At 49.5% G+C, this 57,671-nt stretch carries 56 protein-coding genes and 1 pseudogene (2 of these 57 cut by a window edge); 5 read left to right on the top strand and 52 right to left on the bottom strand.

The features are described from left to right. Positions 1-154: the final stretch of a hypothetical protein gene (locus B8987_RS14900; protein WP_020373045.1), read on the top strand. The gene continues 320 nt to the left of window position 1, outside the view; 154 of the gene's 474 nt are visible here — the last part of the coding sequence; its start codon lies beyond the left edge, outside the window; its stop codon occupies positions 152-154. A 134-nt stretch (positions 155-288) separates the two neighbouring features. Here the strand turns inward: B8987_RS14900 and B8987_RS14895 are convergent, their stop codons facing one another. From B8987_RS14895 to B8987_RS14720, 35 genes and pseudogenes are all read right to left on the bottom strand, one after another. After that, complete coding sequence (locus B8987_RS14895; RefSeq protein WP_028962919.1) at positions 289-1,968, bottom strand: ribonuclease J; 1,680 nt, start codon at positions 1,966-1,968, stop codon at positions 289-291. 264 nt (positions 1,969-2,232) lie between these two features. Further along, on the bottom strand, positions 2,233-3,147 hold the full coding sequence (dapA, locus tag B8987_RS14890; protein WP_020373047.1) for a 4-hydroxy-tetrahydrodipicolinate synthase: 915 nt from the start codon (positions 3,145-3,147) through the stop codon (positions 2,233-2,235). Further along, positions 3,144-4,379 (bottom strand): aspartate kinase, encoded by a 1,236-nt coding sequence (gene dapG / locus B8987_RS14885; protein ID WP_020373048.1) that lies wholly within the window; start codon positions 4,377-4,379, stop codon positions 3,144-3,146. The genes dapA and dapG overlap by 4 nt, the downstream gene beginning before the upstream one ends. A gap of 12 nt (positions 4,380-4,391) precedes the next feature. Beyond that, on the bottom strand, positions 4,392-5,393 hold the full coding sequence (locus B8987_RS14880) for an aspartate-semialdehyde dehydrogenase (RefSeq protein WP_020373049.1): 1,002 nt from the start codon (positions 5,391-5,393) through the stop codon (positions 4,392-4,394). A gap of 22 nt (positions 5,394-5,415) precedes the next feature. Then, entirely contained in the window at positions 5,416-6,015 is a 600-nt protein-coding gene (locus B8987_RS14875; RefSeq protein WP_020373050.1) for a dipicolinate synthase subunit B, read from the bottom strand. Continuing rightward, a complete protein-coding gene (locus B8987_RS14870) occupies positions 6,012-6,887 on the bottom strand; it encodes a dipicolinate synthase subunit DpsA (protein ID WP_020373051.1) in 876 nt (291 codons plus the stop codon). Before B8987_RS14870 ends, B8987_RS14875 begins: the two co-directional genes overlap by 4 nt. A gap of 244 nt (positions 6,888-7,131) precedes the next feature. Next, complete coding sequence (locus B8987_RS14865; protein ID WP_020373052.1) at positions 7,132-7,608, bottom strand: general stress protein; 477 nt, start codon at positions 7,606-7,608, stop codon at positions 7,132-7,134. Between the two features lie 65 nt (positions 7,609-7,673). Next, on the bottom strand, positions 7,674-7,937 hold the full coding sequence (locus B8987_RS14860; RefSeq protein ID WP_020373053.1) for a YlmC/YmxH family sporulation protein: 264 nt from the start codon (positions 7,935-7,937) through the stop codon (positions 7,674-7,676). A 23-nt stretch (positions 7,938-7,960) separates the two neighbouring features. After that, positions 7,961-9,274, bottom strand: a complete 1,314-nt coding sequence (locus tag B8987_RS14855; RefSeq protein ID WP_081503103.1) for a M16 family metallopeptidase — start codon at positions 9,272-9,274, stop codon at positions 7,961-7,963. A gap of 53 nt (positions 9,275-9,327) precedes the next feature. Then, positions 9,328-10,071 carry a polysaccharide deacetylase family protein gene (locus tag B8987_RS14850; protein WP_020373055.1) on the bottom strand — a complete coding sequence of 248 codons (744 nt, stop codon included), beginning with the start codon at positions 10,069-10,071 and terminating at the stop codon, positions 9,328-9,330. A gap of 141 nt (positions 10,072-10,212) precedes the next feature. Beyond that, positions 10,213-11,058, bottom strand: a complete 846-nt coding sequence (locus tag B8987_RS14845) for a deoxyribonuclease IV (protein WP_020373056.1) — start codon at positions 11,056-11,058, stop codon at positions 10,213-10,215. Continuing rightward, positions 11,055-13,256 carry a polyribonucleotide nucleotidyltransferase gene (locus tag B8987_RS14840; protein WP_020373057.1) on the bottom strand — a complete coding sequence of 734 codons (2,202 nt, stop codon included), beginning with the start codon at positions 13,254-13,256 and terminating at the stop codon, positions 11,055-11,057. The genes B8987_RS14845 and B8987_RS14840 overlap by 4 nt, the downstream gene beginning before the upstream one ends. Positions 13,257-13,337: 81 nt before the next feature. Further along, positions 13,338-13,607, bottom strand: a complete 270-nt coding sequence (gene rpsO / locus B8987_RS14835) for a 30S ribosomal protein S15 (RefSeq protein WP_020373058.1) — start codon at positions 13,605-13,607, stop codon at positions 13,338-13,340. A 279-nt stretch (positions 13,608-13,886) separates the two neighbouring features. Then, the gene (gene ribF / locus B8987_RS14825; protein ID WP_020373060.1) at positions 13,887-14,810 is read right to left on the bottom strand and encodes a riboflavin biosynthesis protein RibF; all 924 of its coding nucleotides are present in this window, start codon (positions 14,808-14,810) and stop codon (positions 13,887-13,889) included. A gap of 4 nt (positions 14,811-14,814) precedes the next feature. After that, positions 14,815-15,681, bottom strand: coding sequence for a tRNA pseudouridine(55) synthase TruB (gene truB, locus B8987_RS14820; protein WP_037913453.1), 867 nt, complete (start codon positions 15,679-15,681; stop codon positions 14,815-14,817). Positions 15,682-15,712: 31 nt separating this feature from the next. Then, positions 15,713-16,063: a 30S ribosome-binding factor RbfA gene (gene rbfA, locus B8987_RS14815; protein WP_020373062.1), complete on the bottom strand. Its 351-nt coding sequence runs from the start codon at positions 16,061-16,063 to the stop codon at positions 15,713-15,715. A 16-nt stretch (positions 16,064-16,079) separates the two neighbouring features. Further along, a complete protein-coding gene (gene infB, locus B8987_RS14810) occupies positions 16,080-18,722 on the bottom strand; it encodes a translation initiation factor IF-2 (RefSeq protein WP_020373063.1) in 2,643 nt (880 codons plus the stop codon). A 64-nt stretch (positions 18,723-18,786) separates the two neighbouring features. Next, a pseudogene (locus B8987_RS20265) lies at positions 18,787-19,038 on the bottom strand (L7Ae/L30e/S12e/Gadd45 family ribosomal protein); the annotation flags it as partial. Next, positions 19,031-19,309, bottom strand: a complete 279-nt coding sequence (gene rnpM / locus B8987_RS14800; protein ID WP_020373064.1) for an RNase P modulator RnpM — start codon at positions 19,307-19,309, stop codon at positions 19,031-19,033. The gene rnpM and the pseudogene B8987_RS20265, both read right to left, overlap by 8 nt. Continuing rightward, entirely contained in the window at positions 19,309-20,361 is a 1,053-nt protein-coding gene (nusA, locus tag B8987_RS14795) for a transcription termination factor NusA (protein ID WP_020373065.1), read from the bottom strand. The genes rnpM and nusA overlap by 1 nt, the downstream gene beginning before the upstream one ends. 355 nt (positions 20,362-20,716) lie before the next feature. Next, positions 20,717-21,901, bottom strand: coding sequence for an MFS transporter (locus B8987_RS14790; RefSeq protein ID WP_020373066.1), 1,185 nt, complete (start codon positions 21,899-21,901; stop codon positions 20,717-20,719). Then, positions 21,888-26,045 carry a PolC-type DNA polymerase III gene (locus tag B8987_RS14785; protein ID WP_020373067.1) on the bottom strand — a complete coding sequence of 1,386 codons (4,158 nt, stop codon included), beginning with the start codon at positions 26,043-26,045 and terminating at the stop codon, positions 21,888-21,890. The genes B8987_RS14790 and B8987_RS14785 overlap by 14 nt, the downstream gene beginning before the upstream one ends. Before the next feature lie 103 nt (positions 26,046-26,148). Continuing rightward, complete coding sequence (locus tag B8987_RS14780; RefSeq protein ID WP_020373068.1) at positions 26,149-26,790, bottom strand: glycosyltransferase family 2 protein; 642 nt, start codon at positions 26,788-26,790, stop codon at positions 26,149-26,151. 26 nt (positions 26,791-26,816) lie between these two features. After that, the gene (gene proS, locus B8987_RS14775) at positions 26,817-28,247 is read right to left on the bottom strand and encodes a proline--tRNA ligase (protein WP_020373069.1); all 1,431 of its coding nucleotides are present in this window, start codon (positions 28,245-28,247) and stop codon (positions 26,817-26,819) included. Continuing rightward, entirely contained in the window at positions 28,207-29,298 is a 1,092-nt protein-coding gene (ispG, locus tag B8987_RS14770; RefSeq protein WP_026040456.1) for a flavodoxin-dependent (E)-4-hydroxy-3-methylbut-2-enyl-diphosphate synthase, read from the bottom strand. Before ispG ends, proS begins: the two co-directional genes overlap by 41 nt. 81 nt (positions 29,299-29,379) lie before the next feature. Then, positions 29,380-30,402, bottom strand: a complete 1,023-nt coding sequence (rseP, locus tag B8987_RS14765; protein ID WP_020373071.1) for an RIP metalloprotease RseP — start codon at positions 30,400-30,402, stop codon at positions 29,380-29,382. Between the two features lie 30 nt (positions 30,403-30,432). After that, on the bottom strand, positions 30,433-31,587 hold the full coding sequence (gene dxr, locus B8987_RS14760) for a 1-deoxy-D-xylulose-5-phosphate reductoisomerase (RefSeq protein WP_020373072.1): 1,155 nt from the start codon (positions 31,585-31,587) through the stop codon (positions 30,433-30,435). A gap of 37 nt (positions 31,588-31,624) precedes the next feature. Beyond that, positions 31,625-32,659 carry a sporulation integral membrane protein YtvI gene (gene ytvI / locus B8987_RS14755; protein ID WP_020373073.1) on the bottom strand — a complete coding sequence of 345 codons (1,035 nt, stop codon included), beginning with the start codon at positions 32,657-32,659 and terminating at the stop codon, positions 31,625-31,627. Positions 32,660-32,677: 18 nt separating this feature from the next. Further along, entirely contained in the window at positions 32,678-33,460 is a 783-nt protein-coding gene (locus tag B8987_RS14750; protein ID WP_020373074.1) for a phosphatidate cytidylyltransferase, read from the bottom strand. A gap of 12 nt (positions 33,461-33,472) precedes the next feature. Next, positions 33,473-34,231: an isoprenyl transferase gene (locus B8987_RS14745; protein ID WP_020373075.1), complete on the bottom strand. Its 759-nt coding sequence runs from the start codon at positions 34,229-34,231 to the stop codon at positions 33,473-33,475. 37 nt (positions 34,232-34,268) lie between these two features. Continuing rightward, on the bottom strand, positions 34,269-34,826 hold the full coding sequence (frr, locus tag B8987_RS14740; protein WP_020373076.1) for a ribosome recycling factor: 558 nt from the start codon (positions 34,824-34,826) through the stop codon (positions 34,269-34,271). Next, a complete protein-coding gene (gene pyrH, locus B8987_RS14735; protein ID WP_020373077.1) occupies positions 34,819-35,550 on the bottom strand; it encodes a UMP kinase in 732 nt (243 codons plus the stop codon). The genes frr and pyrH overlap by 8 nt, the downstream gene beginning before the upstream one ends. Before the next feature lie 53 nt (positions 35,551-35,603). After that, positions 35,604-36,215: a translation elongation factor Ts gene (tsf, locus tag B8987_RS14730; RefSeq protein ID WP_020373078.1), complete on the bottom strand. Its 612-nt coding sequence runs from the start codon at positions 36,213-36,215 to the stop codon at positions 35,604-35,606. A gap of 67 nt (positions 36,216-36,282) precedes the next feature. Next, positions 36,283-37,008 (bottom strand): 30S ribosomal protein S2, encoded by a 726-nt coding sequence (gene rpsB / locus B8987_RS14725; RefSeq protein ID WP_020373079.1) that lies wholly within the window; start codon positions 37,006-37,008, stop codon positions 36,283-36,285. A 136-nt stretch (positions 37,009-37,144) separates the two neighbouring features. Further along, a complete protein-coding gene (locus B8987_RS14720) occupies positions 37,145-37,603 on the bottom strand; it encodes a hypothetical protein (RefSeq protein ID WP_020373080.1) in 459 nt (152 codons plus the stop codon). 165 nt (positions 37,604-37,768) lie between these two features. Here B8987_RS14720 and B8987_RS14715 point away from each other — a divergent pair, with 165 nt between their 5' ends. Then, positions 37,769-38,959 carry a glycosyl hydrolase family 18 protein gene (locus tag B8987_RS14715; protein WP_020373081.1) on the top strand — a complete coding sequence of 397 codons (1,191 nt, stop codon included), beginning with the start codon at positions 37,769-37,771 and terminating at the stop codon, positions 38,957-38,959. Between the two features lie 56 nt (positions 38,960-39,015). On the opposite strand, the gene B8987_RS14710 is transcribed toward B8987_RS14715, so the two are convergent. The 8 genes from B8987_RS14710 to B8987_RS14675 all read right to left on the bottom strand — a co-directional run bounded on the left by B8987_RS14710 (position 39,016) and on the right by B8987_RS14675 (position 47,078). Beyond that, complete coding sequence (locus B8987_RS14710) at positions 39,016-40,161, bottom strand: universal stress protein (RefSeq protein WP_020373082.1); 1,146 nt, start codon at positions 40,159-40,161, stop codon at positions 39,016-39,018. Between the two features lie 234 nt (positions 40,162-40,395). Beyond that, complete coding sequence (locus tag B8987_RS14705; RefSeq protein WP_020373083.1) at positions 40,396-41,118, bottom strand: response regulator transcription factor; 723 nt, start codon at positions 41,116-41,118, stop codon at positions 40,396-40,398. Next, complete coding sequence (locus B8987_RS14700) at positions 41,102-42,676, bottom strand: sensor histidine kinase (protein ID WP_176213247.1); 1,575 nt, start codon at positions 42,674-42,676, stop codon at positions 41,102-41,104. The genes B8987_RS14705 and B8987_RS14700 overlap by 17 nt, the downstream gene beginning before the upstream one ends. Positions 42,677-42,732: 56 nt before the next feature. Beyond that, positions 42,733-44,121, bottom strand: coding sequence for a tRNA (N6-isopentenyl adenosine(37)-C2)-methylthiotransferase MiaB (miaB, locus tag B8987_RS14695; protein ID WP_020373085.1), 1,389 nt, complete (start codon positions 44,119-44,121; stop codon positions 42,733-42,735). Positions 44,122-44,431: 310 nt separating this feature from the next. Then, positions 44,432-45,673: a GTPase HflX gene (gene hflX / locus B8987_RS14690; protein ID WP_020373086.1), complete on the bottom strand. Its 1,242-nt coding sequence runs from the start codon at positions 45,671-45,673 to the stop codon at positions 44,432-44,434. A 34-nt stretch (positions 45,674-45,707) separates the two neighbouring features. Next, on the bottom strand, positions 45,708-46,496 hold the full coding sequence (locus B8987_RS14685; RefSeq protein ID WP_051005341.1) for a tetratricopeptide repeat protein: 789 nt from the start codon (positions 46,494-46,496) through the stop codon (positions 45,708-45,710). Continuing rightward, positions 46,487-46,900 (bottom strand): NUDIX hydrolase, encoded by a 414-nt coding sequence (locus tag B8987_RS14680; protein ID WP_020373088.1) that lies wholly within the window; start codon positions 46,898-46,900, stop codon positions 46,487-46,489. The genes B8987_RS14685 and B8987_RS14680 overlap by 10 nt, the downstream gene beginning before the upstream one ends. Beyond that, positions 46,884-47,078, bottom strand: coding sequence for a DUF4264 family protein (locus tag B8987_RS14675; protein WP_020373089.1), 195 nt, complete (start codon positions 47,076-47,078; stop codon positions 46,884-46,886). Before B8987_RS14675 ends, B8987_RS14680 begins: the two co-directional genes overlap by 17 nt. A gap of 204 nt (positions 47,079-47,282) precedes the next feature. On the opposite strand from B8987_RS14675, the gene B8987_RS14670 reads away from it, so the two are divergent. Further along, a complete protein-coding gene (locus B8987_RS14670; protein ID WP_020373090.1) occupies positions 47,283-47,504 on the top strand; it encodes an alpha/beta-type small acid-soluble spore protein in 222 nt (73 codons plus the stop codon). Between the two features lie 70 nt (positions 47,505-47,574). Here the strand turns inward: B8987_RS14670 and B8987_RS14665 are convergent, their stop codons facing one another. The 3 genes from B8987_RS14665 to B8987_RS14655 form a co-directional block, all read right to left on the bottom strand. Further along, entirely contained in the window at positions 47,575-48,945 is a 1,371-nt protein-coding gene (locus B8987_RS14665) for a peptidoglycan-binding protein (protein ID WP_020373091.1), read from the bottom strand. 66 nt (positions 48,946-49,011) lie between these two features. Next, positions 49,012-49,368 carry a TIGR04086 family membrane protein gene (locus tag B8987_RS14660; RefSeq protein WP_020373092.1) on the bottom strand — a complete coding sequence of 119 codons (357 nt, stop codon included), beginning with the start codon at positions 49,366-49,368 and terminating at the stop codon, positions 49,012-49,014. 146 nt (positions 49,369-49,514) lie between these two features. Continuing rightward, on the bottom strand, positions 49,515-49,736 hold the full coding sequence (locus B8987_RS14655; RefSeq protein WP_020373093.1) for an alpha/beta-type small acid-soluble spore protein: 222 nt from the start codon (positions 49,734-49,736) through the stop codon (positions 49,515-49,517). Positions 49,737-50,163: 427 nt separating this feature from the next. On the opposite strand from B8987_RS14655, the gene B8987_RS14650 reads away from it, so the two are divergent. Continuing rightward, a complete protein-coding gene (locus tag B8987_RS14650; RefSeq protein WP_020373094.1) occupies positions 50,164-50,652 on the top strand; it encodes a hypothetical protein in 489 nt (162 codons plus the stop codon). On the opposite strand, the gene surE is transcribed toward B8987_RS14650, so the two are convergent. Continuing rightward, positions 50,642-51,424, bottom strand: a complete 783-nt coding sequence (gene surE / locus B8987_RS14645) for a 5'/3'-nucleotidase SurE (protein WP_020373095.1) — start codon at positions 51,422-51,424, stop codon at positions 50,642-50,644. The two genes, B8987_RS14650 and surE, sit on opposite strands and share 11 nt — an antisense overlap. Further along, complete coding sequence (locus B8987_RS14640) at positions 51,393-54,119, bottom strand: helicase C-terminal domain-containing protein (RefSeq protein WP_020373096.1); 2,727 nt, start codon at positions 54,117-54,119, stop codon at positions 51,393-51,395. Before B8987_RS14640 ends, surE begins: the two co-directional genes overlap by 32 nt. 116 nt (positions 54,120-54,235) lie before the next feature. On the opposite strand from B8987_RS14640, the gene B8987_RS14635 reads away from it, so the two are divergent. Then, entirely contained in the window at positions 54,236-54,562 is a 327-nt protein-coding gene (locus B8987_RS14635) for a D-alanine--D-alanine ligase family protein (protein ID WP_020373097.1), read from the top strand. Here the strand turns inward: B8987_RS14635 and B8987_RS14630 are convergent. From B8987_RS14630 to B8987_RS14615, 4 genes are all read right to left on the bottom strand, one after another. Further along, complete coding sequence (locus tag B8987_RS14630; protein ID WP_020373098.1) at positions 54,559-55,554, bottom strand: hypothetical protein; 996 nt, start codon at positions 55,552-55,554, stop codon at positions 54,559-54,561. The two genes, B8987_RS14635 and B8987_RS14630, sit on opposite strands and share 4 nt — an antisense overlap. Next, positions 55,551-55,961 carry a PaaI family thioesterase gene (locus B8987_RS14625; RefSeq protein WP_020373099.1) on the bottom strand — a complete coding sequence of 137 codons (411 nt, stop codon included), beginning with the start codon at positions 55,959-55,961 and terminating at the stop codon, positions 55,551-55,553. The genes B8987_RS14630 and B8987_RS14625 overlap by 4 nt, the downstream gene beginning before the upstream one ends. A 70-nt stretch (positions 55,962-56,031) precedes the next feature. Continuing rightward, on the bottom strand, positions 56,032-57,396 hold the full coding sequence (locus B8987_RS14620; RefSeq protein WP_242823899.1) for an amidohydrolase family protein: 1,365 nt from the start codon (positions 57,394-57,396) through the stop codon (positions 56,032-56,034). 110 nt (positions 57,397-57,506) lie between these two features. Further along, positions 57,507-57,671, bottom strand: the final stretch of a protein-coding gene (locus B8987_RS14615; RefSeq protein WP_020373102.1) for an adenosylhomocysteinase. 1,071 nt of this gene lie beyond the right edge of the window; 165 of the gene's 1,236 nt are visible here — the last part of the coding sequence; its start codon lies beyond the right edge, outside the window — the gene reads right to left on this strand; it ends in the stop codon at positions 57,507-57,509.

The raw sequence follows: 57,671 nt of genomic DNA, 5'->3' as shown, positions 1-57,671 counted from the left end.
TTTGAAGTTACCCGTAATTTATCATTTGTTCAACAACCGCATTATTGTCATTGGCACGCGTCTGTACCAAATTCGGGTACACGCCTTATTATTAGGTCCTCATACCGAATTAATCATTTCGGTATCTCCTGATCCTTCCGCCCAGTCCTTGTAATTCCCCGAGATTCAAAAAAATAGATTTCCTGACCAGCCGCAATAACGAGAAAAAGCGGGTGTTAACAGACAATTGACCCCCAGGATCCGTTCCATCAACGGAAAAATCGATCCTGGGGGTCAAGAAAAATAGTCTTAGACTTCCATGATTATGGGCAAAATCATGGGACGCCGTTTGGTCCGGTCCCACAAAAACCGTCCTAATGTATCTCGCACGAGTGCTTTAATGGCCGACCATTCGCTGAGATTGCCACCTTCCATCGCCGTTAAAGCTGATTTAACCCGCGACCTGGCTTCATCAAGTAGGGCTTCGGATTCTCTGACATAAACAAATCCACGGGAAACAATATCGGGTCCTGAAACGAGGAGACCAGATTGGGCATCCATTCCCACGACCACAATTAATATCCCGTCGTTGGATAGTTGTTTGCGATCACGCAGGACAATATTGCCTACATCACCCACGCCAAAGCCGTCAACTAGGACTTTGCCGGCAGGAACCTGCCCCACTATTTGAGCTGAATCTTTAGTTAACTCAAAAACCGTCCCATTTTCTCCAATAAGGACATGAGATGGGTCAATACCCACTTCACGGGCAAGCTGCGCATGATGCACAAGATGACGATATTCTCCGTGTACCGGAATAAAGAATTTCGGCTTGACCAAGTTCAACATGAGTTTCAGCTCTTCTTGGCAAGCATGACCGGATACATGAATCCCAATATTGGGCCCATAATACACCTCGGCTCCAAGACGGTACAAGTTATTCACTGTCCGTGCGACCATTTTCTCATTACCAGGGATCGCCGTCGCTGAAATAATGACCGTATCCCCGGACATGATTTCGACCTTTTTATGGTCTGATGTTGACATCCGAGTCAAAGCCGACATGGGTTCTCCTTGAGAGCCCGTTGTCAAAATTAATGTTTTGTTGGCCGGTTGTTTCAAGATGTTATCCAAAGACATCCAGGTGCCTTCGGGAAAGTCGAGGTAATGGAGTTCAGTCGCTTTTTGCACAACGTTTTCCATACTGCGACCCACAACCGCTACGTGCCGGCCATGGCGTACGGCCGATTCCACCACCTGTTGAATACGGTGAACCTGCGAAGCAAACGAGGATACTAAGACACGCCCCGTCGCTTGCTCAATAATCCGGTCTAAGGTCTTCCCTACCGTTTTTTCAGAAGGTGTATAGCCCGGCCTCTCCGCATTGGTACTGTCCGCTAATAACAATAACACCCCTTCTGAACCCACTTGCGCCAATTTATGAAAGTCCGCAACGTGGCCATCGACGGGGGTGTGGTCAAACTTGAAGTCACCAGTATGAACAATGGTACCAACCGGATTTCGAATAATGAGACCGGTCGCATCCGGAATTGAATGGTTAACACGGAAAAATTCAACGGAAAAGCTTCCGACGCGAATGGTGTCTCCCGGGTCCACGGGATGAGACTTAGGATGGAGACTAATTTGATGTTCTTGCAATTTCATCTCCACGATGCCTAAAGTCAAGCGCGTACCATAAATCGGGACTTGAATCTGTTTCAAGAAATAAGGAATTCCGCCGATATGGTCTTCATGGCCGTGTGTTAAGAAAATCGCACGAACACGGTCTTTGTTTTCTAGTAAATACGTGATATCGGGTAATACCAGATCAATTCCGGGCATATCAGGTTCTGGAAATGCTAATCCGCAGTCGATTAAAATGATGTCATTGCCATAGACGACAGCAGATAAATTTTTTCCGATTTCACCTAATCCCCCTAAGGGAATAAATTGTAACTTTCCGGGTCCTGGGCGTGCCAGTTTCCCCACCTCCTATTTTTCCGCACACGGAGCACATCAAAATGCCCCTAGCCGTCCGGCTAGGGACTTATGCCAGGGGCAATTGATTTGAGGCGGCGGTATTGGCCCCCGTCCCGTCCTGTGCCAACCCGCTCACACCTATTTACCACCGAGCACTAAGTCGTTACCAATAGTATAACTCGCTTACATCCCTGCATGCAATCGCTGATAATCAATTTCAGTGAGTCTTGGCCTACTCGGCGACGACAAGACATTCCCTTCACCTCCTAAGGCTTAAGCCTGTGCCCTCTTGGTGGGCGATAGGGACGATAAGTGTTTGGTCTTTAGATAGGCAGCCCACAACGAGGCAAAAACGTTATCCGCAGGCATAACCAAGGGGGAGCGAACGACAGGACGAATGAAATGTAACTGTGATAGCAGCCACTTTAAGGGCAGCGGATTTGAAACCACGAATAACGCTTTAAACAGGGGCCACAAATCATTATGGAGACTTTGAGCGGCGCGAATATCCCCCCGCAGGAAAAGTTCGGTCATCTCCATCATTTCCGTGCCTACCACGTGAGATGCCACGGAAACGACTCCATGGATTCCCAAGGCCAATGAGGGTAAATACAATCCATCGTCTCCCGAATAAATGGGAACATCAGCGGATAATCCCGCACGTAGCCGCATAATTTGGTCCAGCGAACCGGATGCTTCTTTAACAGCAAACGGGACAGGGACTTGTTGGCTAATCGTTACAATCGTGTTCGCATCCACCATGCTGGCCGTTCGGCCCGGCACGTTGTAAAGCATCATTGGACAGCTTACGTGCCGGGCAACGTTGGTATAATGCGCAAGAAGTCCCTCTGGCGTCGGCTTATTGTAATACGGCGATACCAATAAGATGCCATCGGCTCCCCACGATGCGGCTTCCATGGACAGTGCAATCGTCGTTCGCGTATCATTAGTTCCGGTCCCGATCCATACAGGAATGTCATGATGAACGGCCTGCCTCACCGCGTCGTACAGCGTTTTGCGTTCATTGGCCGTTAAACTAAACGCTTCACCCGTCGATCCTGCCAAAATCAAACCGCCGGACCCATTGTCCCGAAGGTATCGGGCTAGTCCGGCGGCAGCCTCCGTGTCAATCTCTCCCTCTTCAGTGAAAGGGGTCACCATTGCTGTGAAAATTCGTGGCCACATCATGTTTTTGGCACCTCCTCGTCCAAATGAAATTGTTTGTGTAAAGCTGCCACCGCCTTTTCCATATTGCGGCGGTGCAGCAATAGGGTAATGGTGGAATGTGAATCGGCCGATTGCAAAATTTCAATCTGGGATTGTGCCATGGCTGCCATTACCCGACCGACGACTCCTGGCAATCCTTGAATCGCTGAACCAACAATTGAAACCTTAGCGCGGTCATCATAGGCTTCATAGCCAAATCCGATATCCTTTAAGGTCTGCTCGGTAATCTGCGTTTTCTCAGGGGGAACACAAAAGTAAACTTGGTCAGGAAACAAATTGATCAAATCCACCGAGACTCCGTTTTCCCCTAATGACATAAATAGGTGGTATGCCCAATCTTTGTGCATAGCTGGAGGCGGCGTGACCCGAAATTGCATCAAATGATCTAATTGGGTAATCCCGGTTACGGCATGATCGGGATCGCGATGTCCCCAGGGATCTAGCGTTCCCTGTCCGGGAGCAATAAGTGTTCCCTGGGATTCAGAAAACGTCGATCGAACGCGAATAGGCACGGAAAATTGCCGTCCAATCTCCACGGCTCGTGGATGAATGACCCGCGCACCCAAATTAGCCAACTGAAAAATTTCATCGTAATCCAATTGTGAAATCGTCCGGGCATCGGGCACAATTCGCGGGTCGGCGGTTTTAATCCCATCAACATCAGTAAAAATGTCGACAACAACCGCATGCAGGGCCGCTCCTAGGGCCACGGCAGTGGTATCAGAACCCCCTCGTCCTAACGTGGTCACTCGTCCTTCCACAGTTCGCCCTTGAAACCCTGCCACAACAGGAACAACGCCGTCTTGAAGAAGATTCTGCAAGACTTTAGGCTGCACTTCCAAAATTCTGGCATCACCAAAATTACCATCGGTAATAATGCCGGCTTCCCCGCCCGTCAAGACTTTCACAGGAATATCCTGGCGTCTAAGATGCGAAGCCAGAACGACGGCACTAATAATTTCCCCACAGGACAACAACAGATCACGTTCCGCAGCTGGGGTGAGATCCGCGTCGGTGATTAAATCGAGCAACGTGTCAGTTGCATAGGGGTCGCCACGTCGTCCCATGGCCGAGACCACCACCACAACCTGGTCGCCCGCTTCAATCGCTTTGACTACCCATTGCGCAACCACATCGCGGCGGCTAGCATCACGAACTGATGTCCCACCAAATTTCTGTATAACGATTGCCACACCCGTCCTCCTCTATGCCCATCGTGACAGAAGAGATTCCACGATTTGAATTGCATTGGTCGCCGCACCTTTGCGAAGGTTATCGGCAACCACAAACATGTGTAGCCCATTGTCGACAAACAAATCGCGGCGTATCCGGCCAACCAATACTAAATCTTGATCAGCCGCATCCAAGGGGATCGGGACCACACCCTGAGCGGGATCATCAACAACACGAAGTCCCGGAGAGTGCGCCAAGAGTTCACGAACGGAAGAAACCTCAAAGGATTTTTCGGTTTCAATGTAGACAGATTCTGCGTGTGAAATATAGACTGGAACTCTCACTGCAGTGGCACTCACCGGAAGAGACATTCGGAAAATCTTTTGCGTCTCCCGCGTCAATTTCCATTCCTCACCCGTATAGTCGTCGTCACCAAACTTGTCACAATAGGGTAACACGTTAAACGCGATAGGCGTGGGATAGGTTGTCGGAATAACCGTGTGATGTTCGAGCACCTCATGCGTTTCCTTGGTCAACGTCTCCATCGCTTCGCGTCCTGTTCCGGAAACGGCTTGGTATGTTGATACAATCACCCGTTTCAAGCCGTATTCACGACGAATAGGCTCTAATGCCACCACCATTTGAATCGTCGAGCAATTGGGCGAGGCGATTAGCCGGGCATCACCTACGGCATCCATATTGACTTCAGGCACGACCAAGGGCACTAAGGGATCCATACGAAAATAACTCGACTTGTCTACAACTGTTACCCCATGGGCCGTAGCAATGGGAGCATAGGTGCGACTGGCCTCAGTACTCGCTGCGAAAAAGGCCACGTCAACGCTGGACCAATCCATCGATTCTACACCGCGAACGGGTATCTCCTCGCCGCGAAAGCGGACGGTTCTTCCATGGCCTTCCGTAGCCAAAGCCGTCAGGCTTCTCACAGGAAACTCTCGCTCTGCAAGAATTTCCAAGATTTTTTGTCCCACGAGACCCGTTGCTCCCAAAATTGCGACCCGCACGCCTTTCACCGGAACATTCACTCCCTTGTTATTATCGATCCCATGGCACTAAAATGGGCTGCACTTGTTCGTGTTTCAATGCCGCCTGAATAGATGGGATGATGAGTTCTAAATGTGCGTCCAATGAGCGCGGCTTACGTATTGGATCATCCTGACCAAATGGTACAAAATAGATGTTGCGTGCACTGAGGAGCCTCCCCAAATTCATCGCATTCATCCCCAAAAGGTCGTTGGACGTGATAGCCAATAAAACAGGACCCCCATTGCGCAATTGCGCCTTAACGGTCATCGTGACAGGTGAATCGTTTATGGCGTTAGCAATTTTGGCCAACGTATTCCCTGTACACGGCATGACCACCACAATATCAAACCAATGTTTCGGTCCACTGGGTTCGACTTCCGGAATGGTTGTCAAAATTGGCTGATCGGTTGCCTTCGTAATTTCGTCTTTCCAATAATCCGGGGACCCGAACCGAGTCGAAACATGTAATATTGATGGCGACACAATGGGTGTCACAATCGCTCCGTGCTCAACCAATATTCTCATTGTAGCGACAGCACGATGCATATTGCAATGGGAAGCGGCCATTGCCACCCCAATTTTTATGCCGGCTAGTTCTTTTTCGTTCATATTGTTGACCCCCTCTTCGGATGTGTGACCCGATCCGTCTTGTCTTGCAGAATAAATGCCAGTGTCTCCCAAATGATTTCAGCCGCTCTTCGCGGGGCAATGTGACCAGGCACTCCCAAATACGATTCGTATCGGGACAAAACAGCGGGGCTATTGGCCACCTCGGGGTGTAAACCGCCCGGTTTAGAGGCGAGATCAATAATCCAGGCAGGATCTGTCGCTTCCGCCCATTCACTGGTCAAGACGGGAGCCGGAATGGTGTTAAACACGCCATCGACGGGAGGGCACCAGCGTGGGTCCAAGGGATGAACGGGAAACCCCATGGCTGAGGCCATTGCGCGTTTTTCGACTGACCGGTCAAAAATTTCGACAATGGCACCATACGCCTGAAGACGTAAAGCCAATATGGATCCGACCCGTCCAAAACCTAAAATAGCAATGGGCCGGTGATATAGGGTAAATCCGGACCGTCCGATTGCTGATTTAATGGCACCTTCCGCTGTAGGAACCGCATTCAGCCACATAAAGGTCGTTTGATTGCGGTATTCTATTGTTCTCAGCCCTAAATCCTGCGCTTTCTCTTTGACTGGCGAGGCAATTAATCCAGCCGCTACAACAGCTCCTTCTCCCATCGCCCTTAGAATGTCTAATGTCAGGGTGACCTGACCGTCCATCGTGGTCATCGAGCCATCGGCACGAATGCCCGTCATCGGCCCAATAAAAATGTGAGGGGCTTTCTCACCGGGATGAAAGGGTTCAACATGATCGGCATGAAAACCAAAGGACTTAACAACAAATCCTTGGTCCTCTAAAAAACGGCATAGCCATACGTCGCGAGCATCTCCGCCAGCCACGACTACTTGTGTTGACACAGTGTTCTCATCCTTCCTCGTTCACCCGAAATGGGTATATACAAAATGACCTATCTTCCTGGTTAAATGACAGGGGTTGTGAGTCATTCCCCATTTATCAAGGGGGAACCCCAGTTACTCTTCTTGGCTCACTATACGGAAGGAATAGCTAGACCGTTCCGATTTTTTCGGTTCCATAAATTACCATGCAGAAAAGAAAAAAATCCGGGAGATATACTCCCGGATCTGCTGCCAGCGACTCTAGTTAGTGGACGTGAATATCAGACGCTCCATGCTCTTGGAAGAGTTTCTTCGCTTTGTCTACTTCAGGCGCATCGGCTCGCACCATCAAGAGCACATCACCCTCTTTTAAACGGGTCTCATATTCATGGCTTTCGTTGCTCGGAATGCCATAATCCATCAAAGCACCCGCAAGCCCCCCAGCCACAGCCCCCGTAAGCGTGGCTGCCAAAGGCCCTGCTGCGATAATGGGGCCGACCCCGGGAATTGCCAAGGCGCCGACACCGGCCAAAAGGCCGGTCACCCCACCTAAGGTACCGCCCCAACCAATCCCACTGGACAGATTGTGCATGTCACTGTCCGGATGGCCAGCTTGGGTATGGCCATCATGGCGGGCAACCAAAGAAATATCTTTCTCTGGAACACCGCGTTTCTTTAATTCATCGACGGTTTTTTCAGCATCATCATGGTTTTTAAATGCACCCACGACAGTTTTCTCCACGTTAGTATCCCTCCTTTTCGCACGTGGTCGGAGTTAGTATGTCCGCCACACGAAAAAAGAGGCTATCAATTTTGAGAATCTGCGTGTGGTGAAAGATCATCATCTAAATCAACAATCATCACTTCGGGCCCAATGCGTCTAATGGATCGCCAAGGAATCTGTGTGGGTTGTTGAATTTGACGCCCAAATCGCCCCCTCGGTGGAACCAAAATCGCCTGGATCGCACCATTTTCGGGATCAATTTCTAAATCAGTGTCTCCTAAAGGCCCTAAACGACTGCCATTGGACAAATTAATAATTTCTTTTGAGGCCAGTTCACTGAAACGCATAAGGCGTCCCTCCTTGGGAAAACTTATGCGCTAAAGCCTCCTTCTAGTACCTGCTCGATGCTGCCAATGGGACCACAAGCTGCCAGGGCCCACGGATTTTGGGAAAATAACTGCTGAGCCAGGGCTGTAATGTCGGCGCAAGTAACCTGTTCTAATTGGGCTAGACGCTCCTTGGGATCCAGAGGAACCCATCCATAAAGACCGTAAGGCCCAAGCCGCATCATTCGGCCATCTGGAGTTTCCATGGCAAATGCCATAGACGTTTCGGCTTGGGTGAGTGCCCATTCGCGTTCCTCCAAGGATGGGGGTTCATGCATTAGCAACTGAATTTCTTCACGAACGGCTTCTAATGCCCGGGGCACAGACCGAGGAGAAAGAGCCATATAAATAGATAATTCCGCCCAATCTTTTAAAGCCGAGTAGGAAGACGAAACCGTGTACACGAGCCCTTCATCTTCCCGTAACCGTTGCCAAAGACGCGATGAGTTTTGTCCCGCCAAAATTGTGCTCAAAATCAATGTGGCATCATATTCAACATGACCCAAGGGAGGTGCCGGAACGCCCATGGTCAAATGCACTTGTTCCCCTGCTTGGCGCAATAACTGGATTCGTGGCATCACTGCTAACGGTTTTCTGGGTGTCGGTAACCCTTGTGGACGCAGCGGCCACTGATATTCTTGCACCTGTTCCCGTAAGGCATCGACGCCTTCCCCGCTCAACACGAGAACAATATTGCTGGGAAAATAAAACTGATGATAGAAGTTTCGCAACTGGCGCCCATCAAAGTGCATTAAACTCTCTTTGGTTCCCAACACATCGTGATGAAAATCCGGGTCAGGGAATAACGCAGCCATATACAGTTCCCCAGAGCGGTCTTCCAAGTCGTCCTGGGCTTCCAGTAATTCTTCCAAAATCACCTGCCGTTCCTTACCAATATCGTTATCGTCTAGCCAGGGATCGCTAATTAACGTCCATAATAGATGCAAGGCTTGAGGAGCTTTGGACGCTAAGACTTTCGCATAATAGACGGTATAATCGCGCGTCGTAAACGCGTTAATTTCGCCACCCAGCTGATCTTGCAAGTTCGCGATATCCCGTGCCGACCAGGGACCCGCCCCTTTAAAGACAGCATGTTCCAAAAAGTGAGCGGCCCCATATTGATGACCATGTTCATCACGAGATCCCACTCTCACGTAAAACGCGATTGCGGTTGTGCCCAATGATCCATAGTCATCCCAGATCACCGACATTCCCGAAGGCAACGTGGTTAAATAATTTATTGCTATTCTCCTACCTTTCATGGCTCGAGCATTTTGGCTATCCTGTGAAGACGCCAACTATCCCTCACATCATACCAAATGCCTCACAGACGAACCAGTTTGAGTAAGGCTTAGCCATCACCCGTGGGAATACCCATTTTTAGTAACGCCGATATTGTCACCAGATGATATCCTTGACTTTGCAAACCCTGGATAATCTGCCCCAAGGCTTCCACAGTCCGGTTCGTAGGATGCATCAACACGATGGCCCCAGGCTGGGCCTTTTGCAAAACCTTGTTAACCATATACGGCACGTCCGAGGAGGGTCTCCAGTCAATCGTATCGATTGTCCACATAATCACGGGCATGTGCAGTTCGGCAGCTGCAGTCAGCACAGCTGTGCCAAGTTCGCCATAAGGCGGAGCGTAAACGGTGGGCACGACATTCGCAGCGTGTTTCACCGCGTCATTGGTTTTGGCAATATCGGTGAGATTTTCAGCCACCGACATATTGGCAGGATGGCCATGAGCCCAGCCGTGATTGCCAACTTGCATGCCATCACGAACCATTTCTTGTACGAGCTGCGGGTGATTTTTGGCCCAAACCCCTCCGACCATAAATGTCGCTTTGACATGATAATGCATTAACACGTCCAAAAGTTTCGGAACATACTCAGTGCCCCACACCACATTAATGGTGAGCGCCATCGCGCGCTCAGAGGTTATCACACGGTACACGGGTCCAGGAATGGAGGCTTTTACGGGCACACTGGTAGGAGCGGGCGTTTTAAAAATCAGGATACTGGCAAAGAAAATGGCCAGTAAGGATACCAGTTTGGCTGTAGGGGAGCGCAAGGATATCACTTTAATCCACATCAGGAAATATCTCCTTCCCGACTATCGTTGGGTTCTCACTTGTCCTATGACAAGTTCCTTCATACTAGAACCCCTAAGCCGGGTTTTTCCTGAACTGTGAGCATCCATGGGTGGTGGGCCAAAGATCTCCCTTGTGGCGAGCTAGGACATCTTCAGCTCGTGACCCGTGAGTTGTGCAATCACTTCAAGGTCTTGATGCCGCGCAACCATATCCTTGCCCGGTGTTTCTAAAATGATAGGCCAGTTCTGCCCATTCGCAAGCGCCAAGAGTTTCTTTAGCCCTTCTGGGTGCATCTGCCCGGTTAGCAAATGGGCATGGCGATCCCGCTTCGTGCCGATGGGATACATATTGTCATTTAAATGAATGCCTTTCAGCCGTTTCAGACCAATTTTTTGGTCGAGTTGGTCAAAGAATCTCGACACATCGTCCGCCGTGGTGAGGGCATAGCCAAAAGCCATGGCGTGGGCTGTGTCTAGAAGAAAGCCAACCCGGCGCAGGCGGCCCAAGTGAGCAAACAATCGGGCTAAGTCATCTAAACTGGCACCCAGTTCGCGACCTTGTCCGGCAGCATTCTCGATTAAAACAAATCCCGGTTTTTTTAGGATATACCGAATCGTTTGACTAAGGGCATCTAAAGATTCTTCAATAGAGGTCTCTTGTTGATGCCCCGGATGAAGAATCAAGTAGTCACCATGAAGACGCTTGACCCGGATCATCTCTTCACTCAAAACAACGCGCGCGCGGTTTTTCATCAGGGGCTCCGTTGCCGCCGGATTGACGAAATAAGGGGCATGAACAAAAAACGGGCGGATGTGGGCCTGCTCCAACCAGCCCGTTACCGTCCCCGTTTTGGGAAGTGGTTTACTTTGTCCTCCCACTGGACTTCTTGAAAAAACTTGTAGCGTGCCAAGTCCGTACTGTGCAGCATGAAAAATAGCATAATCAAGACCTTTTGCTGTCGACAGTTGGCCGCCAAGAACAATCATTTGGCGGAATCACGCTTTGGGGTTCCGTGGGATGATGACCGATGTGACGACGTACGCTCGCGCTCGTGACTCGACCGCGCTTTCGGCGGTTCATAGCCTTCGGGAACGGGCAAGGTGTCTTTATGCGACAAGTTAATCCGTCCTGCGCTATCAATCTCAATCACTTTCACCGTCAACATATCGCCTACTGACACAACATCTTCGACCTTGTTGACCCGGTTATAGGACAGTTGCGAAATATGCACAAGCCCTTCTTTACCCGGAAGAATTTCGACAAACGCCCCGAAATTCATAATCCGCGTCACCCGGCCTTCAAAAACTTCGCCGACTTGCACACTGCGAGTGAGATCTTCGATCATTTTTTGGACGCGTTGCGCCACGTCTTGATTAATTGCGGCAATGTAAATCGTACCATCATCTTGAATATCGATGTCCACTTTTTTATCGCCGACTTTGGTGCTCTCAATAATCTTATTGATCGTTTTCCCACCCGGTCCAATCACATCTCGAATTTTGTCCGGGTCAATGGTCATGGTTAAAATGCGGGGGGCATGCAGGGATAATTCTTTACGGGGCTCCGGAATGACCGCCTCAATCATATCTAGAATCTGCAGTCGCGCTTTCTTAGCTTGTTGCAAGGCTGTCTCTAGAATTTGACGGTCGAGTCCGTGAATTTTAATATCCATCTGGATAGCCGTGACTCCTTCACGCGTACCGGCCACCTTAAAGTCCATATCCCCCAAGGCATCTTCTAACCCTTGAATATCGGTTAAAATCACCATACCTTCGTCATTCTTCACCAAACCCATAGCGATACCGGCTACAGGAGCCGAAATGGGTACACCGCCATCCATTAACGCCAGAGTGCTCCCACACACCGATGCCATCGAGCTCGAACCGTTCGACTCGAGGATATCCGACACCAATCTTAAGGTGTAAGGGAACTCTTCCTCTGAGGGAATAACCGGCTCCAAAGCCCGGCCAGCCAAGGCTCCATGACCAATGGCTCGGCGGTTAGGGCCGCGCATTGGTCCAGCTTCTCCGGTCGCAAACGGTGGGAAATTGTAGTGATGCATGTACCTGCGCGATTCTTCGACACCAATGCCGTCCAACATTTGCTGGTCGGATAACGGTCCCAAGGTCATTGCCGTTAAGGCTTGGGTTTGGCCACGGGTAAAGAGACCGGTTCCATGCACGCGTGGCAACACGCCAACTTCTATCGAAATCGGGCGGATTTCGTCGAATGCCCTGCCGTCGGGACGGATGCCGTCGTGAATGATGGCATGGCGCACAACCTCTTTCAGCACTTTCTTTAAACTGGTGGCAATCATCGATTCTTCTTCTGGGAACCGATCCAGAAGCATTTGTGTGATTTCTTTGTTGACTTGTTCGATATCGGCACCGCGCTGCTGTTTATCGGTATTGCGCATCGCTTCTAGCAGCTTGTCCCATGCCAGTTCTCGGGTTGCTGCCATCAATTCAGGCGAAGGCAGGAATAACGGATAATCCGCTTTGGGTTTGCCCGCAATCTCTTGAAAACGGCGAACCCCTTCAATAATGCGCCGAATTTCCTCGTGCCCAAAGAGTATGGCGTCTAACATGACCGATTCAGGAACAATATTGGCCCCCGCTTCAATCATCAGAATTGCATCGTAGGTGCCAGCAATCATCAGTTTGAGATCGCTCTTCTTTTCCTGTTCAGCCGTAGGATTAATAATAAATTGACCATCCACATAGCCCACCTGAACAGCCCCAATCGGCCCATCAAATGGGATGTCAGAAATACTCAGTGCCGCAGAAACCCCGATCATGCCGCAAATTTCTGGGGAATGATCATAATCTACGGATAATATACTCACCACGACATGCACTTCATTGCGTAACCCTTCCGGAAATAACGGACGAATTGGGCGGTCCGTCAATCGCGCCGCCAAAATGGCCGACTCACTCGGCCTGCCTTCGCGTTTAATATATCCGCCAGGGATTTTGCCAACGGCATAAAGACGTTCTTCCACGTCGACCGTCAATGGGAAAAAATCATAGTTTTCTTTGGGTTCTCGCGACGAGACAACGGTCACGAGCACGACGGTATCTCCGTACCGGACAACCACCGAACCATTGGCTTGTCGGGCCATTTTTCCGGTTTCCAGTGTCAAAGTGCGGCCGCCTACCAAAAAGTCGGTAGTGATAGCCTCCATATGTACCCTCCTGTACTCCATCAATCCAAACCTAAGCGTATTGTCATCGATAGTTGGAAAAAAGAGCGGGATAGTCCCGCTCTATCGACGCAATCCCAACCGTTCTATCAGAGCATGATACCGTGCGCTGTCAGTTTTTCGCAGGTAATTCAATAACGCCCGACGGTGCCCGACCATTGTCAGGAGACCGCGACGGGAGTGATGGTCCTTTTTGTGTACCTTCAAGTGCTCAGTGAGTTCTGTAATGCGCTGGGTTAACAGCGCCACCTGAACTTCTGGCGACCCCGTGTCCGATTCATGCAGCCGGTTAGCCGCAATGATGGCCTGCTTTTCTTTTGCTTCTAGGGCCATCGATTTCCCCCCTTTCTGAACAACCACTTAATGCGCGTTAAAAAACGCGCCCATGTCTTCATCCTCTGCTAAGATGGAGAGCAATGCGTCCTGATAAGCCTGTACTGCTGGTTGGGTAACTCCTGCCCGCCGCTAAAGCTCTTCCAGTTGACGCTGCAAGCGCTTAAATTCGCCTGTCACGCAAATGGCCGCAATTTTGCTGACCATTCCCTGCCAGGTCTCCGTTTGCATTGAGCTTCCTCCAATCCAAAGACACTTTATTGTATCATGCTGCTATTTTTAGAGCAACTGACGTGCCCGATCGACATCATAATGGATTTGCCGAATCAATTCATCCACCGATTCGAACTTCTGCTCCGACCGGAGTGCCTGCTGAAAGTCAAATCGCACCACGTTATCATGAAGATCAGGAAGTGTCTGATCAATCACATGAACCTCCAACACAGGCTTGTGGCCGCCAAATGTAGGGCGAATTCCCCAGTTAGCGACAGCGGGCAAAAGCGCATTATTCGCCTCGCCAATCGTCACGTAACCTGCATAGACACCAAAAGGTGGCATAATTTGTTGCTCCACAGGCAAGAGATTGAGCGTGGGAATGCCAATCGTTGAACCCCGACCTTCGCCATGATAGACCACTGACTGAACACTAAACGGGTGTCCCAGTAACTCGTTAGCCTTGTCAATGTGGCGCTGAGAAATATGCTCGCGAATGGCAGAACTTGAGACGACCACCGAATCGGCGTTAACCGGTTCCACAATCCGGACTTTCACATGGGAGGCAGCTCCCCATTGCTTTAATGTCTCAGCGGTTCCTAGCCCTCCTGCCCCAAAGGTAAAATTGTAACCCACCACAACCGCCTGTGCCTGAAGTTTTTGCTGCACTTCTAATGCCAAAAACGCCATGGGCGGAACCATCGCCAAATTGTGGTCAAATGATAGGACTCGAACAAAATCCACCCCATAATGATCTAACCAGTGCAATTTTAAATCCCGGGGGGTAATCAAATAGTGTTTGGGGGGATTGGGCCGCAAAACCAAAGAAGGGTGTGGGTCAAATGTTAATGCCACCACGGGCCAACCATGCATCGCCCCAATTTCTTTCGCCTGATGTATCAACGCCTGATGTCCCAAATGCACACCATCAAAATTCCCAATAATCACGACTGTTGAAACGCCGGGACCAGGTCCCGTCAAAAGTTCCATGCTTTTACTCGTCCTTTGCCAGAACTTTGCGAAAGCGCCAAGGTGGGCCTTCAATGACCGCCACAACCTGGCCTTCATAGGTTAATCCCATAATACCGTGAAAATCCTCAAGATGGGGAATTCCTGAATATTTTCCGTGAATCAGATCACGTCGTTGCTGACTATTGACGGCAACGCTTGGGATCGTCAACATGGCCGTACCGGTGAGCAAAGCCCGAGACCAATCGGGATCGTTTTTAATCTGTTCCAGATGGTAAGCCCTCTCAACCGTAAAGTGCCCAACTCGGGTTCGAATCAAGGAGCGCATGGTCGCGGCTTGACCAAGCAAAAAACCCAAATCTCGCACAATAGCTCGGATATAAGTTCCTGGACCTACAATAAATTCTAAGGTCCAAGAGCAATTGTTCCCGTCCACGACGCGAATGTGATCAATCACCGTGGGTCTTGGCCCAAGCCATACGCTCTCGCCCTGCCTCACCGCGTCATAAGCTCTCCGGCCATTTTGCTTTAATGCAGAGACTTGAGGCGGAAATTGCCGGATCTCGCCCTGCAACCACAAAATCGCTTCCTCTATCTGATCTCTATTGGGATAGGGAGGCCCTGATTCGGCAACTCGATAACCGGCACGATCGCCGCTGTGGGTTTGGGCTCCAAAACTCATTTCCGCCTGATATACCTTCGGTTGTAGATTTGTCCACTCTAAAAGACGCGTGTAGGACCCAATGGCGACGGGTAAGACCCCTTCTGCCATTGGGTCGAGCGTCCCGGCATGTCCAACTTGCCTTTGCCCGGTTATCCGCCGAATTTCCTGAATCACTTGGTGAGAGGACATCCCCACCGGTTTATAGACGTTTAAAAATCCACTTGGCACAACAATCCCTCAGTTAACGAAGACCCGAGTCTTATGATTGTTGGTCGGGCAACGTCTTCAAAATATCTTGAATGTGCATACTTTCCACAATCGACGTATCTAATCGGAAGTCTAGCTGGGGGGCAAGCCGGAGATGCAACCGGCGCGCTACTTCCCCGCGTAAAAAGGGTGTAGCACTTTTCAGCCCCGCCAAACTCGCTTGCGCTTCCTCAGCATTCCCTAAATGACTAACATATACCTTTGCTACAGACAAGTCTCGCGACAAATCCACATGCGTGATACTGACAAAACCAATTCGCGGATCTTTAACATCCCGCTGAAGCATCTCCCCGAGCTCTTGCTGAATAGATAACGCAATTCGTTGGGCACGCGCTTTATTCATCGTCAGTCCCTCACTTTTAACTGGCCTTGACCTCTTCTTCCGTAAAGGCTTCGAAGATGTCACCGACTTTGATGTCATTGAACTTTTCTAGACCAATCCCACACTCAAATCCGGAGGCGACCTCGCGCACATCATCTTTGAAACGCTTTAACGATCCGATATTGCCTTCGTGAACGACTGCTCCATCGCGTATCACACGGATTTTACCCGAACGCAAGATTTTGCCATCGGTGACATAACAACCAGCCACCGCACCCACCTTGGGTACTCGGAACACTTCTCGCACCTCGGCCCGTCCGAGGATAACCTCCTGATACTTCGGTTCTAGCATCCCCTTAAGAGATTTGTTGATATCATCAATGGCATCATAAATTACCCGGTAGTTGCGAATGTCGACATGTTCTTTTTCAGCAATCTGACGCGCTTTATTTTCCACGCCAACCCCAAAACCCACAATAATCGCATTAGACGCCTGAGCTAACATCACATCGGTTTCGGTCACGGTACCAACACCGGAGTGAAGAACCCTGACACGAACTTCCTCATTAGACAATTTGCTCACGGATTGCGCTAAGGCTTCCGCCGAACCGTGGACATCCGCCTTAATTACTAAATTCAGTTCTTTAACGGCTTCATCTTTCAGGCGTTGCAAGAAGTCGTCGAGAGACACCCCGCGCCCTGCAGATTCCGACTGCCGTTTGAGTCGCTCCTGGCGGGCATCGGCAATGCTTTTCGCCTGTTTCTCATCCGCCAAAATGACAAAGTCATCGCCTGCCTCGGGTAACTGGTTAAAACCTAACACCTCGACGGGCATGGAAGGTCCAGCGCTTTTTACGCGTTGTCCCCGGTCGTTAATGAGCGCGCGAACACGGCCATACACTGACCCGGCCACAAAGACATCGCCCACCTTAAGCAATCCCTTGGCCACTAATACGGTCGCGACGGGCCCACGCCCTTTGTCTAACTTAGCCTCAATAATCGTTCCTTGTGCAGGTCGGTGACTGTTAGCCTTTAGCTCAAGAATATCGGCTTGAAGAATGAGTGCTTCTAGTAATTGGTCAATGCCTTCACCGGTTCGGGCAGACACAGGCACCATAATGGTATCGCCGCCCCATTCCTCCGCAATTAAGCCATAATTACTGAGTTCCGTTCGCACTTTGTCCGGGTTGGCATCCGGTAAATCGATTTTGTTGATCGCGACAACAATGGGCACATTAGCGGCTTTGGCATGGTTAATGGCTTCCACGGTTTGCGGCATGACTCCGTCATTGGCAGCTACCACTAAGACTGCCACGTCCGTCACTTGAGCACCGCGAGCCCGCATCGAGGTAAAGGCTTCGTGACCCGGCGTGTCTAAAAAGACCACTTTGCGATCATGCCATTCAATGACTGAGGCCCCAATATGCTGGGTAATGCCACCGGCTTCAGATTGCGTCACGCGCGTCGCGCGTATGCGGTCCAATAACGACGTTTTGCCGTGATCCACGTGTCCCATCACAGTAACGACAGGGGGTCGTTCCGTAAGACTTTCGGGACTATCGTCTTCACCTTGCAAAATTAACTCTTCCTGTTCCTCTTGAGTTGCCCGTTCTTCTACGGTTGCTCCCAATTCGGTAGCGACAATCACAGCCGTATCTCGGTCTAATTCCTGGTTCACACCTGCCATAACGCCTAAGGCAATCAAGCGTTTTATCAACTCATTGGCCTTGACGCCCAATTGGTCTGCTAAATCTTTGACCATAATCGATCCAGAAAGAACAATATGACGCTGAACCGGAGGCATGGCCGTTTCATTTTGGTGGTTAGCCGCCGATTTTTGCGACTTGCTTCGCTTTTTGCTCCCATAACGTTCTTCATCCCACTCGCCCCGGCGCCGTCCAATCTCCTCGTGCACGTTGCGGCGGTCTTTATTGTTATGAATGCCGCGACGACTCTGCTCTTTGCTAGGGCGTGTCGGTGGAACGGGAACTGGCGGAACCGTCAACGGCTTAGGGCCTGAACGGTAAGGTGCGCTACTGCGAGCAGAAGTGGAATGCGAATTAGTACTGGGTCTTTGATAATTTCCACCTTGGGGCCTTCCCGCCGAATTTCCTTGAGAACCTTGACGCCGATCACCGCCCGGTTGGGGACGCGGTCCAGAATTCGCATAAGCAGGATTTCTCCCACTGCCTTGTGGGCGGTTAGGAGCTCCTCCGCCACTGGGACGGTGCGCATTATTCCCCGCATCATAGCGGTTATGATCCCGGTAGGGTGCTTGACTCCCCCGTCGTTCATTATAATTGCGATTGGTACCACTAGTAGCAGGGCGTGCACCCGCACTCGCATTGGCCGCAGGCGTAGGAGCTGGCCGTTTAGACGCGGGTGGCGTCGTCGACGCATTACTATGGTGAACCACTGCCGATTCTGCGGTTTCCCGTGCAGCGGTTTCTCCTGCTGAACTCTCAGTCTTTTTTACCACGGTTGGAGTGGTTGGCGGTTCTGGTGGCAACTTTCCCTCCATGATGTTTTTGACCGTTTGCACGGCTTCCGGTTCGACCGTGCTCATGTGGTTCTTGATGTTCTCGACGTGAAGACGATGGAGAAGATCGATCAGACGTCGACTGTCTAACTTCACTTCTTTGGCTAACTCGTACACTCGAACTTTTTCTTTTTCTGTCAAACTTTATCCCCCCTGATGAAACTCCCAACTGGGTAGCCAGGCGGTTGGCGATGTTTTTGTCCAATATCGCAAGTACCGCGTGCGGACCCATGCCCATAGAGCGTCCGATATCGATCATGGACCCCGCTTGAACTAACGGAACCCCTAAGTTTTGGGCCCACAGGTGGTACTTGCGATAAACTGACTCCCCGGCATCGAGTGCAATCAGAATGAGTTTTGCTGTGCCCTCATTCATCGCTTTTTGCACTTGATTATGCCCAGGCGCCAATTGGCCAGCGCGTTTCGCCAAACCTATCCAGTTTAACCAGTTATCCACTGACGTGCTCCTTTTCCACTAACTGTCGCAGCTGTTCAATCACTTCGTCTTGTAGTGTCACTTCTAACGCTCCCTCAAGCCGTTTAGATTTCAGTGCCTGATCAAAACATGTTACAGTGGGACAAATATACGCCCCACGTCCCGACATTTTACCGCGCCCGTCAATCGTCACCGTTCCTTGGGGGGTCCTCACGACGCGAATTAACTCCCGTTTGGGACGCGTTGTTCGGCACGCCACACATGTCCGCATAGGTATCTTCTTGGCTTTCATTACCACCAGCTCCCACTATTGGAAACCTGCGACTCAGACCGCAAATCCACCTTCCAACCTGTGAGTTTGGCTGCAAGTCGAGCGTTTTGCCCCTCTTTGCCAATCCCTAACGATAATTGATTATCCGGAACCACCACCCGAGCCACACGAGTGTCCGGTTCGACAACCACTTCGGTAACTTGAGCCGGCGATAACGCATTGGCCACAAAAATGGTGGGATCGGGATCCCAGCGAATAATATCCAATTTTTCCCCGTGCAACTCCTGGACAATAGCTTGAACACGCGTTCCTTTGTTCCCCACGCACGATCCGACTGGATCGACATTGGGATCTTCGGCCCACACGGCGATTTTAGTCCGCGCTCCCGCTTCGCGCGCAATCCCTTTAATTTCTACTACACCATCATGAATTTCTGGTACTTCGAGCTCAAACAAACGTTTTATCAACCCCGGATGATTACGGGAGACAAATATTTGTGGTCCTTTATTGGTTTTTTTGACCTCAACAACATAAAGTTTGACCCGCTCGTTAGCTCGTAAGCGTTCGCCTGGCACTTGTTCACTAGGCATCATAATGGCTTCAGTACGTCCCAGATCGATATAGACAAGGCCCCGTTCTGCACGTTGGACTAATCCCGTGACAATGTCGCCTTCTCTGCCCACAAATTCCTCGTAAATTAATCCCCGTTCTGCTTCACGAATACGCTGCACAATCACCTGTTTAGCGGTTTGCGCAGCAATGCGGCCGAAATTTTTGGGTGTGACTTCAAACTCGAGAATATCGCCTTCCACAGAGCCGGGACGGATTTCGCGAGCCTCGTCCAGCCCTACTTCTAAACGATGATCCTGGACCTCTGCCACGACAGTCTTTTGCGCCCATACCTGCGTAGCGCCAGTTTGCCTGTCAATACGTACGCGCACGTTTTGGGCGGAGGCAAAATTACGCCGATATGCCGAGATAAGCGCCGATTCAATTGCCTGAAAGAGAATTTCCTTATCTATGCCCCGTTCTCGTTCTAGGTCATCTAACGCGCTCAGCAATTCCGAATTCACCCAATATCCCCCCTAAAAGGAGCCATGGCCCCTGTCAAGCGAAAAGAGTGGGAAGATCCCACTCTGAGCCTGATCAATGATCAGCCTACCTCTAAAATTACTAAAAGTGTCACACCCTTATCTTACCACAGTCAACGAGACGAGAACAACCTTTTGTCCCCTCCCACCTTCCGTTCTGTGTCAGGAAAATTCCTTTCATTATGGCGCGGCCGTATTTATCAACGATGCGCCATATCTCTGCCCTTCCTGGGAGCGATATCGGGCATTGACTCTTTGGGATGAGTCCCGGAGTTTTTTCGGATTGAATCATAGAGCCGGAGAGACCCACTCCACACACACGGTCTATGACACGGAATTATTCCATTGACGCGCGCCTTCCGAAGGTTCCCTGCCAAATGAAAGCCAGACCGATAGACAAAAAGAGCACCAAGGCACCGGCCAAGAGAGCATCCGTAGCGCCCCGCGGCAACAAATAACCACTCATTAAAGCCAGCACAAAAGAACCCAGTGTCCCTGCCGACTGGAAAACACCTTGAATTTTGCCACGCGTCGCATCCGTAGCAAAAGCCATCACATCCGCATTTAAGGCGGGAGTAATCAAACTCATGGCAATCGCCTCGATCGACGACAATAAGATAGAGACCCAGGGCCACCGAGATAAGGTATAAAGCATAATCATGATACCGTTTAAAATGGCACCAGTATAAATTAACCGGGGCCGTCTAGCCGGATTATCCGCCAGACGGCCTGCGAAAAAGTTGAAGAGTAAGTAAGGCAATGCAAACAGCGTCCACGATAAACTAATCAGCAGGGAATTCGCACCAATACTTTGCATATAAATGCTCCAGGTAGCATCATACATACCTCCTAAACCCATCCAGCCAAAATTAATGATGAGCCAGCCAACTAAATAACGCCAGGGAATCACGGCAGGCTGCGCATCATTTGCTCGCCTAGTGAAGCGGGACACCACCGGTGTCTTAGCAATCCCGGTCATCACGGCAATGAGGGCTCCAAAATCTAGCACCGTCCCCACCCAAAACGGCGCCCTTAAGCTGCCCGTGGCACTGGCGAGTCCCCCAATCATCGGACCTAGAGCAAATCCAGCCATATAGAACGAAGACAGTAACGCATAGGCGCGTCCTCGGTGTTCTTCTTCCACATAATCCGCCACCAGAGCATTGGCTGCAGGCAGAAAAGCCGCCACACCGATCCCTTGCAGCGCCCGGAACAATAGATAGTATCCGGGCGGCACGGTCAGCAAAAACAAAAAGGTTCCCAACGCGCTGAGAAATGACCCAATAACTAATAGGCGTTTTCTTCCCCACCGGTCTGACAAGGGGCCCAAAATGAGTTGTCCTACAAAAGAAATCAGGGCGTACAGTGCCGCCATCAAGCCAATCCAACTGAGTGGCAAGCCTCGCTGGCGGACAAACAACGGCAACAAGGGCAAGATCGACCCAAAGCCACTTTGAATGACCATTGTGGCAATCAATAAAGGCCACAAAGCGCGCCCAGATTGTGAATTAGAAAAATGCAAGCTGATTCGTCTCTCCTAAGTCCTTAAGCGCACCTTGAGCTCTAAGGAGGTCAATGACACTCTTGCTGAGCCGGGCTCGTTGGCGCAAATCGTCGACCGATAAAAAGGGCGCTTCTTGTCTGGCCTGAATAATATTTTCTGCGGCCGCTTGTCCCAAACCGGGCAACGCGGCAAAAGGAATTCGCAAGCCCCCCTCTTCAATTTCGAAGCGTGTCGCATGCGATTTCTCTAAGCTGACGGGGTAAAACCGGAACCCGCGGGCCAAGAGTTCCCGCGCAATCTCGAGAACGGTGACTAATCCCTTTTCCTTCGCAGTAGCCTGGTTGCCCTTTTCCTCAATGTCTGCCAGCATTTTGTTAATGGCTTTCATCCCACCTAAGACCGGTTCGGGGTCAAAGTCCGATGCCCTCACCGAAAAGTAGGTCGCATAAAATGCCAAGGGATAATACACCTTAAACCAGGCAATACGCCATCCCATCATGACATATGCCGCCGCATGTGCCTTCGGAAACAGATAACTGATTTTGCGGCAAGATTCGATATACCAGTTAGGCACATTATGTTCTTTCATCAAAGCTTCTTGTTCTGGCTTGAGTCCTTTTCCTTTACGCACCGATTCAGAAATGGCAAAGGCTGCTTTCGGTTCAATCCCCCGAGCGATTAAGTACAACATAATATCATCACGGGTCGCAATGACGTCGGATAATCCCCCGAGATTTTGTCGGATAATGTCTTGTGCGTTATTAGCCCACACTTCTGTGCCGTGCGACAGTCCGGAAATACGCACCAATTCGGCAAACGTTTTCGGCTTGGTGTCAATCAGCATCCGGCGCACAAAACTCGTTCCAAATTCAGGAATTCCAAGACTACCTACCGGAGTCCCGATGTCCTCAGCTTTCACGCCCAAGGCCTGAACATCACGGAATAGACTCATAGTTTTTTCATCTTGAAATGGCACGCTCTTCGCGGATATGCCTGTTAAATCCTCTAACATTCGGATCGCCGTTGGATCATCGTGACCGAGAAGATCTAATTTTAACAGGCGTCCTTCGATGGAATGGTAATCGAAATGCGTCGTGATAATATCCGAATTGCGATCGTCCGCCGGATGTTGGACGGGACAAAAGTGATGAATATCTTCATCGCGGGGCACAACCATGAGTCCGCCAGGATGTTGTCCCGTCGTCCGTTTGACCCCCGTGATGCCTGACGCCAGCCACTCTAGTTCAGCGCCCGATACCTCCCGTCCTTTTTCCCGGGCCCAGGCTAATACCAACCCAATCGCTGTTTTTTGAGCAATTGTGGCAATGGTACCGGCCCGAAATACGTGTCCTTCTCCGAATAACACTTCTGTATATTTATGGATTTCAGGCTGATATTCCCCGGAAAAGTTCAGATCAATATCCGGCACTTTATCGCCCTCAAAACCCAAAAAGGTTTCAAAAGGAATATCTTGGCCATCACCAATTAGTCGCGTCTGACAACGAGGACAATCTTTCTGGGGCAGATCAAATCCGGATCCCACCGATCCATCGGTCACAAATTCCGTGTACCGACATGAAGGACATCGGTAATGGGGTGGCAATGGATTCACTTCGGTAATGTCCAAAAATGTGGCCACCAGAGAAGATCCTACGGAACCTCGCGATCCCACTAAATATCCATCGTCGAGCGATTTTTTCACCAGGCGGTGGGCAATGTAATAGATGGACGAAAAGCCGTTTTGCACTATGGAACGAATTTCCTTGTCGAGCCGAGCTTGAATAATTTCGGGTAAAGGATCGCCATATAATGCCTTAGCACGAGCAATGGGATAGTCTTGAATGGTTTTTTCGGCTTCGTCCAATTTCGGCGAAAATAGACCATCGGGCACCGGTTTAATCGGCGGAATTTGCTGAGCGAGCACCCAGGGATCGTCTATGACGATTTTTTGCCGCACATCACCTGGCAACCATTCGAAGGCATCCAACATCTCATCCGTGGTGCGAAAATGCAGGTCATCATCGGCATCGTGCAATTCCCCTTTGGCCGTCGTCGCCAAAATCTCCCGGAAAATTTTTTGATCGGGGCGAATATAATGAGCATCGGATACGGCCGGCGTAGGCTTGCCATATTTTTGTCCTAACCCAATTAAATCTGCGATCCATTGTTGGACCTGTTCGGCATCTCCCAAATTTTCTTCGCGGGTCAATGATTTGACGGCACTGACGGGCCCCACTTCCCAGTAATCATAAAATGTTGCCAAACGGGCTAAGTCAGCCTCCGATGCCCCCCGGAATAATGCGTCTTGAACTTCACCGCCATGAAGAGGCGAACCTAAAAGCCAATATTGACGTCCTTCTTCGAGAAGCTGGCGGCGCACGCGAGGCACCCGGTGAAATGTTTCCAGATGAGAAGCGCTGATAAGCCGGTAAAGCGCTTCAATACCGTCTTGTGAACGTAAGAGCACTGTGACAGGGGTGGGACGTCCAATGCTATAAGCAATGGGCACAGGTTCGGCTAGAGCCGCTAATTCAGCTAATGTTCCATCTTGATCTTGCAACAATTTTAATAGGAGTAGACCGGTTGCTTCCGCATCAGCCAAGGCCCGGTGATGCTGAGACAACGGAATCTTGAGGTAATTCGTTAAAGGTCCTAACCCATGACTCTTCATCTCCGGCAGTCGGATTCGCGCCAACGCGAGCGTATCAATAACCGGGAATCGCCACGCATCTTGGGGAAAAACGCGGTGAAAAGCCTGTGACATAAAGCCCATATCAAATCGGGCATTGTGGGCGGCCAGGACAGCGCCCGAAGCGAAAGCAAAAAAATCGCGAAAAACGGTCTCGGAATCCGGTGCATGGAGGACTTCATCGATCCGGATTCCCGTGATGTCCTGAGTGGCTTGAGAGATTTTCCTGGTCGGTTTCAGCATCGAATGAAACCGGTCCACAATCGTCCCGTTTTCAATCTTTACGGCTCCTAACTCGATGACCTCATGAATGCGGGGAGAGAGTCCGGTCGTTTCCACATCTAAGACAACAATCGGCCGATTTTCCAGCGTCCCATCAACCTCGGGAACATAGCCGGTCAAGGGGGCAATCATGTCGTCAACCATGTTCACTTCGACCCCATAGATTGCCTGAATCCCTGTTTTTTTACTCAGACTTTCAAGTTCTGGATAGGTTTGGACAACCGCATGATCCACTATGGCCACATGACTGTGCCCAAGGGTTTTTAAATGCTGGAATAAGTCCGGTAAATTGATCAAAGCATCGCCTGCACTCATGCGGCTGTGCACATGGAGTTCAATACGTTTGCGAGGCGCATTGTCAACCTCTACGTTCATTGGGGTCACAATGCCTGCATGTTTCACGCGCAAAATCTTCTCGCCATTGTATTTGTCTTCTTCCACCTGGCCTTGCACTTTTACAAACACGCCTGGAGCCAGCAATGACATATCGGGGAAGGCTTGACCCCGACGTTCCGAATAACGGAGACGGACAGCATGATGCATATCCGTTAAAACAGCACTCCAGTGCCGCAAATTATCGCGTCCCACCCGGATGTCGGCACTGACAATTTGGCCCAAGACCACAACGTCCTTGCCCTCCGGTAAGGTATCGATGGGTATGGCTTCACCATCTGGTACACCATTTCCGATGACATTATTCGAGGGAGAAGAAGGGGACGACACATCAAAGGGGAGTACCGGATCAGGTTCAGGAGGCGCCGGACTTAAGACTTGGTCATGCCAGGTAGGCATACCGGGCCAATATCGTTGCAAACGGGGAACACCACCCCATTGCTCAAAAAGTTTATAGGCCACGTTATTGGGAAAAGTCACGAAAATCCCTTCAGAGCCCATGTGCACCTGTTCGGGGTCAAGCAATTGACCAATTCCTGATCCTGTTAGAGAAAAGATTTGTTGCAGGCGTTCTCCCGCTTGGGATGACCATGGATATTCGTCCCAAACCACATGACGTCCCCACTCATTACTCAGATGATCCGCTAGCCGGCGAAGACCTTCATTCCCCTCTTGCGACTTCTCAACAAGCACAATCCGAATTTGAGTCTGGCTGACTTCTGCCCACAGCGGTTCGAAATGGCCTAGGGTCGGTATCTGTTCCTCATTTAGCCATCTTTGTAAGCGGTCTGTCAGCATCTTAATCCCTCACACGTGACATCTTTACGGAGTGAATTGCATCTTTGATCATCTCTAGCAGATTTAGCAGCGTCAGCAAGTGACAAAATGATAAAGTCAGGCATTATATTCGGGGAATTTCCCGAATGATTTCCCAATACATACGCATGCGTGCCGCAAATCCTTTAGCGAGTCCTAATTTTTCTTCTTTCATGACTTGAGAAACATCTTTCAAAATGACTTCTTTGGGAACTTTTCCCATGCGTTTTAACTGCCGATGCAGTTGCAATTCGACGCCGAAACGGGCTTCATCGATGTGATCGACGCCAGTCAATAACGCCCGCCGCAAAACGCGTTGACCGGATAAAAACGGGGCTAAAGCCTGAGCCCAGTCCGTGCTCGTACGCCCGCCGTCAAAAATCCCCACGGTGGCATCTGTTTCCCCGTCTAGCACCGGTTTAAGCAGTTGTTGCACGTGCGGCACGGTCAAGCCGATGAGATCGGCATCGAGAAATAAGAGAATATCGGCATCGGCGGCTTCGGCTCCCACTTTCAAAGCCGCCCCTTTCCCTTGATTTTCAATTTGGTCGATTACCGTCACGTTGGGAAAACTTGCAGCCACCTCACCAGTGCGGTCTAATGATCCGTCATTGACCACAATGATTTGGTCGATTTCCGGTACCTGACACAAAACTTGTAAAACACATGCGATGTTAGCCTCTTCGTTATACGCCGGCACAATCGCAGCAACGCGTTCTCTCGACATGGACCCACACCCTCATTCGCATGAACTTAATAGGCCCGGGCGAACAACGCACGGTATTGGCTTGGTTCATCACAAACAACGCAGTGGCCTGTTACGGGAGATTCGCCAAAGGGCAAGCACCGAATCGTGATACCCGTTTCAGTTTTTAGGCGCGTTGCACACTCTTCGCTTCCACACCAGTCGCCCCGGAAAAAGCCTCGATATCCATATTGATCCATTTCCTGGTAATTGGCAATCGCATACGAGTGCGATTGTTGAAATTCTTTGGCCTGACGGAATAGTTCGTCCTGCACAGCATTTAATAATTCGGGTACTTTAGTCAGTAAGTCGGATTCCGCCACACTGATCTTTTCCCCGGTGTCGCGTCTAGCAATCATCACTTGATTTTTGGCCATATCCTTAGGACCGATTTCAATGCGCAAGGGCACCCCACGCATTTCCCAATCATTAAACTTGTAGCCTGGGGTAAATTCATCCCGATCATCTAATTTAACGCGCGCAATGGCGGTCAAACTCGCGGCTAAATCTCTCGCATGCGCTAGGACTTTTTCCCGATCCTCTCCTCGTCCAATCGGTACAATGACCACTTGAATGGGCGCAACTTTCGGCGGCAGGCGCAGGCCTTTGTCATCGCCGTGAACCATGATTAATGCACCGATCATGCGAGTAGAACTGCCCCATGATGTAGTCCACCCATATTTCAGCACACCATCTTCATCTAAAAATTGGATGTCGAATGCCTTGGAAAAATGCTGGCCCAGAAAGTGCGAGGTGGCAGTCTGAAGAGCCCGTCCATCCCCCATTAACGACTCCAAGGTATAGGTATCAACAGCTCCCGCAAAGCGTTCTCCTGCACTCTTGACCCCTTGAATCACAGGGATAGCTAAATATTCCTCAATAACCTCCCGGTAAATCTCTAATTGCTGCAAGGTTTCTCGTAAGGCTTCGTCGGCGGTACGGTGTACTGTATGTCCCTCTTGCCACAAAAATTCAGTCGTGCGCAAAAACGGCCGAGTCGCTTTTTCCCACCGCAGGACATTGGCCCATTGGTTAATTAACACCGGCAGGTCCCGGTAGGAATGAATCCACTGGGAGTACATCGCACCAATGATTGTTTCTGAAGTCGGTCTCACGGCCAATCGTTCGGGCAACACTTCACGCCCTCCCATGGTGACCCACGCCACTTCTGCGGAGAATCCTTCAATATGTTCAGCTTCCTTGGCTAAGAGATGTTCTGGAATCAAGAGAGGAAAATAGGCATTCTCATGACCGGTTTCCTTAAATCGGCGATCCATCGCCTCTTGAATAAACTCCCAAATGCGGTAACTATAGGGCTTCATGACCATAAAGCCCTTCATGGGAGCGTAATCAACCATGTCGGCTTTTCTTATAACATCCACATACCATTGAGAAAAATCACTTGACTTGGGGGTGATTTCCTTGAGAACTTTGTCCACCCGCACGAACCTCCTCAGCTGCATCCAAAATTTCTTTCCACAATTCTTCTACCATATCCTTTTGATCGACACGGCGCACGATTTCCCCGTGACGGAAAATCAACCCCATATTCTTTCCCCCCGCAAGACCGACATCGGCTTCACGGGCTTCACCGGGTCCGTTCACTGCGCAGCCCATGACCGCCACCGTAATGGGTTCAGCAATGGTCGCTAGCCGTCTTTCGAGCTCATTGGTCACGGGCCACATATCAAATTGTAAGCGCCCACAGGTCGGGCAAGCGACAATATTTGCCCCACGATCCCGCAATTTCAAGCTTTTGAGAATTTCCCAGGCAACGCGAATTTCTTCTTCGCCGGGTGCAGTCAAGGAAACCCGGATGGTGTCTCCAATACCTTCGGCTAATAAGGTTCCAATGCCAATCGCCGACTTGATGGTGCCTTGAAAGAGCGTACCCGCTTCGGTTACGCCTAAATGAAGAGGGTAGTCATAGGTTTTCGCCATCAAACGATAGGCCGCTACCATAGTCGGCACGTCAGATGCCTTTAGTGATACCACAATATTGTCATAATCCAAATCATTTAAGATTTGGATATGGCTCTCCGCAGATTTCACCAACGTCTCGGCGGTCCGACCGTAATCATGCAGCAGGTTCTTTTCGATTGAACCGGAATTCACACCAATGCGAATGGGAATCATGCGTTCCTTTGCCGCCCGGACGACTTGTTCGACGCGATCACGCCCACCAATGTTGCCCGGGTTCAAACGTAATTTATCGACCCCTGCTTTGATGACTTCAAGCGCCAGTCGATAATCAAAATGAATATCCGCCACAACGGGAATCGGTGAGTGAGCCACAATCTCCTTGACGGCTTCAGCTGCCTCATGATCCGGCACCGCGACCCGAACAATTTCACATCCTACATCCACGTACCGATAAATTTCATCCAGTGTCGCTTTGACATTTCTCGTGTCGGTTTTGGTCATACCTTGCACCACAACAGGGGCCCCGCCCCCTATGATGACATCACGTACTCGAACAGCTTTGCTCATATGGGCCCGAAATCGAAATTCGGGCACACCTCCTTTATCGTTCCAATTCCTCTTATTTTATCTTAACACGACCCGATGCGTTCAAGCATGGAATAAATGTTCGATATCATGAAAGGTCACGACCAGGACCAACGCCATAAGAAGCACAAATCCCACGAAATGAATCATATTCTCTCGGTCGGGATCCATCGCTTTGTGCCGGATTCCCTCGACAACCATTAAAAAGAGGCGGCTCCCATCGAGGACGGGAATTGGCAAGATATTAAACAGGCCCAAGTTCGCCGACAGGGCAGCAGATAGCAGCAAGAGTTGCACCAATCCCGATTGTGCTGCTTGACTCACCAGTTCAGCTATCCCCACGGGTCCTGTTAAATCGAACGGCCCGTGACCCCCTAATAAACGGAACAAAGCAAAGAACCAGGCTCCAGTTAGCTGAATGGTTTGCGTCACGCCAGCGACTAATGCTTTAAAGGGATTAAGATGAATCGTAATGACTTGCGGCTTTATACCGATAACATACTGATGCAGCGTTTTATCATAGCGCGTCTTCATGGCAAAGGTTTGACGATGACCATGGCGGACAACGGTTACGTCCATGACTTGATTATGATGAGCCACAATCGCCGAAGCGAGTTCTTCCCAATTGGTCACTGGGGTACCATCAATGTTGACAATTTTATCGCCGGGCCGGATGCCGGCCTCATAAGCCGGATAATGCGGCAAGGCCTGCTGGACCGTGGTAGTCGCGGTGGGAATACCCACCGGTCCAAAACTGACCGCATACAACACCGCCGCCAAAATCAGATTCATAAAAGGGCCAGCCAAGACCACTAAAAATCTCTGCCATAAAGGACGATTCGGAAATTCACGAGGATCGCCTGTCTTATCCCCTTCCATGCCGGCAAGACGCACATATCCTCCTAAAGGGATGATGCGCAAGGCATATTGAGTTTCTCCCCACTTGTGCTTATACAGTGATGGGCCAAAGCCTAAAGAGTACTCATTAACCCGCATACCAAACGCTTTGGCCACCAAAAAGTGTCCCAACTCATGGACGGCAACCAGCACACCAAAGACTAGAATTATGGCGATCACTGTCGTCATCGGCTTCCCTCCCTTAGGGTGGTACAGTGCTTATTGCTGATAGCGTCGAGCGACCCGCACAGCATCTTGCCGGGCCCATTGGTCGGCATCCAGGATATCCTCTAGCGTTACCACCGGTCGGTTGTCCCGGAAATCCTGCAAAACATCTTTAATGATGTCGATAATCGATAAAAAGCCGATTTCCCGCGATAAAAAGAGTGACACCGCTACTTCATTAGCGGCATTGAGCACGGTGGGTACTAACCCCCCGATTCTTCCCGCTTCACGGGCTATCCGCAAGGATTCAAAAGTCTCGGTATCCGGCGGCTCAAATGTTAAGGGCTGACGGGTCAAATCTAACGGTTCTTGAGGAAGGGGCCAGCGCTCTGGCCAGCTGAGCGCCACCTGCACAGGAACCGCCATGTCCGGCCATCCCAACTGGGCCATCGTTGCCCCATCCACAAACTCCACGAGCGAATGCACAACACTTTGAGGATGAATAACCACATCAATTTGATCATACGTCACATCAAATAAATGATGGGCTTCAATAATCTCTAACCCTTTATTCATCAGTGTAGCGGAATCGACCGTTATTTTTGCCCCCATGGCCCAATTCGGATGTTTGAGCGCATCTTCGACGCGGACATTAACCAAGTCTTTTCGGGTTCGTCCCCGAAAAGGACCGCCTGAGCATGTGAGTACGATACGACGTAAGGGCTGATCCAGAGCGAGACATTGAAAAATCGCAGAGTGTTCACTATCGACCGGAATAATGTGACTACCGCTCGTCTTCGCCGCTTGCCGGACCAAATCCCCGGCAGCCACCATCGTTTCTTTGTTGGCCAATAAAATGTCCTTGCCGTAGCGAATGGCTGTTAACGTCGGCAAAAGTCCGGCAAATCCTGTCATGGCCCCAATCACTTTTTCTGCTGGGGAGGATGCGATTTCTTCCAAAATTGCATCGAATCCTGCTATGATACGCGGCCCTCGGGATCCATGTTGGGCCCGGAGTTTCATGGCGGCCTCTGTATCTGTTAGACCCACCCAGTTTGCATGAAGGGTTGTACCCATTTCCCACAAGCGCTCAAAATTGCTGTGCGCCACTAGGCCATCGACGCGAATGCGGTCGGCATCGTGCTGGAGAACCCGAAAAGCTGTTTCTCCGACAGAACCGGTTGCCCCCAAAACAATGATTTGTGTCATAATCGCCTCATCTTCTCTGGCATTTTTCTCCTTCTTGTTAGCTTTTGCTATCAAGAGCGGGAGGATCAAAGACTTGCGCCATCACCTTGATGATGACTGCCGAGATCGGTCCGACTAAAAAGCCCGACGCCCCGAAGAATTGAACCCCCAAGTACAACGCGAGTATGGCTACAAGCGGATGAAGGCCCATATTCTGGCCCACGAGCCGAGGCTCAGCAATTTGCCTAACCAATGCCACCGCTAACATCACGATAACGATCTTTGCCACAGTGACCGGATGGCCCGTAACCAGTTGAACCAGGGCCCAAGGAATCAAAATCGTTGTTGGTCCCATATAAGGAATAAAATCGAGAACGCCAGCCACTATGCCAATCAGCACGGCATAATGCAGCCCCAGTAACAACAAACCCGTCATTGTGCCTAAAGCCGTCAAACTCACCAACATGAGTTGTGCCTTGAGAAACCCTAAAGTCCCCGATGTGATATCCGTGCGCATAGATGCCACATAAGGACGCCAAGGCGGTGGAAACCATGCCACAACATGCCGGGCCACCCGCTCCTTATCGCGCATAATAAAAAAGGCTGCCATTACGGCTACCATTAACATTAACATGGTATCCGGCAAATGGACGAGAAAATTTGCTACCATGCGAAGAATCGATTCTACTAAACGCGATACGGTTTGCATCTGCATTTGCCAACCCTCAGGACCTGGACCAAAGGGCTGTTGGACCTGCCCCAATTTGTCGACGAGACCATATAAACTCTGCTCTATTGTGGTGACAACCGCAGGTAACGTTCTCAGAAGTTGCTTCAATTCAGTCACCAATACGGTCGCTAGCACAGTAAGGATCACAAACAAGCCCAAAATCGAAGAGATAACGGCCAAAAGTGCCGCCAAACTTCGCGAAAGGCCCCAATGCTCCAGTTTACCCACAATGGGATCTAACCACACTGCCAACAACACTGCGAGGACAAATGGCATAAGAAGGCCACTATACCATCGCCAAAACGCATACACTATGCCACACATGACGATCCAGATAATCACTCGTTTGATATAGTTGCGCATTAGCCTGCCTCCATGCAGCTAATGTATGCCCAAGCCTCGCAACAAATAATAGGCAATGGGTAAGGTCAGCAAAGATGAATCAAAACGGTCAAGTACCCCTCCATGCCCCGGTAGCAACCCTCCCGAATCTTTTACCCCACTGTACCTTTTGATGGCAGATTCCAACAAATCGCCGATTTGTCCCATGACACTGATCACCAGACCAAAAATCAATCCGTCCACCATGTGGGCATGCATTAAATAAAAGGCGCCAATGGCCACCACTGTACCGCCTATGGTGCCTCCGACTGTTCCTTCCCACGTCTTTCCTGGACTGACACGGGGCATTAATTTATGTTTGCCAAATCGGCGGCCTACAAAGAAGGCCATCGTGTCCGTCGTCCAAATCACAGCAAAAAAGGTATAGGCTAAAAATTGTCCATGAACCATTTCGCGAATAAGGGGAAGGAACGCAAAAAACAGCCCCACATACAGGGCTACCCACGTCGTGGTAACAGCACCTTGCAGACTTTCTTGTGGCGAACTTAATAAGGCCACAATGGCAACAATAGCCACCCCTAAAACCAATACCGACATCAAAGGTTTACCTAATCCCACTGCCGTGAGCAGAGACCAAATCCATAAAATAGCCAGCCAGGGATAAAATACAATGCCGCGGGAATGAAACATCCGGTGAATTTCTACAACACCAATCGCCGCTAAAATGGCGACACCCGCCACCAAAAACCACCCTCCCAGATACACCAAGAGAATGATGACGGGAATTCCAAATGTCGCGGTTAGTATTCGAAGTCCCAGCACACCCGTTACTCCTTATTCCCGAAGGCCGCCAAAACGCCGGTCGCGTTTTTGGTAGGCACGAATCGCCTTATGGAGCTCCATCGGGTTGAAATCTGGCCACAAGGTCTCAGTAACGTAGATCTCCGCATAAGCAAGTTGCCATAAAAGAAAGTTGGAAATGCGAAGTTCTCCGCTCGAACGAATCAATAGGTCTGGATCAGGTAAACCCGCCGTATCTAAGTGAGCGGCTATCGCATTGGCTGTCATATAGCTATCCGGAGATAAGGGACGATGCTCATCAAGCCAACGATTGACCGCGCGCACCAATTCATCCCGGCCACCATAGTTTAATGCTAAATTCAATACCATTCGCGTTTCACTGGCGGTTTCACGCATCGCTGCATCAATGGCTTTCTGAGCTCGTATTGGCAAGGCCCCAACATTTCCAATCGTCTGGATACGAACCCCTTCAGCCTTCAGCTCGGCCGTTTCAGACCGCAAATATTCCACTAATAAATCCCATAAAGCCTCCACTTCGACTTGAGGCCTTGACCAATTCTCCGTAGAAAAAGCATAGACTGTCAAGACTTCGATGCCCATTGCAGCACACTCTTTGACAATGGGCTTCAACGCCTTCACACCGGCACGATGTCCCTCGGCACGATTTAGACCTCGCTGTTGAGCCCAACGGCCATTTCCGTCCATGATAATGGCAATGTGACGGGGCAACTTGCCGTACTGAGCTGGATTTTGTGAATCCAACATAAGGTGTTGTCGAGCATCTGTGTCCATCAGGCCTCCCAAAAGCGCGACATGGTATGGTGAGAACTCAGGGCGTCAAAATTTCCCGTTCGCGTCCTTCTGCAACGCCTTCCAGCTCTTTAATGTACCGGTCGGTAAGTTTCTGCACATCATTTTGCCCCCGCCGTTCATCATCCTCAGTAATAATGTGCTCTTTTTGTTCAGTCTTCAGGGCGTCCAAAGCTTCCCGACGAATATTGCGAATGGCCACTTTTTCTTCCTCGAGCCGCTTACGCAGTTGCTTCACTAAATCTTTTCGACGCTCCTCTGTTAACATCGGAACACTGACCCGGAGTACAGATCCATCAACACGGACCGATACCCCTAAATCGGCTTTCATAATGGCTTTTTCAATCGCCGGAATGGCATTCCGGTCAAACGGCTGCACAATCAGGGTGCGGGATTCGGGAACAGAAATTCCTGCGAGATGTTGTAATGGCGTAATGGCTCCATAATAATCAACCGGAACCTTTTCTAAAAGACCCGGATGTGCCCGCCCGGCTCGCATGGAATTCAAATCTCGCTCAAAAACCTCGACAGCCTTTTTCATTTTATTCTCGGCGTCACTTAAAATATCCTTAAGCATGATGATCGCTCCTTACAAACGTACCAATCGGTTCACCTAACACGACCTTCCGGATGTTGCCATATTGATTCATGTTGAAAACGACGATGGGGATATTATTGTCCATGCACAGCGATGTCGCCGTGGCATCCATCACCCGGAGGTTTTCTTTTAGCACATCAAGATAGCCGATTTCGTCCAATTTTTTCGCTTCGGGATTGGTACGCGGATCGGCATCATAAACTCCCGCTTCTTTCGTGGCTTTTAACATGACATCGGCTTCAATTTCTGCAGCCCGTAATGCTGCTGTTGTATCGGTAGAGAAATACGGATTCCCATTACCCGCAGCAAAAATCACAACCCGATTTTTTTCTAAATGGTTAATGGCGCGACGGCGAATGTAGGGTTCCGCGACCTCTTTCATCTCAATGGCTGTTTGCACTCGCACAGGAACGCCGTGTTTTTCTAAAGCATCCATCAAGGCCAGGGCATTGATAACCGTTGCCAACATTCCCATATAATCTGCTGTGGCCCGGTCCATACCCTTTGAAGAACCCGATTGTCCCCGCCAGATATTGCCGCCACCGACAACAACCGCGGTCTGTACACCTAAACTTAACACGTCCTTGATTTGGCGGGCAATACTATCCACGACCGTGGGGTCAATCCCGTATCCGGCAGATCCTGCAAGTGCTTCCCCGGACAGTTTGAGGACGATGCGGCGATATTTTGGCTGTTCGGACATTATTGCTCCTCCCTTGAGCGTACTTGAAGGGCACAATGTGCCCTTCGTTTTGGTTAAGCCAGTGTGACAGGCAATTCTTCTCCCCGTTCAAACCGGGCAAAACGTCTCACAACAATCTGCTCGCCAAGGCGGGCGATATGCTCCTTTAATAATTGATCGACCGTGATGTCCGGATTTTTAATAAACGGTTGGTCCAGCAGGCATACTTCCTTATAGTATTTCTCGATGCGTCCCGCTACCATTTTTTCCACAATAGCAGGTGGTTTCCCCTCATTTTGAGCTTGAGCACTGAGCACTTGCCGTTCATGCTCAATTTCTTCCGCAGGTACTTGTTCCCGGCTCACATAACGTGGATTGGCTGCCGCAATATGCATGGCAATATCATGGGCCAATGTATGGAAATCCGCCGTGTTAGCAACAAAGTCCGTTTCACAATTGATCTCTAGCAAGACGCCAATCCGGCCTTGCAAATGAATATAGCTTTCGATTAAGCCTTCATTGGCTTCCCGACCGGCCTTCTTGGCGGCTTGGGCTAATCCCCGTTCACGCAAAATGTCTATCGCCCGTTCAAAATCCCCATTTGCTTGCTCGAGTGCCTTTTTGCATTCCATCATGCCAGCACCCGTCATTTCACGAAGCTTCTTCACGTCATTAGCGGATATCACAAAAAATCCTCCTCGTAATGAGAGCGACCTCACGGTCGCCCTCGTATAACAGTGGAATTGTACCGAGTTATTGGGCCTCAACAACCTCTTCTTGCTGTTCTTCGGTTACGCCACCTTGTCGCCCTTCGATTAAAGCATCAGCAATCTTGCTCGTTAACAGCCTTACAGCTCGAATCGCATCGTCATTGCCGGGAATAATGTAGTCAATTTCATCAGGGTCACAATTGGTGTCCACAATACCCACAATAGGGATCCCAAGTTTTCTGGCTTCAGTGACAGCAATGTGCTCTTTGCGGGGATCGACCACAAATACCGCAGCGGGAAGTTGGGTCATTCCTTCAATGCCACCCAAATACTTTTCTAACTTTTCTTTTTGCCGCATCAGAATGCTAACTTCTTTTTTCGGTAGGCGTTCCCATTGTCCGCTAGCCTCTTGCTCTTTCAGCTCAGCGAGACGCTTGACGCGCTTTTTAATCGTATCAAAATTCGTGAGCATACCGCCTAACCAACGCTGATTCACATAAAAATCACCGGAACGTTGAGCTTCTTCTGCTACGGCTTCTTGCGCTTGTTTTTTCGTCCCAATGAACAGCATCCGTCCACCGCTAGCGCCAATTTGACGAACAAAATTGTATGCATCATCAACTTTCCGTACAGTCTTTTGCAAGTCGATGATATAAATACCGTTTCGTTCTGTAAAAATGTAGGGTTTCATTTTAGGGTTCCAACGCCGGGTTTGGTGGCCAAAATGCACGCCCGCTTCAAGCAGTTGCTTCATGGAAATTACAGCCATTTTTGAATACCTCCTGGTTTGTCCTCCGCAGTCGCTATCACTCGAACCTTAAGCACCAGGGAAACGAACTGCGTGTGTGGTAAAAAATCCTAGCGAATTATATCACAATCACCCGATCCCAGCAAGCCTATGCCCGTTAAGGAATTGTCACCTGTACAGGAATACTGACAGGACCCAACGAAGCGGTGACATCAAGTTTTTGCGGGTGTGTTAAGACGAACCGTGTGATATTTTGGGTCAATTGCCCGGAATCCATTTGACGCTGAAGATAATTCATCATGGATGTGTTCATATCATGCATCAGTTGCTGCTGCAATCGTTCTTCGTTGTTAGGATTAATTCCTAAGGGGATGCCGTCGACCTGGATGTTCACCGTATGTACCAACCGAATCATACTTCGATTGAGTAACGGCGTAATCTGCTCTTCAAGATTCGCAGTTAAGTCTTGACGTTTAAACTGACTCATAGTCTCCGCGACGACGGCGGAAACCGTGCTTGAGGGCACGACGATTGATATGCCCACGAGACTTAACCACAGCATTTCGAGGACAAGCACGGCGCCCCCGCCGACAAGCATGCCTTTTAGCCACGTCAAAACCTTTTGCCTCCCCGGTCAATATCCTCACACTTCCAGTATGGCTTAATCCCTTTCTCGTCATAATATGACTGCAATTGTTCGGTCAGGTGATCACTTAGAGCATCCGTGAACCATCCGTGTTGGGTGCAGACACAGTTCATTTGTACGAGGAGGTTTAAAACGTTGAAAGCCCACAATTTAAAATTGCTTACGGCATTAAGTTTCGCCACCGTGTTCATCGGAGGATGCAGTTTATATGCTGAACCGCAAAAACCGGCTCCGGCAAAGCACACCACGCAATCGACTCGAAAAGCCGCGAATAAGGCAACGCAAACGGTGAAGAAGACAACAAATACGACTAACAGCAAATCGTCAACAGGGAAACTCAAGGTCATTGCCTTTTATGACCAAACCATGACCCATGTCCATCCCGATCCTTTCACATTTGTCAAGGCCCATCCGGGACTGGTAACCTACCTTTCACCGTTTTGGTATGAAGTCACCGCCACAGGAACGGTGATAGCGAAACCAGAAGGCAATGCTGCCACCTTAGCAAAGCAGGCGCATTTGCCGCTCATGCCACTGTTTAACAATTACATGGGCACAGATGGTATGCTCACTTCCCAAAGTTTGCGCACGAAAGCGATTGACCAAATTGTCCATTTAGTCACGTCCAAGAATTACGCCGGCGTTCAAATCGATTTTCAAAAATTGAAGCCAACCGATCGCACGCTTCTCGTGGATTTTATGAACGAGTTGCATACAAAAATGCCCAAGAACAAGGTCATATCCATGTCAGTCATTCCCTTAACTGCCGGTACTGGGCAATCTGGGGCCTACGATTTGGGAGCGTTAGACAAAGATGTTAACAGCATGGTGCTTATGGCCTATGACTTACATGGTAACGGCACACCGCCTGGACCCGTGAGTCCCTTTAACTGGGTCAAACAAAGCATTAATCTGGCTCTAAAGGCGGGCGTCCAACCCTCCAAACTGTATCTAGGGATTGCTAATTACGGGTACTTATGGAAAGCTGGATCTACTAAGGCCACAACAATTCCGTTGAAAGTGATGTATCAACACAAATACGGCGCCTATACTTGGAATCCAACCTATAAGGAAGCCTATGACCATTACACCTCCAAGGGCGTGTCGTATACGATTTGGTTTGTCAATGACAGAGCCGCCGTAGACCGGATTAAATTGGCCGAACAAGATCATTTGGGAGGGGTTGCGTTCTGGAGAATTGGATACGAAGACGCCAAATGGTGGAACCGGGTCGCCAAAGCCTTAAAACAGCCTGCTCCCACAAAAAGTGGAACAACGGCCACAAGCAAGAAACAAGCCTCACCCCAACATCGAAATAAAACGTAAATCCCATCCCGCCTCAGGCGGGATGGTCCATAACAGGCTATAGAGGCTCTCTCCTCTTAGTCGCGATCCCGTTCGTGCCCAACCACTAAAATGTCAATATTACTGGTTTGACGCAAAACTTCGTTGATGACAGATCCCTTAAAGACTTCTTGCCACCTGGTTCTCAATGATTCTCCCATAACGATTTCCGTCACATGATGTTCCCTAGCGAAGTTCACGAGAGCTCTAGGAACATTGTTGTCACGCAACTCCACCACTTGTGCGCCAAGCTGTTTGGCCAAATTAATATGGGCTTGTAAGGTTTGTTCATCAGACGCCGAAAAGGCCCGGCCGTCTGCAGGACGAACAATCACCACATAAAACTCTGCCTTTAACCGTTGAGCAATTCGGTATCCACGCCGTAACAGCCGAGCCCCATTGGGGGAAGGCGTCACAGCCACCATAATCCGGTCATGGGTGGGCCATGGTCCTTCAATCGCGTGCCGGTTCATATAAGTCTCAAGGCGATCATCAGTATCATCGGCCACCACTCGTAAAGCGAGTTCCCGTAATGCCGTGATATTGCCAGTTCGGAAAAAATTTTGTAAGGCTTGGTCAATTCGCCGACCTTGGTAGACTTTTCCCCGTTTCAAGCGTTCTATCAACGCTTCTGGGGTCAGGTCTACAAGCCTTATCTCGTTAGCTTCGCGTACGATGGAATCGGGCACGGTTTCGCGAACCCTGACACCTGTGATCTGCCGCACCGTGTCATTAAGAGATTCAAGATGTTGGATATTTAATGTCGACCACACATTAATTCCGGCAGCCAGCAAGTCTTCAACGTCTTGATAACGCTTTCGATTTTTGCAGTTGTCCGCATTGGTGTGAGCCAATTCATCCACCAATACCACGTCAGGTCCTCGCGCCATTACCGCTCCCACGTCCAGTTCCCCCACCTCAAGCCCCTTGTAGGTGCAAGTAGCCAGCGGAACCGCTTCCAGTCCGCGTGTCAACTCGGCGGTTTCCTCTCGACCGTGCGTATCAATAACACCAATAACCACATCAATGCCTTGTTCTTTGGCAATGTGCGCGTCACTCAGCATGGTATAGGTTTTACCAACTCCGGGAGCAGCACCGAGATAGACGCGGTGCTTGCCCCGTGACATCCGGCGGATATCTTCCAATATTTCTTCTGGTGTTCTGCGTTTATATGTAGAGGCCATCGTCCTCTACCGCCCTTTCTGCATAAGGGTTGCCCAGCTATCCTCGCTAAAGCATAAGATCGTGACTGGGCCTTGTAGATATTCCTGATATTGGAGTCTTCATCTCTGTCTGCGCGTTTAAAGCATCGTGAATCCCCATAGTAACTGGGTCCTCTGACCTGTCCCTTGTCCGGTAAGTTATCTACAGGGGATTATAGCATTCCGCCAACATCCTAGACCACGATAATGCCCTCTTTATTCCTTAATTTGGCCATGAGGGGAAGGATATAATACATAGCCAATTCCTGCTTGAGTCACTAGGTACACAGGAAGCCGCGGATTGGGTTCGATGTAAGACCGCAATTTACGCACATAAACGCGCAAATATTCGTGGTCTCCTTGATACTCCGGTCCCCAGACAGCCCCAAGGAGATGGTCATGAGTTAACACTTTACCACAATGCATCATAAATTCCTTCAAAAGTTTCCACTCTGTGGGGGTCAAATGAATGGTCCGGCCGTCAACCGATAAATTGTGATATTCCTCATCTAAACGGAGTCTTCCACACTCCGGTAGGGGTGTATCCATGACCGATTCGTAGCTACGCCGCAATAAAGCCCGGATCCTCGCTAATACGGCGTCGGGCGAAAATGGTTTGGTGACATAGTCATCGGCTCCCAAATCCAGTGCACGAATCATGTCTTCATCTGTATTAAGTGCCGTCAGCACCAGGATGGGGACATTCCCCATTTTCCGAATGCGTTTGCAGACCTCAAATCCATCCATTTCTGGCAACCGCAAATCTAACACCACTAAATGCGGCTCTTCCGTAAACACTTTATGCAAAGCATCCCACCCATTGTGCGATTGAAAAACGCGGTAGCCCGATAACCGCAAATGAGTGCTCATCAAGCGAAGATATTTGGGTTCGTCTTCAACCACCAAAATACGATACATGATATCAGGACGGGTAGCCACGATCTGGCCCTCCTTTCCCACCGTCTTGCAGTGGCAATTCAATTCCCACTAAAAACCCTTGAGGGCGAACATTTTCCGCCCAAATACGCCCATGATGTGCCTCGACAATCCGTTTGACAATGCTGAGCCCTAGTCCTGAGCCCCGTTTATCGGATTGAGCGGCCCCGGACCCCCGATAAAACCGTTGGAAAATCCGTTCCAAATCCGAGGCGGCAACGCCAGGCCCTTCATCACGCACGCGCACCGTCCACCATCCGTTAGATATTCCACTCATAATAAAGATGTTTCCGGATGAATATTTCAAGCTGTTTTCCACGATATTGATTAATGCCTCAAATAACCGCTCTGGGTCACCAAAAACTATCGTATCTTGCACCGAAATATGAATGCGTTGACGATCTTGCGGCATGATGCGGCGTAAAAGCCCAACGATCCACGGTTTCAAAGCAAAACTACGGCGATTTAGAGCTATCCCTTGCTCTTCAATTTGGGACATATTTAGTAAATTATCGATTAACTGTTCCAATTGTTGGCTTTCCTCGAGGATCGTTAACAAAAATTCTTGTCGCTCTTCTGGCTGCAATCTCTCGAATAAATTCAGCAAGGTTTCCGCGTACCCTCTAATCAATCCCAAGGGTGTACGCAATTCATGCGATACATTGGCGAGTAATTCGGAACGGCCTCTCGCCATTTGTTGGTAAACTTCCGCCCGTCTCGCCTGTTCTTCCAATACGTTATTGGTCAAAATTGTACTGATTTGCAGGGCAATAATCTTTAATACATCTTGATGTCGAAAATACCAGGCGTGTTCAGGACCCCAAAGGACGAAAAATCCCCAAATGTTTTCTTGCAGATATAACGGCAATATGGCCATATTGGGAACTCTTAGCCCGGGAAAAATTGCCTTTAATTCTGACGCTTCGCCGGAATATGCTGGGTTTTGGTCTTGGATTACAGTGCCCAATAATCCAAGCGACGGTTCAAGAAACGCTTGAGGTATGGGCAACGCATCGCTCAAGATACTGGACCCTGTTGCGACAAAGACCGTCAGGGCATTTTGCGGATCACTACGCCATTGCCAAATTTCTACGCCATCTAAGCCCATTTCTTTCTTAACCTGTTCCAAAATACGGGCGAAAAGTTCTTCTGGATGGGTAAGAAATCGATGACCCGTCCATGCCGTCGTTATGGCCATCCACTGGGAGTATAAATGTCTTTTGTCCTCTTGCAAACGATCGATGCGGCGTTCTTCTATCCAAAAGACAAAAATCACTAATCCTGTGAGACCGATCCAAACTACAATCATGCCCGGGTTAAGGCTTAAAGTTAACGGGCTGAGTCTTTCATAAGCCATGGTCAGAGTGGTTTGTAACTGTGCAAAGGTTAAAGGATGCAACGGTAATCGCAATAAGCTTTCAGCATTTGCAAAAAGACGGATTGCTTGCGCATTATGATGGGCCAGGAGATCGGTTTGCACTTCAGTTAGCAGCTGCAAAGCAAAAAAAGCCTGACGTACCTGCAAGTACGCCTGGCGAAAGAAACTTATTCCGATTATCATAGCGACTGACGCCGCGAGCCCAATGCCGACCCAAAGATAACGGCGACGCATAGGATTTAGACCAGCGGCAATTCGACACGGCGTCTTGGGGAAGGATCCGAGACAGGAGCCCCAACCACTTCGCCGGTTAGATAAAATGTCTTGGCCTGAGTAATCCTTACGGGTACAAAGCGATCAATCAGATCGACAGCAGGATCGCGATCAATCAACACCACTTTGTTCGTGTGAGTCCGGCCGGCCCAGACATTGGGATTCTTTTTGCTCAATCCTTCAATCAATACCAGTTCCGTGCGTCCAATGAGCTGTTGGTTCGCTTCCAGACTGATTTGATATTGGAGCGACATCAAACGATTTAACCGTTCTTTCTTCACAGGATTCGGCACAGGATCCCGCCCTTCCCACCGGGCAGCAGGTGTTCCCTCTCGCGGAGAATACAGGAACGTAAACGCGGCATCATATCGTACCTGCCGGACTAAATCCATCGTTGCTTCGAAATCTTCCTCTGTCTCACCAGGAAATCCGACGATAATATCGGTCGTCAAGACAGCATCGGGAATGGCCCTTTTGACGCGCTCAATTAAGTCCAAATATTGCTCGCGCGTATATTTACGGTTCATGCGCTTTAAAATCGGATTGGATCCCGATTGTACGGGAAGATGAACATGATGCGTAATTTTTTGGCTTTGTGCAATCGTGTCGATTAGTTTTTGGCTAAAGTCTCGAGGATGTGACGTGGTGTATCGTAACCACCGTACGCCATCAATCTTTTCTAGTTCCACCAGCAAATCTGCTAAATCAACCGCTGGGTTCAAATCATGCCCATAGGAGTTCACATTTTGCCCCAAGACCGTGATGTCTTGGTATCCCTCCTGGGCTAACGCCTTCACTTCATTGACAATAGCAGGTATCTCACGGGATCGTTCTTTTCCCCGTGTAAACGGAACGATACAATAGGTGCAAAACTTGTCACACCCATAAATAATATTGACAAACGCCTGAACACCATCTGCTCGCTGGGATGGTAAATGTTCCACAACTTCGCCAGCGCTCTTCCAAACATCTATCACCATTTCATCGCTTTGTTCCACTTCATCCAGCAATTTCGGTAGTTCGTGCAAATTGTGCGTGCCAAAAACCAAATCGACATGCGCTGCATGCTTTTTCAACCAGGCGATGGTCCCGGGTTCTTGCGACATGCATCCCGCTACAGCAAGCCGCATGGAAGGATTTTGATCTTTGAGCTGTTTAAGTTGACCAATATATCCTAGCGCATGTTCCTCAGCACTTCCCCGTACAGCGCACGTATTAACGATGATGAGTTCGGCCGATTTTTCATCGTTGACAGGTTGATAACCCATTTGCCGAAGTTGCCCTGCCATGATTTCGGAGTCGCGCTCATTCATTTGGCAGCCGTAGGTTTTAATATAAAACGTTTGGGAATTCATGTGATTTGTCCTGGTATGAACCATCCGTATTCATGGACACCTAACTCGTACCGTCTCTCGCGTTTAGGATGCCTAAATACGTACCAGACTGCCTCCTTTCGCCTATAATCCGGATCAACATCATATCACGCGCTGACAACCTCATTGGTATCCTGTTGTCATCACACGTCTCAACCAATTTTTTTATTATAGCACGGATAGTATGAGCTTGCGGGAACAAAAGAACTCAAACACCTCACCAACCTCAACCTTCCCAACCTTCCCCCTTGTTGAAGGCGACATGGTCTACATGGCTTGGCTGTCCTCAACATTAAGGGCTTTCTTCCATCGCCCCACTTAGCAGCGGAAGCAAATGGGAAGGCGCCCGGACCAATAGGCGTGCCCCGTCTTCGGTGTCTTGGCGCTGCACAATTTGCACATCTTGATAAATTCTCTGCCATTTTAGAACATCGTCCCACCGCACAAAAATCCAACGCTCTACGTAAAAATCGGTCAGAGCCCGCCCTATCGCCGTATATAAATCACTAAAGTTAGTGTCATACCGGGCGGAAATCGCAACCCCATCTTGGGGCTTTGAGGTATCAGGTGGCAACTTATCCCACTGATTGTATACTTTAATGCGCTTAATGTGCTGGGCCCCAATCTCCTCCAAAACTTGTTCGATGGCATCTTGCTGCTGATCTAATGTCGGCACCGATGCATCAAGAACCTCTAAGAGCACGTCGGCTTCCACCACTTCATCAAGCGTCGCGCGAAATGCGGCCACTAATGTATGGGGTAGACGTTGAACAAATCCGACGGTATCGGTTAAAAGAGCAGGACCAGTTCCCGGAATCAAAATCCGATGAACACTGGGATCTAAAGTCACGAACAACGCATCTTGGGCTAGTTGAGCACGGCGCGTCATTCGCTCAAATAAAGTAGACTTGCCCACATTGGTATATCCCACCATGGTAATTAAAGGCACGCGGTGATATTGGCGTCTTCGCCTGCGAGCTGTGCGCTCCCGCTGCAAAATAGCAATCGACTCTTCCAAATTTTTGATCCGTGTTCGGATCTTCCTTCGGTCCATTTCCAGATGCGTTTCTCCCGGACCACGTGTGCCTATCCCTGCGCCGGCTCGGGAAGGTGTCCTCCCGCTTTGCCGGAGCCTGGGAAGTAAATATTTTAGTTGCGCCAATTCAACCTGAATACGTCCTTCCCGAGACTGCGCGCGCTGGGCAAAAATATCCAATATGACCTGGGTGCGGTCGATAATCCGCACATCAGGCCCCAAAATGCGTGCCCATTGGTGTAACCGGGAAGGCGCCAGATCATCGTTGGACACCACCACAGGACTTTGGAGTTCTTCCACTTTAGCCGCAATTTCGTGAAGAGCTCCAGGTCCCAACCCATCATCGGGATTGTCACGGGACTGTAAATATTTATAGGTGACATCGCCACCCGCCTGAGCGACAAGTAGCGCTAATTCGTCTAACTCTTGTAATCCCCGGATTCTCGCCGCTTCTCCCTTTTCGGAGGTCCCTACAAGAATAACTCGTTCGGATTGCATCGCATCCTCCCCCCGTGAGCCGGCATTGTGCATTCTACGATTTGTTGGTTTGAGGCAAAGACTGCAACAACAGCCATGCTGAAGAGCTTCCCGGATTATCCGACAATGCCTGCCGCAAATTCTGTTCGGCTAACGACACTTCACCCCAATGAACTTCAACCACCGCCAAGTCATAATAACCTTGCCACCAATTGGGATTGGCAGCAATAGCATCGCGGTAAAATGTTGCCGCATTATTCCAGTTACCCTTAAGTTGATTAACTTGTCCATCAAGATCAAATACGGGACCTTGTGGTCCGCCAAATTCTAAGGCTTTTGTGGCATCGACTTGGGCTAGATTGGGCTGGTGCTGTGCTATCGCCGCTTGCCCCAGTCCCACATACGCGGTCCAGTTCGTGGGATCATGCGATAACGCCTCATGAAATGCCGTCGATGCCGTCCTCAGATGATGTGTACTTAGGGCTAGCTGCCCCAAATTATTCCAATACGTTACGTTACTGGGTTGGAGCTGACAGGCCTTTTGTGCTTCTATTAAGGCCGCTTGCGGTTCATGGTCCTGCCAAAATAATTGCGCTAACCGACTGTAGCCTTCAGCATACGTTGGATCTTGAACGACCGCACTTTCTTCAGTGGTGATAGCCCGCGTCAAATTAAATTGGATACTTTGCATGCGCTGTTCCACGGCTTGTTGGTCCATGAGAATTTCTTTAGGCGCGTTTCGTGCTTGTGGGGGAACTAAATAGGCGTCCGATCCACATGCGCTAAGCCACGGAAGTAGTAATAATGGAAATCCAACGCCGATCACTTTCTTCATCATATGCATAAATAAGCTCGCACCGTATCATCCTGAAAAAAAGATTTCATCCCTTGTGCCCACAGAACCTGGTCCAAGTCGGCTAGATTGATCCACTGGGCTTCTAGGGCATCCGATTGCGATCTCACCTGATCCGAACCCATAATTCGGGCTGCAAAATCTAGAACAACAAAGTGAGCGTCAGGCAACCTTATTTCGGCGACATAAAGAAGACGTTCGGGATAAACGTCTATGCCCACTTCTTCGCGCACTTCACGCTGAACAGCTTCGACGAGCGTCTCACCCCATTCTAAATGTCCACCTGGCAATGCCCATCGTCCGCGTTCGGGCTCATGGCCGCGACGAATGGCCAAAAGCTCACCTTGCGCATTTTTGATAACGGCTGCGACACCAATTTTAGGGTTCTTTGGCATTATCTGAAATGTCATAAATAGTTAATTCGTTGTCGTCGCCCAACTGACGTAAACCGAAAATCACACCACGCTCTTTTAAAATTTGATTGAGAAATGTTACGACTTGATACGGGGTAAACCCATTAAACCGGCGTTGCCCAAGCATAACTAATTTTTCGTGATCCGCTGACACCTTCATTTGTACCGCCCCCACTCACAAGGATCTGTTGTCTTGATATTATAGCAGTTTCCTTTGTCATCTCGCATCAGAAGACCATGACAGTTTATATCCTCGCCAAATCTGTCTTAGAGTGTCATGAACCTCCTAACATGCCTCGGAGCTTTTTACGCCACACTAGATTTGCAAGCCAAAAAACTAATATCCTGTGAGGAGGCGGTTATTATGGCCCGACGCAAGCGCGGTCCATCATTGTTACCGGAAAGTGTCCGCGATCAATTCAAATATGAAATCGCGAGTGATCTGGGGCTCAGTCATGAAATCGCCGTAAAAGGATGGGCAGACATGCCGACTCGCCAATTAGGACGAATTGGCGGAAAAATCGGCGGCAACATGGTTAAAGTCATGATCCGTGAAGCCGAAAAAGCCTTAGAAGACAGCAACTGATTAATCCGGTCATTCATGACTCCCAGATGGACAACCCATCTGGGAGTAATATGTCGTCATCCTGAAAATTTTATGCTCCATTCGCCCAAATCTGACCTAAAGTCAAAAAAACAAACTGGTGCGATTGGAGAGCTTTAAAAAAGCTGTCCCACTGCTCAACACTTTGGGGATAATCCGTAGTTCCCACAATTTGATCTTCATGAGAAAGCAACATCGATGTCACTAGGTTGGTAGACCACGAGGAGGACGATATCATCACGTTCGGTGACATAGCGATCATATTCAGCCCATCGATGAGGCTTGTGATCGATTGATCAAAGGTGCTTGGCTGGCTCACAAACACCGGAGCGATGCCTGTTGTCGTTTGGATTGCGCGTTTGGCCCACGTGATTTCTTGGCGTACACCCCAGGCGGGTAATTGATTTAAAGAGATACCGGTATATCCACTGGTGATAATTTCATTACCACTTTGCGCTAATAATTTCATGCACTGAGGATGATTCACAGCCCACAATCCGGTAACGGCCACGTCAATTAAATCATGCGGAAAACTTTTTTGAGCTTGCAGTAATGCCGTTAACACCTTGCGCGAGGGATTATAGACCACAAAGGCCGCAATGGGCTGAATATTGCTAAAGATGGCGGAAGACGGGGCTGGGGTCGAGACGTTTTGGGACGGGGTCGAGGGGACAGATGAAGAAGAATTGTGCGGGCTAGGTGAGGTCGTTCCGTGATCAGGCGCCGTTGTTGTAGGGTGTTGATGAACGCTTTGGATGCTGGGATGCGTCTTAGACGGCGTCGTCGCCGAAAAATTTACCACTTGACCAACCCAAAGTAAGTTCCCATGAAGAGTATTTAGCGATTCAAATTGCGATAATGGAAGGCCAGCTGCCCAGGCCAACTGGCGCATTTGGTCGCCCTTTTCAGCCACATACGTCCAATGATGATGAGCTGCTTGTGTTATCACTGCCAAATGCGCAAGGGTTGCAAGGGTTGTGCCATCCAATTGGCTTGTCACCGGGATTCCCGTATTTCGTTCGAATCGCCGAATGGCTTGCATGAATGCAGAAGAAGACTGCCCGTTTAAGGGGCCGTGGTAAAGATGCCACCGGGTTAACCACGACTGCATAGCCAAAATGCTGGTTCCAGACAACTCAGTTCCCAAATTGGGCAAAGATTTGACAATCTGCGAAACTTGCTGCCCCAATGATTGAGACGGACTTTGCCCAAACTGTGTCACGAACTCTGCCATCGCTTGATACGTCCTCGTAGACATCTGGCCATCAAGTGGACCCGCATTGAACCCTAAGACATCGAGATCCGCTTGTAAAGACGCCACAGCCACCGGATGATGATTATTTATTTGCGTTGTTTTGAGACCCGGTGACAGCAACGACAACGATAGCGCACTTGCAATAAGATTTGACGCAACTCCTGCCATCTGGTCCATTCCTCCTTAACTTCCAGAATGCACCATTTGGCGAATTTTATTCATTTGTTGAGCTGCTCAGTATTGCGTGTTGGCACCCCACATCCCACCGATCATCCCGACGATAATCGAAACAGCCAGTCCGATCCACAGATGATTGCCAGCACCCATATGCAAGTTTTCGGCGATGACTTTCCCCACGAGAAATACCGTCAGGGCTGCTAACATACCATGAACCCATCCCGCTTGGTCTGCTCCTCTCCCCGCAACCCATCCGCTAATGGCAGAAACCAGTAACGTTCCTGCCCACAGGGCCACAGAAACAATACTGCTGCTTAACACCGTATTAAAATCAATTAACGCTAAAATAAACGCGATCAAAGCCGCTGCCAAAGCTCCAGCCATAAACCCGCGTAAAATTACTGATACACTCATCGATTTTGTCTCCTCTCATGTGCTAGTTCACTTTACGCGCTTCTGACGGTTTCAATGACATATTTAGCCAAAGAAAACAGGTATCAATGCAGATATAGAAAACGCTCTATCCATAGGGATAGAGCGGCTGGTTTAGTTTTGGCCGACTACGGTTCATGATGTGATAAATCCTTCTCAGCTTTTTGGACGAGACGTCGTACCATGTTCCCGCCAATTTTTCCGACTTCACGCGTGGTCATGTTGGCCCAACCGCGTTTTTTGATATCGTCATCAAGCCCCAGATCCTCGGCCACTTCAAACTTCAACTTATCTAGGGCTTCTTCGGATTCAGGTTCTACAGGGCGGTTATCGGAACTCGTCTGTACCACCTCCTCCGCTTGTATTGTTTCCTTAATCCTGAAACGCTATGGCGTCACCTTTTACCAAACTCTAACTGACCTCGACAAGAAAAAAACGAAGGAACATTCTTCCCGGATAGTGTTGGGTTTCCACTCGGTGACTAATTCACAATGGAACACACCACCCTTCCTTGCCAATCGATTATTTTCCTCAAAGAGAAGCTGACTCGCTCGAGTTTTTATACTTAAGGCATCAATCGTTATGCCTTAAGCCATGTTAGGATTAGTGCTTTCCGAAGGAGACAAGGACTCCTTAGATTTCTTGATTTTTTCACTTCTTCATCTCTTGATTTCCTCATTTCTTCTCTTCCATGAAAAGATGAAAGAGCTAGACAGAATCTGGTGTTAGGCGGTACACTCGAATGACAGCGAAGTCTTTATTGCCGGGGAGATTTTGATGTCCGAGTCACGTCTTCAAATTGCCGCGGATTCCTTAGGTCGATGTCATTTCTGCGGATTGGTGCGACCTGAATCCGGAATGGTACGCCATTTACAAGCTTGCGCAAGCCGTCGCCGTCATTTTCACTTACCTAGTACTCCTGCCACGGCGGCGAGTTTTCACTTGATTGTGACACCATGCGGATCGCCCCGAATTTGGCAACATGTTGAAGTGCCGGCACACCAATCCATAGCGGCGTTTTCCGACTGGCTCATACGGCAATGGCAGCTGCTTCCCGGCGGTCGGTTGCACATCGACAAGGAACAAGTCCATGAACAGGATATCATCGAGAAATTATTTGTTCCGGGTTTAATTGTCCGTTATGAATCGCCATCTTTTTGTCTTGATATGCAAATTATTTCGTGGTACGACGGTCATTCCGAATCAGAGCATACCTTTTTGCTTATGGCGCAAAGCCTGGAGTCTCCGAACAAACCTACCGTTTAGGCCATGATGGAACTTCCATTCGGTTCTTTTCGGGCAACAAGTGATAGGCTGTAGCATCCATGTGGAGCGGCGTAATCGTGATAAAACCTGCCGCCAGTGCGCCAACATCCGTGCCTGTATCTTCAGTCACATCTTGGGCGCGACCAGCAAGCCAAAAATATTCCCGCCCTCTTGGGTCCACTCGTTTGTGGAAGTCATTAGCGTATTCACGACGCCCCAACCGGACCCATGCTATTTGCGAAGGAATGCCTTGAGACACACTAGGAAAATTCACATTGTATAAGATTCCTTTGGGGGGACGCTCAAAGTTTTCGCTAAAAACCCACGTCTTGGTAAATTCCGCTGCCGATTTTAATCCTTCTGCATCGTCCCCGTTATAAGACAATGCCATGGACGGAACTCCTAAGAACATGCCCTCCATTGCCGCGGATACTGTTCCCGAATAATAAATATCGCGTCCTAAATTCGAGCCATGATTAATTCCTGATAATAACAAGTCGGGTTTTTCCGGCAGCAACATTTCGATGCCTAATTTCACGCAATCAGAAGGTGTTCCGTTAATACGCCATGCCATCTGAACACCCTCAAGAAAGGTCACAGGAGTAGCATGGAGTGGCTTATGCATCGTAATGGCATGGCCCATGGCACTGCGTTCTAATTCTGGTGAGACCACATAAACATCTGCGACCTCACTCATGGATTGAGCGAGAAGAGACAAACCTAATGCGTTAATACCATCATCATTCGTAATTAAAATTTGTTGGCGTTTCATCAACGTCATGGCCTCCCTTAACAATAAAATCATGAATCACTTGGCGCACGTGATGAGTCGGCTGAACTACAATCGTTGGTCCCGCCAGTGCCTGAATAAATTTGGCGCCATATCGACTGCGAATAATGCGTGGGTCATAGACCACGACTGCACCGCGATCATTTTTGGTGCGTAAAAGTCGGCCAAAGCCTTGCTGAAACCGCAAAATGGCTTGGGGCAATGTCCTTTGATAAAAGGCCGATTGGCCTCTTTGAGCGATACGTTCCAAGCGGGCTTCCTCAAGAGGGTCGCCCGGAGCCGCAAAAGGTAAGCGCGCCATGACCACCAGGGAGAGATCTGCTCCCGGTACATCAACCCCTTCCCACAATCCTGCAGCGCCCAGCAGAATTGCCCGGGACGATTGCTTAAATTGGTCGACGAGTCGTACACTCGGTCCATCAATCCCTTGGGCCAATGTCACGATCCCTAAGGGATCAAGAACCGGACGGAGTTTATCCGCGAGTACTCGCAAACTCTTGTGCGATGTCGTCAAAACCAAAGTCCTGCCATTAATCCGGGGCACGACCTCGATGAGAAATTCGGCCAATTCTTTCAGATGTTCAGCGCTATTCACATCGGGAATATCCGACGGAATGGCTAATACGCTGTTCGCACGCACGTTAAAGGGCGAAGGCAATCGCATAGTGCGCATGCGTTCTTTCGGAATCCCCAGACTTCGCGCCATGTAATCAAAATCCCCTGCCACACTTAAAGTAGCGGAGGTTAGCACACCGGTTTTAATTTGGTTCCATAACGTGTCATGGACTAATGGAGCAACATCCACCGGTCCAAAGCGCAAAGTGATTTGCGGATTAGTGTCTAAGTGTGTGGCTTCCCACCAGCTTACCTGCTGCGAAGTCGGGGGTCCCCACTGGTCCAAGTGCAGACTATACGATGACATATCATCTGCCCACTTCTCAAAACGTAACCAGGTAGGATCATTTTTAATCACATCCCCAAATATCGCTTCCGCAGCACTCCAAATATCTCGTGATGCCTGTGCGACATTCGCCATGGCCTCACGGGTCAACGCCATCGTTTTTTCCACCTGAGTTCCCTGCCATGATTCGAACCGCTCTGTCGTGACTCGCACGGCTTGCCGGTTATAATCACTGGGAGGGGTTTCCGCAATGAACACGTTCTCCAAACTTTCCAAACGCTCGAGCAACGTAATACTTTGCGCTCGCAAATATTCTATGGGGCTAAATAAGTCCGGGTGCGTCTTCAAATGATCAAAGAGACCATTTCTTGCCGTATTTTCAGCCAATATTCGCCTAAAGTCCGCAATCACGAATTCCATACCAAAAGTCCGCTCGACAACATCAGCAAAGTGATGGGCCTCGTCAATAATCACGTGATCGAATTCCGGAAGAACAACCGGATTGGCCATATGAGACGCCAGTAATGCGTGATTGACAATAACAACATGGCTTTCTTCCGCTTTTCGCCGGGCTAGGCGCATAAAGCAAGGACCCGCGTAGGGACAACGAGGACCAGCGCACGCATGGCGATCAGCCATAACATCTTGCCACAACTCTTTGGCTTCTCGTGAAGACGGATTGAATGCATCGTAATCACCCCGGTCAGTTTGGGCAATAAAAGTCAATAGCCGAGCAATAGCGATACGGCGTTCACGGTCTTCATTGAGAACCGTCGTCGTTTGCCGTATTTCATCAGCCTTCAGCAAACAGACATACTGTCCACGCCCCTTGACTAACGCCACATTGACCGGTAAATCCTGTTGGGCCATCGGTAAATCTTTATTCCACAACTGCTCTTGCAACGCTAAAGTATGCGTGGCAATGACCGTGCGTTCTCCTTGTTTCAAAGACACAAGCACCGCAGGAATAAGATAAGCGAGACTCTTGCCGGTTCCCGTGCCGGCTTCGACCAACAAAATGGATTGATCTTGGTATGCTCGCTCGACTGCAGCCATCATGGCTTCTTGAGAAGGACGCTGTTCAAATTCTTCAAAATTTTTGCCGATGTTCGTAGGATTTTTTAACCAGGTTTGAGATTGCCATCCATGACTGAAAGGAACAAGTTCGCGCCCACCGCTTGGTTCTCCGTGGGGTTGATCTAAAGGCGAGGGACGAGTATTGGGTAGAGCCTCCACTTGCCACCAATCCCATTCATTCCCCAATAAGTACCGTAAATCTCGTTGTGTCGTTTCAGGTAGATGACTTAATGCCGTGCGAATACGATATAGCAGGCGATAAGTGGCTTGGACATCATTACGAGCATCATGAAACGGCCCTTCCTCAGGGACTAAATTTTCGAGACGATAAGACGGTTCCGTTGGCAACGCAATTCGAGCCCATTCTAATGTATCGAGAAAGGTCTCGATGTGAAGTCCGGCCCGCTTGAGAAAAGCGAGATCAAAACCAATTTGATGTCCCACCACTAATCGATCGCCGATAAAGTCCCGAATCTCCTCAATAACCTCATCCAATGTCGGAAATTGTGAAAAGTCCATGGTGTCAAACCCTGTTAATCGTCTTACAAATGCTGGAACCGACCTATTCGGATTAATAAAAAAAGCCAGGGTATCGGTCTGAGTGCCCATTTCCCGTAGCATAGCAATTTGAATCACTTGGTCCGACTCAGGATTTAACCCTGTAGTTTCGAGGTCCACAATGACGAAATCTGTTCGCATAACGCCTCATTTCTCTACCCGCGCATTTACATAGTGTTATTCTAGCACACCCATGGACATAGTCCTTCGCAAAATCAGCAACACTACCTCCATCATCGCTGATGGGAGGTCCTTCGATGGAAGAGAAAAACATTTTAGCCTTTTTTCGGTCCTTGGAACAGGCTCAACGATGTCAAGAAGCCCTACGGCACCAAGGCTTTGACGTGATTCAAATTGATGCAGTGCCTGCAGATATGGGAAATGAAATCTTAAATCATGCGCCGTTGGTAGATTGGGGCCGTTATGGTTATGATATTGGCCGATTAGATGATAAATGGACAGCATCTGGCGCATGGACTCATCAGGGCTTAAGTGTCGGGGCATGGATTTTAACTGCGGTAGTGCCTGCAAGTGACCGTGACCATGTGGCCCACACGATTACGGAATTCGGTGGACAACTTTAGACTTCTGACGACCGGATGTAGACAGGATTGCTAACCAGCCACGGCTTTAGATGATGTCCGCGGTAGATTTCAACACGCCAAGTTCCTGGTTGCCGAACAGGATATTCCTGGACCAGTCCTGTTCCCTCATATTCCACCTTGCCATTACAAAAAATCTTCCACTGAGATGGAACAGGACTGATCGCTTTTAACTTTTGGCCGGGATGCCATAGCATTTCACGGCCCATCGGATATCTTTGCTGTCCCTGCTCAATCCAGTAACGAAATCCTTTCTCCCAGCCGATGGGTGAGAACATTACGCTCACGCGGCCTTCTACCAATGCCTCTTTGATAAGTCGTTTGTCGTGTTCCAGATGTTGGAAACTTAGGGGTTCCGGCACCAAGACTTGCGTGCGGATTATCCGCGAAGGAAGTCCCATCCTTTTGAGGGCTTCTTTTTTGACAGACCATAGGTTCGTGCCAACGGCCACGACAGGGTTTTTTTGGGTCCAATGATCCCAGAGCTCGAGACGTCCTCTAAGGAGTTCGTGCGTTTTGGTACGGCTCCAAGGAAAAAACCCCATAGTGTCTTTGGCAGAATGATCATTTGGCCATACGTTCAAACCTATAATCCCTGTATTCTTCCCAAATTCCATGGGCAGCTTGTCGAGATCAGTTGTCCAATCGAGAATAAATGACGGCGTAACAACATTTTCTGCCTCACGTTCTGGTAGCCATAGGTGGTCGGTACGCCCATTCCCAAAATGGAGAATGTCCCGCCCGCAATCTTTCCCCCACGTTCCCCACAACAACAGGACCCGTCCATAATAGCCTTCCTCCATAAGATGTCCTGCAATATTTTCTGAGAACGCGGATTGTGCCCATAATACAATGTCTACCGATTCTTGTTGAGCCGTCTCGAGTAAATGAACAAGAAGCCTTGATTCGGGAAGATCAAGGGACAACTGGTGAATCAACATCGAATACTCATAAAAATTAAACGGATCAATCATTCATGAAGACCCTTGGCCGGAAGAAAAGTACCTTCGGAACTAGCCATGACTTCTTGATTTTGTTCAATAAAAGCCTGGGCGCGCATAAGCCGCCGTGTGGATTCCACTAATTTTCCTATAACAAGCAAAGGGGTGTTAATATAAAGCGGTTTGCGGTAACGGACTCGCAAGTCCGCTGTCATAGACACCACATGCGTTTCATTCCATAGGATATGCCACATCGCATCGTCAAGAAGTCCTGCAATAATCCCTCCATGAACAATTCCTTTGAACCCTTGCCACGATTCGGTCACGACAACCTCGGCCTGAACCAGATGCTCTTGAGGTAGATAGGTAAAATGCACATGCATTCCCTGATCATTTTGGTTACCACATATAAAGCACGGATTGTTCTGCCATTCATCCATGGCTTAGACACCTCGTTTGACTTTAAAATCCACTATGGTCGCGTGTGTAACGTGAGATTCATCAAGGCCGCTAAATGGATAATAGCCTGGCTACTCGATTTTGTACTTCCATTCGAATCGCCCGTTCATCTAACGTCGTTAACATCCCCTCAGCCAAAAGGATTTGGCCATTGACAATCGTATAGAGAACATCATTTCCGGTCGCCGCATAGACAAGATTGGCCGTCGTATCGATGTCGGGCGTCATATAGGGAGCTGTATTATCCACAACGATGAAATCGGCCGGCCGACCGGATTCCAAAATTCCACCAGAAAACCCCAATACCCTGGCACTCCCCCGCGTGGCCAGCATCAGTGCTGTTTGTGCCTGAAAACTTTCCGGTTTCCTTTCCCGCACTTTTTGCATCCATGCCATCGCCTTCATTTCCAAAAACATATCTAATGAATTCGTCGAGGCAGCTCCGTCTGTTCCCAAGCCCACCGCAATTCCGGCCTGTTGCAGTAGATTGTAGGGCATAATTCCATTTCCCAATTTCGCATTACTCACGGGACAGGAAATGACCCCACCCTCTATTGTCTTAAGAAACGGGATATCTTCAGGCTCGATGTGGACGCCGTGGGCGATGAGCGTCCGGTTTTCGAACAGACCTGTTTGGGCAGCTAATTGAATGGGCGTGACACCGAACTGATTTCGGATTTGGACCACCTCATCGAGACTCTCCGATAAATGGATGTGAATACCCAATTGATGTGTCTTTGCGCTCTCGGCAACACGCTCTAAAAATTTTGGCGAACATGTGTATGGCGCGTGGGGGCCGAGCATCGGTGTAATCAACGGATTCTCTTTCCAACGGTTGGCAAAGGCAATGGCGTTGTTGAGTTTATCGTCGTCACCGTCGTCTTGACCTATAAGTCCACGGCTGAGCCAACCTCTTAAACCACTTTCCACTGTAGCCTTAGCGACCGCATCCATTTCGAAATACATATCGGCATAGCCCACCGTGCCCGATTTGATCATTTCCACCGCTGCCAATAACGTGCCGATATAAATGTCCTCGGGGGTCAGCTTCGCTTCGACTGGCCAAATGTGTTTTTCAAGCCATTCGAAAATAGGGCTGTCGTCCGCAAGTCCTCGAAATAATGTCATGGCAGCATGATTGTGCCCATTATAAAAGCCGGGCAGCAAAACGCCTCCGGCTACATGAATCACTTGATCCACCGGGCTCGCATCATCTGCCACTGGGCCAACACTCACAATCGTCCCATCTTCCCATGTAAGTTGTCCAGGCCGAAAAACGCGAAATTCGTCGTCCATGGTTAAGATCGCATCGGTCTCAATTCGGTACCTCATCAGATATTCGCGGCGCCAAAACCCCGGCCTCAAGGCCTGGGAAAAGTGCCACTCCCTCCTTCCTGTGTGGTCGGCCGAATCCATGCATAGCCATATCCATCGGCCCGTTCAACCGCTGTGCAAAAATGGTAATGGTTGCCTTGCACCAGAATGTACTCCTTTCAGTCCTCTTCATTACCAATCATTACCAAGACTTACCAAGATGCCATATACTGCTCTTGGTCCGGAGTTAGGGTATCAATTTCAATACCTAATGCCTTTAAGCGAATTTCTGCAACCCATCTATCGACAGCCGGGTCTACGGGATAAACCCCGGGTTCTAAGGGATGGTTCAACAAATACTCCAGCGATAAAGCCTG

Source organism: Sulfobacillus thermosulfidooxidans DSM 9293, assembly GCF_900176145.1.
In the GTDB taxonomy this organism is placed as follows: domain Bacteria; phylum Bacillota; class Sulfobacillia; order Sulfobacillales; family Sulfobacillaceae; genus Sulfobacillus; species Sulfobacillus thermosulfidooxidans.
Note: the sequence above shows the minus strand (reverse complement) of the source record. Positions and strands in the feature narration are given on the sequence as shown.

Excerpts from the sequence above, each read along its gene's own strand:
- rpsO (WP_020373058.1), bottom strand. The coding sequence starts at position 13,607 with ATGGCCCTAGAAGCAAAAGAAAAGCAGGCCATCATTGCGGCTAACCGG.
- rseP (WP_020373071.1), bottom strand. The coding sequence starts at position 30,402 with ATGACGACAGTGATCGCCATAATTCTAGTCTTTGGTGTGCTGGTTGCC.
- rpsB (WP_020373079.1), bottom strand. The coding sequence starts at position 37,008 with ATGGCTGTAATTTCCATGAAGCAACTGCTTGAAGCGGGCGTGCATTTT.
- B8987_RS14780 (WP_020373068.1), bottom strand. The coding sequence starts at position 26,790 with ATGTCGAGAGAACGCGTTGCTGCGATTGTGCCGGCGTATAACGAAGAG.
- B8987_RS14840 (WP_020373057.1), bottom strand. The coding sequence starts at position 13,256 with ATGGAGGCTATCACTACCGACTTTTTGGTAGGCGGCCGCACTTTGACA.
- B8987_RS14710 (WP_020373082.1), bottom strand. The coding sequence starts at position 40,161 with ATGGCCTCTACATATAAACGCAGAACACCAGAAGAAATATTGGAAGAT.
- miaB (WP_020373085.1), bottom strand. The coding sequence starts at position 44,121 with ATGAATTCCCAAACGTTTTATATTAAAACCTACGGCTGCCAAATGAAT.
- B8987_RS14670 (WP_020373090.1), top strand. The coding sequence starts at position 47,283 with ATGGCCCGACGCAAGCGCGGTCCATCATTGTTACCGGAAAGTGTCCGC.
- B8987_RS14640 (WP_020373096.1), bottom strand. The coding sequence starts at position 54,119 with ATGCGAACAGATTTCGTCATTGTGGACCTCGAAACTACAGGGTTAAAT.
- B8987_RS14650 (WP_020373094.1), top strand. The coding sequence starts at position 50,164 with ATGTCCGAGTCACGTCTTCAAATTGCCGCGGATTCCTTAGGTCGATGT.
- B8987_RS14675 (WP_020373089.1), bottom strand. The coding sequence starts at position 47,078 with ATGAAGGTGTCAGCGGATCACGAAAAATTAGTTATGCTTGGGCAACGC.
- hflX (WP_020373086.1), bottom strand. The coding sequence starts at position 45,673 with ATGCAATCCGAACGAGTTATTCTTGTAGGGACCTCCGAAAAGGGAGAA.
- rnpM (WP_020373064.1), bottom strand. The coding sequence starts at position 19,309 with ATGAAAGCCAAGAAGATACCTATGCGGACATGTGTGGCGTGCCGAACA.
- ispG (WP_026040456.1), bottom strand. The coding sequence starts at position 29,298 with ATGAGCAAAGCTGTTCGAGTACGTGATGTCATCATAGGGGGCGGGGCC.
- B8987_RS14685 (WP_051005341.1), bottom strand. The coding sequence starts at position 46,496 with ATGCATATGATGAAGAAAGTGATCGGCGTTGGATTTCCATTATTACTA.
- pyrH (WP_020373077.1), bottom strand. The coding sequence starts at position 35,550 with ATGTCCGAACAGCCAAAATATCGCCGCATCGTCCTCAAACTGTCCGGG.
- ytvI (WP_020373073.1), bottom strand. The coding sequence starts at position 32,659 with ATGCGCAACTATATCAAACGAGTGATTATCTGGATCGTCATGTGTGGC.
- B8987_RS14625 (WP_020373099.1), bottom strand. The coding sequence starts at position 55,961 with ATGGATGAATGGCAGAACAATCCGTGCTTTATATGTGGTAACCAAAAT.
- ribF (WP_020373060.1), bottom strand. The coding sequence starts at position 14,810 with ATGGAACTTTTGACGGGACCTGGTCCCGGCGTTTCAACAGTCGTGATT.
- dapA (WP_020373047.1), bottom strand. The coding sequence starts at position 3,147 with ATGATGTGGCCACGAATTTTCACAGCAATGGTGACCCCTTTCACTGAA.
- B8987_RS14845 (WP_020373056.1), bottom strand. The coding sequence starts at position 11,058 with ATGATTGTTCTTGGCGGCCAACTGTCGACAGCAAAAGGTCTTGATTAT.
- B8987_RS14635 (WP_020373097.1), top strand. The coding sequence starts at position 54,236 with ATGGAAGAGAAAAACATTTTAGCCTTTTTTCGGTCCTTGGAACAGGCT.
- B8987_RS14785 (WP_020373067.1), bottom strand. The coding sequence starts at position 26,045 with ATGCTGACAGACCGCTTACAAAGATGGCTAAATGAGGAACAGATACCG.
- B8987_RS14850 (WP_020373055.1), bottom strand. The coding sequence starts at position 10,071 with ATGTGGATTAAAGTGATATCCTTGCGCTCCCCTACAGCCAAACTGGTA.
- B8987_RS14860 (WP_020373053.1), bottom strand. The coding sequence starts at position 7,937 with ATGCGTTTCAGTGAACTGGCCTCAAAAGAAATTATTAATTTGTCCAAT.
- dxr (WP_020373072.1), bottom strand. The coding sequence starts at position 31,587 with ATGACACAAATCATTGTTTTGGGGGCAACCGGTTCTGTCGGAGAAACA.
- B8987_RS14875 (WP_020373050.1), bottom strand. The coding sequence starts at position 6,015 with ATGAACGAAAAAGAACTAGCCGGCATAAAAATTGGGGTGGCAATGGCC.
- B8987_RS14680 (WP_020373088.1), bottom strand. The coding sequence starts at position 46,900 with ATGCCAAAGAACCCTAAAATTGGTGTCGCAGCCGTTATCAAAAATGCG.
- B8987_RS14620 (WP_242823899.1), bottom strand. The coding sequence starts at position 57,396 with ATGGATTCGGCCGACCACACAGGAAGGAGGGAGTGGCACTTTTCCCAG.
- B8987_RS14665 (WP_020373091.1), bottom strand. The coding sequence starts at position 48,945 with ATGGCAGGAGTTGCGTCAAATCTTATTGCAAGTGCGCTATCGTTGTCG.
- surE (WP_020373095.1), bottom strand. The coding sequence starts at position 51,424 with ATGAAACGCCAACAAATTTTAATTACGAATGATGATGGTATTAACGCA.
- B8987_RS14630 (WP_020373098.1), bottom strand. The coding sequence starts at position 55,554 with ATGATTGATCCGTTTAATTTTTATGAGTATTCGATGTTGATTCACCAG.
- frr (WP_020373076.1), bottom strand. The coding sequence starts at position 34,826 with ATGCTTAAGGATATTTTAAGTGACGCCGAGAATAAAATGAAAAAGGCT.
- B8987_RS14700 (WP_176213247.1), bottom strand. The coding sequence starts at position 42,676 with ATGATAATCGGAATAAGTTTCTTTCGCCAGGCGTACTTGCAGGTACGT.
- rbfA (WP_020373062.1), bottom strand. The coding sequence starts at position 16,063 with ATGAATAAAGCGCGTGCCCAACGAATTGCGTTATCTATTCAGCAAGAG.
- B8987_RS14660 (WP_020373092.1), bottom strand. The coding sequence starts at position 49,368 with ATGAGTGTATCAGTAATTTTACGCGGGTTTATGGCTGGAGCTTTGGCA.
- B8987_RS14745 (WP_020373075.1), bottom strand. The coding sequence starts at position 34,231 with ATGGACACAGATGCTCGACAACACCTTATGTTGGATTCACAAAATCCA.